This window comes from Leisingera sp. ABM4_060 (genome assembly GCF_056158765.1).
The window spans coordinates 2,298,866-2,355,461 of record NZ_JBSWTX010000001.1 but is presented as its reverse complement, the minus strand read 5'-3'; the positions used below and the strand labels follow the sequence as shown (position 1 = coordinate 2,355,461).

Here is a 56,596-nt window from a genome sequence, read left to right as displayed (position 1 = left end):
ACCAGATCGCGGTGCTGCGCGAGGACGCGGGCCGGGGCGGCTCCAAGCTCATGCACCGGATCTTTGAAGAAGGACGGATGCTGTTCATCTCCAAACCCATCAACCACTTTCCGCTGGCTGAAGACGCCGCCAAGACCTACCTCATGGGCGGCGGCATCGGGGTAACGCCGATGATCGCCATGGCCCACCGGCTGCATGCCTTGGGCCGGGATTTCGAATTCCGCTATTCCTGTTCGAAACAGGCAAATGCCGGGTTCCTGGAAGACCTTGGCGCGGTGCCCTGGGCCGCCAAGGTGCATCTGCATTTTTCCGATCAAGGCACCCGCGCGGACCTGAAACAGGTGCTGCGGTACTCCCCCGGAAGCCATGTCTACACCTGCGGGCCGGAGGCCTATATGCAGGCGGTGCTCGAGACTGCGCGGGACAATGGCTTCCCGGAGGAAAACCGCCACATGGAGTATTTCTCAGTCCCCGAACAGCCGGACTATGAAAACCATGCCTTCACCCTGAAGCTTGCCAGGTCCGGCCGTGAGATCCGGGTGCCTGCGGACAAGACCGCAGCAGATGTACTGCAGGAGAGCGGCATCCACGTGGATGTGAAATGCGCAGACGGCATCTGCGGCGTGTGCAAATGCGGGCTGATTTCCGGCACCGCCGAGCACCGCGATTTCGTGCTTTCCAACGCGCAGCGCGAAACGGAAATCATCCTGTGCCAGTCCCGTGCACTGGAGCCGGACGGCGTTCTGGAAATCGACCTTTAGAGCCAGGCGCCGCAATTTTCTTGAACAAGAAAATTGCCAAAAGTTTTGCTGAAAACTTTTGCCCCCGCGGCGGCGTTTGCTCAGAACGGCTGCCGTTCCCCCAGCAGATAGCGGGCCACATCGGTGAAATCAAAGGCCAGCGACACCGTCAGCACCGCGCAAACCGCCAGCATGATGTGCCGGGGCAGGGCGGGCATGTCCGCGCGCTGCCGCTGCCGCCACAGCCAGATCACCAGCGGCGTCCACAGCAGGACATGCGGCAATCCCAGCAGCCGCACATACCCCAGCTGGCCATAGATCCAGTAGACCCCGCCCGCCGCCGCAAGGCTGACCGCCACGGTCACCGCCCCAGCGATGCGGCTGGGCTTCCAGATCAGCAGCGCCAGCGGCAGGATGAAGCCGCCGAAAGACAGCACGTTCAGCCAGATCTGCACCCATTGCGGCTGGGTGGCAATTGCCTCTTCCAGTGTCATGCAGCCAGCCCTCCTGCCGGCACCCTAAGCAAGGGCAGGGCAGCCGGCAAGGCTACAGCGGCGAGCCTTCGCGCATCTTGTCCTGCTCCGACGGGGTCGGCGTGTGGTTGAACACATACGCCGTGCGGCAGGCCTCTTCGCCGCCCAACTCCGCGATCCTGCGGCGCTGATCGGCAAAGGCGCGGGCGTTCACCGCCTCTGGATCGCAGATTGCCTGCAGCCGCCGCTTGCCCTCGGCCAGTGCCGCCTTGATCTCCGGATCGTTCACCCCGTCCATTGCACGGTTGACCAGCTCGTGCGGGTCTGCCTCCAGGTCGAACAGTTGCGGCTCCATGCCGGCGTAGCAGACATATTTCCACCTGCCCCAGCGCACCATGAAGGTACCGGTTTTCGAGCCGCCGTCGTGATATTCGCTAAAGCCGGTCCGGGCTTCATCGTAGGGCGCGCTGGCAATAGAACGCAGGGAGACGCCCGGCAGTTCTGCAGCCTCCGCCACGCCGCAGACCTCGCGGGCAGTGGCGGCAATGTCAGTCAGATTGGTGCAGGTTTCCACCTTATGTCCGGCGGGAACACCCGGGCCGGCCGCAATCATCGGCACCCCGGCCGATTGCTCATACATCACCTGCTTGGTCCAGAATCCCTGATCCCCCATCATGTCGCCATGGTCCGAAACATAGAGGATCACCGTATTCTCCAACTGTCCGCTGGCCTCCAGCGCCGCAATCACCCGGCCCACGCAGTCATCCATGAAAGACGTCAGCCCGTAATACGCCGCCTTGGCCTCGCTCATCTTCTGCTCATCAAAATAGGCATCGTAATTGAAGAACTCTGCGATATTGCGCAACTCCTCATGATCCGGCAGTCCCTCGCCATAGCCTACAGGCAGATCCATCTCTGCCGGGTCATACATGTTGTACCATTCCTCAGGGCAGGTGAGGGGATAGTGCGGGCTCACCAATGAGACAAACGCGGCCCAAGGCCGGTCCTGCCGCTTGGGGTCAGCAAGCCAGGCCTCCGCCGCCTTGGTGATCGCAAGATCATAATCGGTATAGGTGCTGGACCCGGTGCCCACGTCACCCGCCAGTTCCGCCGCCGAGTCATAGGGCGGCGGGTTCTCCCGCAAGAGACCGATCGCCCAGCCGACCCCGCCCACCACATGCATCGGCACGATTTCCTCGGAGAACCCGTTGTCGTCCTCACCCGAACGGAAATGCAGCTTGCCGATCGACACCACCTCGCGGCCGGCATCGCGCAGCGCATGCATCCAGCTCTGCGGCTCCCCGGCATAAGGCGTCGCACTGTCCCAATGGCCGGACTTGTGCACCCAGTCGCCAGTGGCCAGCGCCGCCCGGGTCGGCACGCACATCGGTGAGGGCGTATAGGCCGAGGTGAACATCGTGCCCCGCGCTGCCAGCGCATCCAGGTGCGGCGTCTTCACTATGGGATGGCCGGCACAGCCCATCGCATCCTTGCGGTGCTCGTCGGAAATAATCACCAGAAAATTCGGCTGTTCGCTCATCGGATCCTCCCATCTGGCCGCCTGCGCCACGATGGGCAGGAGGGCAGGCCACACTGTTCTGGAAATCCGCACGGCAATCCAATAGATAAATTTTCCAACTCCCAATAAGAAAACTTATGGTTTGGCATGACAACACCCCTGAAGTGGCTGCATAACTTCGAAGCCGTTGCCCGGCTCGGCAACATGACCCTGGCCGCGCAGGAGGTCGGGTTGACGCAGGCTGCGCTCAGCCAGCAGATGCAGGCGCTGGAAACCCATTTGAAACTGCAGCTGTTCACCCGTGAGCCGCGTGGCATGTCGCTCACCGCCTCCGGCGCCCAGCTCTACAGCGATGTCTCCCCCGGTCTGGAGCAGATCACCAACGCGCTGAAACGCTACCAGCAGCCGCAGGGCAGCCGCCTGCGCGTCCTCTGCAACGCCAGTTTTGCCCTGCGCTGGCTGATCCCCAACTTGCCAAAGTTCCACGCCCTGCATCCGGAGATCCAGGTGGAAACCCGCACCGCGCTCTGGCGGCCCGAACGGCACGGGTTCGACCCGGATGCCGAGATCTACCTGGGCGGCCCGGTGCAGCCGGCCCCGGCCAAGGCCATCGTGCGCTGCGGGCTTGCTGCAGTCCGGGCGCCGCATTGTTCTGACGAGGGGCCGCTGCCGGTGATCCGCATCAGCGGCCAGGACAGCCTGTTCGAGGAATGGCTCAAAACACCCCGCTTTGCGGTCGCATCGATCCGTCAAACCCTCGAAGTGGACAGCGTGCACGCTGCAATCAGCCTGGCCGCCGATGGTCTCGGCTGGACCCTGTGCCCCTCCTTCTTGGTTCGCGAAGAGGTGCGCACGGGACGGCTTCTAGCTATTGATGCCGGGGTGGTGGCGCCCAAGCGGGCCTATTGGCTGCAGCTGAAAGACCGCCCCAGCGCCGCTGCCGAGGCCTTTCGGGATTGGATCTCCGCAGAGGCGGCGCCCCTTCAGAACTGAATGCGCAGAGGCGCAGGCGGCGCAATGAGTATTTTTGGAAAGATGAAAGAGCGGCTTCGTTTCATCTTTCCAAAAATACTCGAAATCCTCCGGCCGGTTGTAAAGGCTGCACTTGAGGCTGGGCTCCTGGGGCCGGTTTCCGCCTTGCAAGCGGGCAGGCGGGCTGCTATCTCCGTTTCGGAAATGTTATGATATAACATAAATGGAGATCTGCATGACGGACAACAGGCTGCCGGTCACGGTGCTGTCGGGCTTTCTCGGGGCTGGCAAGACCACGCTTTTGAACCATGTGCTGAACAACCGCGCGGGCCGCCGGGTGGCGGTGATCGTCAATGACATGAGCGAGGTGAACATCGACGCCGGTCTGGTGCGCGGCGAAACCGAACTGTCGCGCCAGGACGAAAAGCTGGTGGAAATGACCAACGGCTGCATCTGCTGCACCCTGCGCGACGACCTGCTGCAAGAGGTGCGCCGCCTTGCTGCCGAAGGCCGGTTCGACTACCTGCTGATCGAGAGCACCGGCATCGCCGAACCGCTGCCGGTGGCCGCGACCTTTGATTTCCGCGATGCCGAAGGCACAAGCCTTTCAGATGTCGCCCGTCTCGACACCATGGTGACCGTGGTTGACGCGGTGAACCTGCTAAACGACTTCTCCAGTCACAACTTCCTCAGCGACCGCGGTAAAAGCCTGGGCGAGGAGGACGACCGCACCCTGGTTAACCTGCTGACCGATCAGATCGAGTTTTCCAACGTTATCATCCTGAACAAGGTCGATGAAGCCGGACCGGCCAAGACCGAAGCCGCGATGCTGGTCATCAAGTCGCTGAACCCGGATGCCGAGGTGATCCGGACCAATTTCTCCGAGGTGGACGGGGGCCGCATCTTCGACACCGGCCGTTTTGATTTTGACCGGGCCCATGAACACCCCCTCTGGGCCAAGGAACTATACGGCTTCGAGCACCATGTGCCGGAGACCGAGGAATACGGCATCTCCTCCTTCGTTTACCGCGCCAAACGCCCCTTCGACCCGGCCAGGATCCATGCGCTGCTGAACGGCGACCTGCCGGGGGTGATCCGTGCCAAGGGCCATTTCTGGCTGGCCACCCGCCCGGAATGGGCAGCCGAGTTCTCCCTGGCCGGCGCCATCTCCTCGGTCCGCCCGCTGGGCCTGTGGTGGGCAGCGGTGCCCACCGAACGCTGGCCCAGCCACCCGGAAGCCCGGCGCGAGTTCCTGAAAAACTGGGACGAAACCTGGGGCGACCGGCGCCAGGAACTGGTGTTCATCGGCTCCGGCCTGGATGAGGCCGCAACCATCGCCCGCCTGGACGCCTGCCTGGTGCCCGAAGCCGCAGGCGGCTTTGACCCGGCCTGGGCATCGCTTGACGACCCATTCCCAAGCTGGCACCGCAATGGCTGACCGCAGGGCCCGCCGCAACTTGAACTCGCGCCTGAAACGGCGCCGCCGCGCAGGGGATCCAATGCAGGCCTATGACGCCCTGCCGCCGCCCCTGCGGCAGTGGCTCGCTGCCGCCTGCCTGCCCTGGAGCCCGGCCTCGGCGCTCAGGCTCTGGACCAGGGCAGGCGGCCGCAGCGACCCCGATGCCGCCACCGCCCGGCTGGATGCTGCCGAACAGGCGATGCTCAAACGCGACGCAAGGGTCTGGGAGGTGCCTGGATAACCCGGCGCGGCCTGGCCCCGGCTCCCCGCGGCTGCGGACAAAAAACTTGCCATGCAAGGAACCCGTAATACACTGATTTTAAGCTGCAATCATTAGCCGCCCGTTTTCGCTCATTACGTGTTCAAACGGCGTCTTGGAACCGGCTGCAGCCAAATGTGATGTTACCGGGGGCCGTCTGCGCCATGTTTACAGCCGAGTTTTCAGTGGGTGACCTGGAGCCAGAGCTGAAATCCATGTACCTGCTCTGGCATCGCGCTGCAGAGGACGGGGCCTATCCAAGCCTTGCGGATTTCGGCCTGCCAAACGCCGAAAACGCTCCCAACATCCTGTCCGTTTTCGAGATAGAACGCTCCGAGGCCGGCGAGCCGGCGGATTTCAAGGCGCTCTATGCCCGCAGCCGGATCTGCAATACGCTGCGCGACAAATTCGTCGGCACCCGGCTGTCGGAGCATGAGGGCTATGGCCCCGGTTCGATGATCTGGCGCGGCTTTGCCGAGATCGCCGCCAATCCCAGGCCGCTGCTGGTCTCTCTGCCTTATGTCGGCCCGCTGCCCGGCTACCGCAGCACCTCCGAAATCTACCTGCCGCTCTTGGGCGAGCAGGGCACCGCCGATTACGTGCTGGCGGGGGTTGTGCTGCTGGAGCGGGAATATGGCAACGCAGCGTCCGAAGAATAGCCCGTGCGGGAGATGGTTGCGATCCGTATTTACTAAGATTTAACGGCAGGCGGCTTTCCACTCACACGGCCTGTATTGCAGACGCAAAAACCATTGCTTATCGGATGGAGTTCTAACGGTTTTTTTTACTTTTGCAGGTGCAGTGATGAAAGATACGGGCCTTTCAGGCGTCTGGGAAGGTGATCTTCTCGGGTACAAGGCTGCAGGTGAAACCTTCACCCGGCTGGTTAAAACGATTGACGATACCAAGGTTATCTCGATCGAGGCGGGTTATGGCCGCGGTAAAACCTTCTTCCGCAAGCGCTGGGCAAAGCATCTGGAGGCAGAGGGCGAAGTTGTTATCGAGATCGATGCCCATCTTTCCGATCATTCCGGCGATCCGGTGCTGACCTTTATCGGGGCGATGGTCGCGGCGTTGCCTGCCAGTGAAACATCCACCGGCAAGAAACTGGTTGAGAAGAGCCGCGAGTACGGAGGTCTTGCAACTCGCGCATTGCTGCGTGTTGCGCTGCGCCAAGGCGCTGAAGAGATTATTGATGCAGCAACTGGCGAAGCGGTTGACGCGCTTGAAGGCAGTGACAAGGCCTTGCAAGAAGCCACGAAGGAGTTCGGCGACGGGATCTCCAAGGCGGCAGGCGATCTTGTGGTGTCTCAAATCGCCGCTGAACGGTTGCGCAATGACGAACTGCCCGCCCAGCTCAGCGCCTTGCGGGATGCTTTGACGAAGGGCAGGGAAACCAGCCGTGTCGTTGTGGTGGTCGACGAACTGGACCGCTGCCACCCGGACTACGCCATCGCCTTTCTGGAAGCGATGAAGCTGGTGTTTGCGCACAAAGGCTTTGTGTTCTGCCTGATGGTCAACGCGGAGTATCTGGAAGGGCTGGCCGCGCACCGTTTCGGCGAGCTGAAAACGGGCGAGCGCTACCTCGACAAATTTGTGGACATCCGGCTGGCGCTTCCTTTCAGCAAAGAGGTGCGCGCGGTAGCCGTGGAACAGTTGTTTCTGGAGTTGCCGGAGGGAACTCCCTTTGGCGATGGGGCTGAATTCTCTATGGCGCGGACAGCTAAGCTTGCGGGCGAACTCTCACTGAAGACAGATTTGTCGATGCGGCAGATCAAAAGGGTCCGCCTTCGGGTTGAACTGGCTCTACGTTCCTATGCTGACCAACCTTTGGATTATGCCTTGTTGGTTGGCTTAGCCTTTCGGGATGCCGCCGGATTTTCCTACTTGGAAATGGAGAAGCATTTGCCTCGGGCCAAACTGACGCCAGCAGTAGCGGATGGGTTTGTTAAAGGCTTAAATGAGGGGCGTGCAGCTTTTGGCCGCTATGATGCAGCCTCTAGTTTTGTTCACCAGCATTGCCAAGAATTGGAAGACCTCCCAAACGACCGTTACCATCTGCCGGACAGCAACCGACGCCATAGCTGGTCAAAAATCTGCATCTACTTAGGCCCCCGTTACATCCCCGATCACGAAGCGGCTCTGAATGCGCTGCGGCAGTTCGAGGTTGATGCGCCGGACTAGCGCTCTGCCAAGGGCTTTCCCCTTGCGCAACCCAGGGAATCCGCCTATACGCGCGCTGTCAATACAAGGACGGTCAACGTCCGGGTGGCATATCTGAGCAGGGCTGGGGTTCACCTCGGCCCTTTGTGTTTGTTTGATCAGATGTGCTCCGGGCCACGTTCTGTAGGGCGAAACCAAGACCGGCGGAGACAACCGCCCGGCCAGAAAACCGTTAGTAAAGGAAACCTGAGACCTCATGGCTCAAACAACATCGATGGAGGAATTCGAAGCCCTCCTGAACGAAAGCTTCGAAATGGACACCCCGGACGAAGGTTCGGTTGTCAAAGGCAAAGTGCTGGCAATCGAAGCCGGCCAGGCCATCATCGACGTCGGCTACAAAATGGAAGGCCGCGTTGATCTGAAAGAATTCGCAAACCCCGGCGAAGCGCCCGAAATCGCAGTTGGCGACGAAGTCGAGGTTTACCTGCGCGCAGCAGAAAACGCCCGTGGCGAAGCTGTCATCTCCCGCGAGATGGCCCGCCGCGAGGAAGCCTGGGACCGCCTGGAAAAAGCCTACGCAGACGATCAGCGCGTCGAAGGCGCGATCTTCGGCCGCGTCAAAGGCGGCTTCACCGTCGACCTGGGCGGCGCTGTTGCCTTCCTGCCCGGCTCGCAGGTTGACGTCCGCCCCGTGCGCGACGCAGGCCCGCTGATGGGTCTGAAGCAGCCGTTCCAGATCCTGAAGATGGACCGCCGCCGCGGCAACATCGTGGTGTCGCGCCGCGCGATCCTCGAAGAGTCCCGCGCCGAGCAGCGCGCCGAAGTCATCGGCAACCTGTCCGAAGGCCAGGCAGTCGATGGTGTCGTCAAGAACATCACCGAATACGGTGCGTTTGTTGACCTGGGCGGCGTTGACGGCCTGCTGCACGTCACCGACATGGCATGGCGCCGTGTGAACCACCCGTCCGAGATCCTGTCGATCGGCGAAACCGTCAAGGTTCAGGTCATCAAGATCAACAAAGAGACCCACCGCATCAGCCTCGGCATGAAACAGCTGCAGGAAGATCCGTGGGATCTGGTTGGCGCCAAATACCCGCTGTCCTCCGTGCACAAGGGCCGCGTCACCAACATCACCGATTACGGTGCATTTGTTGAGCTGGAGCCGGGCGTCGAAGGCCTGGTCCACGTCTCCGAGATGTCCTGGACCAAGAAAAACGTCCACCCGGGCAAGATCGTCTCCACTTCCCAGGAAGTCGACGTCATGGTTCTGGAAATCGACGGTGCCAAGCGCCGCGTGTCCCTGGGCCTCAAGCAGACCATGCGCAACCCGTGGGAAGTGTTCTCCGAGAACAACCCCGAGGGCACCGAGGTCGAAGGCGAAGTCAAGAACATCACCGAATTCGGTCTGTTCATTGGCCTCGACGGCGACATCGACGGCATGGTTCACCTCTCCGACCTGTCCTGGGACGAGCGTGGCGAAGATGCGATCCAGAACTACCGCAAAGGCGACATGGTTTCGGCCGTTGTCTCCGAAGTGGACGTTGACAAAGAGCGTATCTCGCTGTCGATCAAAGCTCTGGGTGGCGACAAGTTCGCCGAAGCCGTGGGCGGCGTGAAGCGCGGCTCGATCGTGACCGTGAACGTGACTGCGATCGAAGACGGCGGCATCGAAGTGGAATACGAAGGCATGAAGTCCTTCATCCGCCGCTCCGATCTGTCCCGCGACCGTGCCGACCAGCGTCCTGAGCGTTTCTCGGTTGGCGACAAGGTCGACGTGCGCGTCACCAATGTCGACTCCAAGACCCGCCGCCTGGGCCTGTCCATCAAGGCGCGCGAGATCGCGGAAGAGAAAGAAGCAGTGGAACAGTACGGCTCCTCGGACTCCGGCGCATCGCTGGGCGACATCCTGGGCGCCGCACTGAAGTCGGGCGACTGATCGTCCCCGGCCTCACGGCAGAAATGAGAGAGCCCCGCAGGAAACTGCGGGGCTTTTTCTATGGCAGAGGGTCATTCCAGCCTTCCGCCCGGCCGATAGGTCAGGCGCTGCCCTCAGCGTTTCCCAGTTCGGGTATTTCTCAGCAGTATCAGGTCATCATTTCGCCCGCTTTCGGGCGCAGGGTGACGGCAGAGCAATCAACCTGACCGGAGGCTGTCGTGGGAACTTGGAGCGCAGGCAGTTTTGGCAATGATGCCGCGTTGGATTTCGTTGACGAATTGAATGGCTTCGGCGCGCTTGAAGACACTCTGCTGAAGCTTTCCAAGACTACGGGTGAACTGGACGCGGACGCGGCCTGTGTCGCATTGGCGGCCTGCGATCTGCTGGCGGCCTGCATGGGCCGCCCGCCGCAAGACTTGCCGGAAGATCTGCCGGAGCTGCCGGACTGCCAGGCGGACAGCATCCCGGATGGCCTGCCCGGCACAGCCCGGGCGCTTGTTGCCCGCGTTCGCAAGGGCTCAGAGCTTGCCGAGCTTTGGCAGGACGCGGATGATGCCGAGTGGCAGCAAGAACTGGACGGTCTGCTGCTGCGCCTGGATCCGTCCCGTCCCTGGACCGCACCTGTGCCGGAGGTCCAGCCGGAGAAGCCGGATGATTTCATCGGCTATTGCTACATTTGTTATGAAATGGTCACCGAACGGGACGGCCTGCACTTTGAGCACTGGTTCGACAACGGCAGCTCAATCGGCATCTCTCCGCACCGCAATTGCATAGAAGCCCGGGCCGCCGGTCCGGGCCCTTACTGGTTGCCGGACGGCTCTCCGGCCGAAGCCACCAGGCGGCAGTTGCTGTTGGATATGGGCTTGGATTTGGACAATTAGATACAGCGGCTGCGGCAGCCACTGACGCTTTTGCTTTATTTCGGGATACCATCCGCTAAAGTACCCTCCCAAGGGCAGGCCCCGTTTTTTCAGTTCCCCGGCGTCCCCGGATGCCGCATTTCAGTACCCCGTTCCGCCCGCCGGCCAACCGCGACAGGCAATAAGAGAGAGCATTATGGCGACCGAGAAACTCACCATCATCAAGGCGGACGTGAAGAACGAGGTCACCAAGAAGGTGAAGCCCAAGTTCGTGCAGCTCGGCAATATGAATTTCACCGCCACTGTCGAGGTCGACAAGAGCGCCGCCAAGGAACTCGACACTGACGCGCGCTTTGTCGCCAAGCTTTATGACGATGCCACCAAGGAATACAAGAAACTGGTGAACGAATGCAGCCTGCGCGTGAGCCAGGCCAATGACCTCGGCTCGGTGATGCCGCTCTCCGACAAGGAGTGCAAGGAGTTCGACGCCGACATCCAGAAGATCTTTGCCAAATACCAGAAGTCGATCGAGCAGGTCACGAACAAGCATTTCGACAAGTGGAAGCAGGCCAACAAGGACCGCAAGAAATACCGCATCAAGGTGGTCGGCGCGATTGTCCTGGGCAGCGCCGCCGCCATCGGCTCCACCGCCTCGCTGGCGGCGGGCGCGGTCACCGGCGGCGTGTCGATTGCCGCCAGCATCTACGGCATTGCCCAAAGCATCGTCTCAGTCGCCCGCGCGGTGCAAAAGGTGACCTCGGACATCGTCAAGGTCCACGGTCAGCTGGAAAAGGCGCTGAAGGAGCTGGTCTCGGCTTATGAGAAACAGTCCAAGGCCAAGGTGAAGGCCAAGGAGATCGGCAAGGAATTCCTCGCCGACTTCCTGATGATCGAAACCGCAGGCTTCAACCGTGTCGACAAGCACCTGGAGACCTACAAGGCCAAGCTCAAGAACATCGACCTGGAGATCGCGGGCCTCGGCAAGGAGCTGAACAAGCTCTTGGACAAGCAGGGCAAGCTCGACAAGGAGATCGAGAAGAAGCTGGGCAAGATGGCCAAGGACCGCGGCTACAAGAGCAAGAAACTGGACGGGCTGTTCACCGCGATGGAGGCGGCGCGCAAGGAAACCGCCAAGCTGATCAAGAGCATCGAGGCCTATCACGTCTCCATCAAGCCGGCCGAGAAGTTCCGCGATGACGCGCAAAAGGCAGTGGACGCGCTGCGCCACAAGGACCCGGTCTGGACCAAATGGGCAATCTGGATCGGCAGCCTGGGCCTGTCGACCGCAGTGACCAGCATTGCCTCAGGCGGTGAAAACCTGGTCAAGGCCGCCTCGGCCATCGAGCAGGGCTTCAGCGCCATGTCCAAGGAACTGGCCTGACCGGCCGTATTTGCCGGACCGGGGCGGGCGCACCCGCCCCGGTCAGTTCACGATTGTTCCGCTGCACCTTCTGAGGAAGGCCGCAGACGTTCTCAAAAGGTATTGACGGCATGGCATTTGAAACCTGGCTCCTCTTCCTTGCGGTCAGCATCGTTCCGGTGATCAGCCCGGGGCCGGGGGTGCTGTTTGCGATCACCAATGCGCTGCGCTACGGCGTCCGGGTCACCATCCTGGTGGGACTGATCAACGGCGCCGGGATTGCAGCGCTTGGCCTGCTGGTCGGGCTCGGGCTGGGGGCGCTGATGCAGGCCTCAATGCTGGCCTTTCTGGTCCTCAAGCTCGCGGGGGCCGCCTATCTGATCTGGCTGGGCGTCAGGATCTGGCGCGACCGCAATGCGTTTTCGGTCAGCGCAGGCCAAATCACCCAGGCCGCGCCGCTGCGGCGGCTGTCGGCGCAGGCGCTGGCCATTTCCCTGACCAATCCCAAGGCGATGGTCGCCATCGCCGCCTTGTTCCCGCCGTTCCTGGACCCAGGGCAGCCTGCGCTGCAGCAGGTGCTGATCCTGGCCTCCAGCTACGGGGCCTTGTGCGCGCTGAACCACGTGCTGATCGCCTTTTGCGGCAGCTGGCTGCGCGGCTTTCTGCAATCGCCGCCGCGGGTCAGGTGGCTGCGCCGTCTCACCGGCGGGGCGTTTGTCGGTTTCGGCTCGCTGATGGCGCTGGCCGGGCGGCCCTGACGGGCAAATCAACCCGCCGGGCCGTGGGGTGCCGCACCCGCTTGCTGCGCCGCGGCACCTGCTGCGGGTGCGGAAATTCGCCGCGGCGGGCGGGAAACCGGGGCGGGGGGCTTCAATTTCCCTTGCCGGGAGACCAGATTTCTTTCCCCCTTGCGGGAAATTTTCCTATACTCTCAGAATAATAGCTAAAACATGCCGGTTCCCTGGGAGGAAAAAGATCATGATCCGCTCTGAGTTGATTCAGAAGATTGCAGACGAAAACCCGCACCTGTATCAGCGGGATGTGGAGAGGATCGTGAACACGGTGTTCGAGGAAGTGACCGATGCCATGGCCCGCGGCGACCGGGTGGAGCTGCGCGGTTTCGGGGCTTTCTCGGTCAAGAAACGGGACGCGCGCACCGGCCGCAACCCGCGCACCGGCGAGACGGTCGAAGTCGAGGAAAAACATGTGCCGTTCTTCAAGACGGGTAAACTCTTGAGGGACCGCCTGAACGGGAAAGCCTGATGCGTTACATTCGCTACGCGGTTCTTTTTGCCCTGGCCATCGTGCTGGTGTCGGTTTCTCTGGCCAACAGCAGCCTGGTAGAGCTGAAACTGATGCCTGACGCCGTTGCCGAGCTGTTCGGCTTCAACTACGGGATTTCGCTGCCGCTGTTTGCGGTGGTGCTGGGCGGCGTTGGCGCCGGCCTGGTGATCGGTTTCCTGTGGGAATGGCTGCGTGAGCACAAGCACCGCAGCGAGGCGGGCGCCAAGGCGCGCGAAGTGCGCAAGCTGAACCGCGAAGTGACCCGCCTCAAGAAGCAGAAGAACGAAGGCAAGGACGAGGTCCTGGCGCTTCTCGAAGACGCAAGCTGACACCGGAACGGGCCATGAGCGACATTCGCGTCAAGATCTGCGGGCTGCAAACCCCGCAGCATATCGCCGCCGCGGCAGAGGCCGGGGCGGGTTATGCGGGCTTTGTGTTCTTTCCCAAGTCCCCGCGCAATGTCAGCCTCGATCAGGCGGCCGCGCTGGCGGTGGAGGCGCCCATCGGCCTGTGCAAGGTGGCGCTGACAGTGAATGCAACGGATGCGGAGCTGGATGCCGTCACCAGCGCGGTGCCGCTCGACATGCTGCAGCTTCATGGCAAGGAGACGCCAGAGCGGGTGGCCGAAGTGCGCGCCCGCTACGGCCTGCCGGTGATGAAGGCCATCGGCATCGCCGATGCCGTGGATATCCCGCAAATCGCGCTCTACGAGCAGGTGGCGGACCAGCTGCTGATCGACGCCAAACCTCCCAAGGACGCAGACCTGCCCGGCGGCAACGGGCTGGCCTTCGACTGGCGGCTGCTGGCAGGCCGCAAATACTGGCAGAAACCCTGGATGCTGGCCGGCGGGCTGACCCCGGACAACGTTGCCGAAGCTATCCGCATGACCGGCGCCCGCCAGGTTGACGTCTCCTCAGGCGTCGAAAGCGCGCCGGGGCAGAAAGACGCATCATTGATCGAAAGTTTCACCAAGGCAGCCATGGCCGCCCGCGGCTGAGGTCTTGTGCAAAGCCCGGGACATTGCGTGCGTTTCAGATGAAGCAATTGAGTATTTGGAGAAAGATGAAGGGGAGCTTCTCTTTCATCTTTCCAAAAATACTCAAAAACAACGGGGCCGGCTGAGCCGGAGGCCGGCAGTGTTGCGCAACCGGCGCACGCTGCACTCACGGCAATTTAAACCCGGTCTGCCAATATTCCCGTTGATCGCGATCTCCGCCGGGCCTGGCACCCCCGGCACCATTGGAACCGGGCCCCTTGGCAGGGGACGTGCAGAGACAACGTTTAGCACGCAGGCGGATACGCCTGCCCATCTCCGCCTGTTGGCGGCGCCGCCTTCCTTACCTACCCGACGATCAGGACCGGCAGCAGACAGCAGCAAACAGCCAAACCGGCAGGGCAGAGGCCCTGTCCGGCCGCCGCTGCTTGCGCCAAGCCCCCTTTACCAAGGCTCCGCCGCGCTATAGTCATTGCGGGCGCTGCGAAAGTGAGGGAACAACCATGGCCGACGATCTTTTCAACAGCTTCATGAACGGTCCGGACGAACAGGGCCGCTTTGGTATCTTTGGCGGGCGTTTCGTCTCCGAAACCCTGATGCCGCTGATCCTGAGCCTTGAGGAAGAATACAACAAAGCCAAGGACGACCCCTCCTTCTGGGCCGCGATGGACGATCTGTGGAAACACTATGTCGGCCGCCCCAGCCCGCTTTATCATGCTGAGCGCCTGACGGCGGAACTGGGCGGCGCCAAGATCTACATGAAGCGCGATGAGCTCAACCACACCGGCGCGCATAAGGTGAACAACGTGCTGGGCCAGATTCTGCTGGCGCGCCGCATGGGCAAGACCCGCATCATCGCCGAGACCGGCGCCGGCCAGCACGGCGTCGCCACCGCCACCGTCTGTGCCAAGTTCGGGCTGAAATGCGTGGTCTACATGGGCGCGCATGATGTGCAGCGCCAGGCTCCGAACGTGTTCCGCATGCGTCTTCTGGGGGCCGAGGTGATCCCGGTCACTTCCGGCCGCGGCACCCTGAAGGACGCGATGAACGACGCGCTGCGCGACTGGGTCACCAATGTGCGCGACACGTTTTACTGCATCGGCACCGCGGCCGGCCCGCACCCCTATCCGGCGATGGTGCGCGATTTCCAGTCGATCATCGGCAAGGAAACCCGCTGGCAGCTGGCCGAGCAGGAAGGCGAAGGCCGCCTTCCGGACACCGTGATCGCTGCGATCGGCGGCGGCTCCAATGCCATCGGGTTGTTCTACCCGTTCCTGGACGACCCTTCGGTGAAAATCATCGGTGTGGAAGCGGGCGGCAAGGGGGTCGACGACCGGATGCAGCACTGTGCGTCTCTGACCGGCGGCCGCCCAGGCGTGCTGCATGGCAACCGCACCTACCTGCTGCAGGACGGGGACGGCCAGATCCAGGAGGGCTTCTCGATCTCCGCGGGGCTGGATTATCCCGGCATCGGCCCCGAGCATTCCTGGCTGCATGAAACCGGCCGGGCCGAATATGTTTCGATCACCGACAAGGAAGCGCTGGAGGCCTTCCAGCTCAGCTGCCGCACCGAGGGCATCATCCCGGCGCTGGAGCCCTCCCACGCGCTGGCCCATGTGGCGAAGATCGCGCCCAAGCTGCCCAAGGACCACATCATCGTCATGAACATGTGCGGCCGCGGCGACAAGGATGTGTTCACCGTTGCCAAGCACCTGGGCTTTGACATGTCCGACACCGAAGAAGGCCGGACCTTCGAGGAGTGACGCCTCCCCGCTCCGGCAATGCAAAATGACAGTGGCGGCGGGCCCGGCGGGGCGCGCCGCTTTTTCTTATTAATTGATGGAGCGGCGGCTTGCGGGGCGCTGTTTTCCCGGCCTGCGGCGGGCGAAGTACACTTTAGATTATCTTTTCCCGCATATCATTCACCTCAAGCGTGTACTTCTTGAGTTTTACAAGTGTGATCAGTTTCCGGGGTGCCGATGCAGGAAGTCACGGTCCAATCCTTGCAGGAATCCATCGCCCAGCTGCAGGCGGCCGGCGGCCATATGTGGATGATGGTTGCCGCGGCGCTGGTGCTGCTGATGCAGGCCGGTTTTCTGCTGATCGAGGCCGGCATGGTGCGTACCAAGAACAGCATCAACGTCGCGCAAAAGAACATCTCCGACTTCATGGTTTCGATTGGCGTGTTCTACCTGATCGGCTTTGGGCTGATGTTCGGCAGCTCCTGGGGCGGGGTGCTGGGCACCGATGGCTTTGCCTTCTTTGGCCAGGACAGCCGGCATAATCTTTTCTTTGTGCTGCAGGCGGCGTTTGCGGGCACGGCGGCCACCATCATGTCCGGCGCCGTGGCTGAGCGGATGCGCTATTCGGCCTATCTGTTTTCGGCGCTGTTCGTGGTCGCGGTGATCTACCCGGTGAGCGGCCATTGGGTCTGGGGCGGGCTGCTGAACGGCGGCAATCCGGCCTTTCTGGCGGACCGGGGGTTTATCGATTTTGCAGGCTCCACCGTGGTGCATTCGGTGGGCGGCTGGGTGGCGCTGGCGGCGGTCATCGTGCTAGGGGCGCGCCGTGGGAAATTTACGGCCGGCGGCATGCCGAATGAGATTCAGGGGCATAGCTATGTGCTGGCCACCGCAGGGGCTCTGCTGTTGTGGGTGGGCTGGATCGGCTTCAACAGCGCAACCGTGCCGCCGGGCGCGGCGGCCTTTTCCCAGATCATTCTGAAAACGCTGCTGGCGGGGGCCTTTGGTGGTCTCGGCGGTCTCTTGATGGGCCGCGCGCTGGATGACGTGAACATCCCGCGGCGGCCGATCAACGGCAGCCTGGGCGGGCTGGTTGCGGTCTCGGCGGGATGTGAGGTTGTCACCCTTTACGGCGCGCTGCTGACCGGCCTTGCCGCCGGCGTCTGCGTGGTGATTTCGGAAAGCGTGATTGAGCGGCGGTTCAAGCTCGACGACGTGGCGGGGGCGGTTTCTGTGCATGGCGTGTGCGGTGCCTTGGGCACGGTGCTGCTGGCCTTTCTGGCGCTGCCGGGCAGCTTTGCGGCGCCCACGGCCTGGGCGCAGGCGCTGGTGCAGCTGGAAGGGGTGGCGGTGATCTTTGCCTGGGCCTTTGGCGGCAGTTTTCTGTTCTTCAAGCTGCTGGATCGGGCCATTGGCATCCGGGTTCCGCTGCGGGACGAGGTTCTAGGCCTGAACGCAGCCGAACATGGCGCGACGCTGGGAACCGGCACGCTTCAGGCGCAGTTGCAGGCGATGACCGCAAACGGGGGCGGCCTGTCCGGCCGCTTGGATGAGAGCACGGGCGACGAAGCCGCCGAACTTGCTGCGCTGTTCAATCCGTTCATTGCGGAAATGCATGAAATGATGGAAGGAATCCGGGCGCACGCTTGGCAGATGCAACGTTCGTCAGCGGGGTTGCAGCAGCTGTCGGATCAATTCGCGGACCGCGCGGCGGAAACCAGCGCGCTGTCGCAAGAGATGGCGGAAACCCTTGATGGCGCCGCCGGCACGGCCGGAGACTGCTCCGGGCTCGCCACCCAGATTCTCGGCGAGGTTTACCGGCTGAACAGCGGTGCCGAGGGCATGGCAGCCGGGGTCGCCGCCGCCTCCGGGGCCATCAGCGGGCTGGGCGCCGCGCTGCAGGAAAGCACGGGCAATGCCCAGGGGCTGTCCGAAGCCGCCCGCGACGCCGAGCATGCGGCCAGCCTGGTCAAGGGCATTGCCAGCCAGACCGGCAAGCTTGCGGTCGCTGCCATAGCCGCAACCGGCCAGGCCGGGGCCGGGGGGCAGGGTCTCGCGCTGCTTGCAACGCAGATGCAGGCGCTGGCGGAGCACACTGAAACTGCCGCTGCCGGGATCGCGGACCGGGCCCGGCGGCTGCGGGAGCGTGCGGATTCCGGCCCGCCGGTGACAACGCAGATTGCGGGTCTCCTGCAGGCTGTTCAGGACGCTGTCGAAGATCTTGCTGCAACGGTGGGGCAGCCGCCTGAGCCGATGCCGGGACCGGCCGGGATGGCAGCGGCGGGGACCGGGTCCGGCAGTCAATCCGGCCGCCCGCAGCACGGCGCCGGTTTGTCCCAGCGCCTGCAAAACAGCGCCGAAGCCAGTGCCCGGGACGCCGATGCCCTGGCGCAGGAGGCCCTGAACCTGCAAGCGTTGTCACACGCGCTGAGCAGTGCGGTCGGGCGGTATGCTCCGGATGCGGGCCGCGAGGCAGACCTGGACAGCGATTGGCAGGATAAGGCCGCCCGCGCGGCTGGTGAGGACGGGGCAGGGCCGGGCAGGCCGGCACCCGGCCCGCGGCGGGCGGGCTGATCCGGATTGGACTGCCGCGGGCGCCGGCTCAGGCCTCCAGCAGGACGGTCTCGAACCCTTCGAACTGCGGATGGCCCAGGATCGGGCTTTCGCCTTCGCGCTTGCCTGCGTTCTTATGCGCATCGCGGAATTGCTGCGACTTGGTCCAGGCCTCGAAATCCTCGCGGCTGTCCCAGATCACATGGCTGGAATAGAGGCAGTGCTCCTCGGTGGCCGGGCCTTTAAGCAGGCGGAATTCGCGAAAGCCCTTCAGCTCTTTCAGACGGCTTTCGCGTTCTTTCCAGATGGTCTCGAAATCGGCTTCACGGCCCGGGCGGATCTTGAAGCGGTTCATCGCGATAAAGCTCATGTGCGAGCCTCCTTGTCAGTATCGTGAGAGGGGAGGCTGGCGCGCCGGCGAGGGTCCGGAAGCTGGCTTGATGCTGGCATAACGGTAAAGCGGCCCGGGGGCAATGCGCCGGCTCAGGCCGGATCTGCGGCATAGCTTTGCAGAATGCTCAAAGGCACGATCTCCAGTGCCCGCTGGTGGGTGGCTTCCAAGTGCACCTTGGGGGCGCAGCCCTCATCCGCGGCTTGCAGGAAACGCGCGGCACACAAGCACCAGCGGTCGCCAGGCTGCAGGCCGGTAAAGTTGAACTCGGGCCGCGGCGTCGACAGGTCATTGCCGACGTATTTGGAAAACGCCAGGAATTCGGCGGTCATCACCACGCAAACGGTATGGCTGCCGTGGTCCTCGGCGCAGGTGTTGCAGTGGCCGTCGCGGAAAAAGCCGGTCAGCGGCGCCGTGGAGCAAGGCGCCAGCGGGCCGCCCAGAACATTGATGCTGTCGTCTTTTTCCATGGCGGCTGTCCTGAGTGCATTCGGGTGTAATGGTAGTGCGATTGCGCCGGCCGTCCCGGGAAATCCGGTGCCGGTGCCGCCCATGTTCGCGATCCCGCCGCCCGGGTCAATCCCGCAAGAGGCCGAAAAACAACCGCCCGCCAAGCGGATGGCGGGCAGCTGGTGTTCCGGGTGCCTGGAGATCAGGTGTTGAACAGGAAGTGCAGAACGTCGCCGTCCTTGACGATGTAGCTCTTGCCTTCGGCGCGCATCTTGCCGGCTTCCTTGGCGCCCTGCTCGCCATTGCAGGCGATGAAATCGTCATAGGCGATGGTCTCGGCCCGGATGAAGCCCTTCTCGAAATCGCCGTGAATGACGCCTGCCGCCTGCGGTGCCGCGGTGCCGGTGCGGATGGTCCACGCGCGGGCCTCCTTGGGGCCGACGGTGAAATAGGTTTCCAGGTGCAAGAGCTCGTAACCGGCGCGGATCAGCCGGTCCAAACCGGCTTCGGCCAGGCCCATCTCCTCCAGGAACATCTGCGCCTCATCGGCGTCCAGCTGGCTGATCTCTTCCTCGATCTGGGCGGAGATGATCACATGGGCATTGCCCTGCGCCGCAGCCATTTCGGCCACTTTGGCGGAGTGTTCATTGCCCTCGACCGATTCCGACTCGCCGACGTTGCAGACGTAAAGCACCGGCTTGGTGGTCAACAGCTGCAGCATCTTCCAGGCCTTGGCGTCCTCGGCGTCGACCTCGACCAGGCGGGCAGGCTTGCCGTCTTCCAGCATCGCCTGGGCTTCGGCCAGCAGGCGGTCCTGCTGCTGGGCCTCCTTGTCGTTGCCCTTCAGCTTGCGCACCAGGTTGGCGCGTCGCTTTTCGATGCTTTCCAGATCGGCCAGCATCAGCTCGGTCTCGATCACCTCGGCATCGGCGACCGGGTTCACATGGCCGTCCACATGGGTCACGTCGCCGTCTTCGAAACAGCGCAGCACATGGGCAATCGCGTCGGTTTCGCGGATGTTGGCCAGGAACTGGTTGCCCAGGCCTTCGCCCTTGGAGGCGCCCTTGACCAGGCCCGCGATGTCGACGAATGTCATCCGGGTCGGGATGATCTGCTTGGATTGCGCAATTGCCGCCAGCTTGTCCAGGCGGGCGTCCGGCACGCCCACTTCGCCCACGTTGGGCTCGATGGTGCAGAACGGAAAATTGGCCGCCTGCGCCGAGGCGGTTTTGGTTAGCGCGTTGAACAGCGTCGATTTGCCAACATTCGGCAGGCCGACGATTCCCATTTTAAAGCCCATTTCGGCCTCCTGATGCCACTTGGGAGCTGCTTCTAGGCAGCATTGGGCGTGCGCGCAAGCCAAGTATGGCTGGCAAAAGGGCCACAATCGCCCTCTGTGCGGCGCTGCACAGTAAGCCCTCATATTGCTTTTTCGTGAGGAGCCTTGGAAAACCAGCACAAAAAAATATCTTGGTGCAAAATAGATAATTTTGCGAGGGGCTAGAATGAAACACACAGCTTTGCTGGCGGCTGCGGCCTCAGCTGCCTTGGCGATGCCTGCTGCCGCGCAGGAAGTGACCCTGGGCCTGGGCTATTCCGATTATCACCGCGAAACCGCAGAGGACGGGGCGCAGTTTGCTGTCGACTATCTGCACTCTCCGTTCCACGAGAAGGGGCGTCTGTCCACGCGGTTCGGCGCCACACTTGAGGTGCAGGAGACCGGTGACGTGTTTGCCGGCGTCGGCATCAGTGCGGTGATTGATCTGAACAACGACTGGTTTATCGAGAACAGCGTGATGCCGGGCGCCTACCACGAAAGCTCGGCCGGCAATGACCTGGGCTCGGCCTTTGAGATCCGCACCCTGTTTGCGCTCGGCAAGCGGTTTCAGAACGGCCGCGCGGTGTCGCTGGCCTTCAGCCACAAGTCCAACGCCTCGACCGCGGATGAAAACCCGGGCGTGAATTCGCTGACCCTGCGCTGGCACATTCCGCTGGGCGGCTGATCCGGGATTTGAACCGGTTCCGTCCCGGGCCGAGGTGCGGCCCGGGATTGATTTCCCCGGCAACATTCGGCACACCGGGGCGGACATATTTCAAAAGGCCCGCCCATGACCCGTATCGATGCCAAATTCGCCGCCCTGAACGCCGCCGGAAAGAAAGCCTTTGTCACCTATGTGATGGCGGGCGATCCTGACTATGAGACCTCTTTGGAGGTGGTCAAAGGGCTGCCGGGCGCAGGCGTTGACATCATCGAGCTGGGCCTGCCCTTCACCGATCCGATGGCCGACGGGCCGACCATTCAGCTGGCCGGCCAGCGGGCGCTGGACGGCGGCATGACGCTGGAGAAGACGCTGCAGCTGGCATCAGACTTCCGCAAGGAGGACGACAGCACCCCGATCGTGCTGATGGGCTATTACAACCCGATCTACAACCGCGGGGTGGACAAGTTCCTGGAAGACGCCAAGGCCGCGGGCATCGACGGGCTGATCGTGGTCGACCTGCCGCCGGAAGAGGATGACGAACTGTGCATCCCGGCGCAGAAGGCGGGGCTGAACTTTATCCGCCTGGCAACCCCGACCACCGACGATGCGCGGCTGCCGAAGGTGCTGCAGAACACCTCGGGCTTTGTCTATTACGTCTCGATCACCGGTATCACCGGCGCTGCTGAGGCCGAGGCGGGCGACGTTGGCCCCGAGGTGGCCCGCATCAAGGCGGCCACCGATCTGCCGGTCATCGTCGGCTTTGGCATCAACACGCCGGAGAAGGCGCAGAACATCGCCTCGATTTCGGACGGCGCGGTGGTGGGCAGCGCCATCGTCAGCCAGATCGGCGCGGGCAAATCGCCGGCTGAGGTTCTGGGTTTTGTGAAATCGCTGGCGGATGGCGCGCATAAGGGCTGAGCCTCTAGGCAGAAAAGAACGATTGAAGCCGCGCCTCCGGGTGCGGCTTTTTGCGTTTTCAGGGGTGCGGCAACGGCGGCATTGCAGGGGTTGCTCAAAATTGGTAAGGAAACTTTACCAGATTGAAGCGGGAGAGAGTCCGGTGCCGGTGATCACCAATATCAACGACCTGAAGCGCATCTATGAACGCCGCGTGCCGCGCATGTTCTTTGACTATGCCGAAAGCGGCAGCTGGACCGAACAGACCTTCCGCGAGAACACCTCGGACTTCGAGCAGATCCGCCTGCGCCAGCGGGTGGCGGTGGATATGACGGGGCGCAGCACGGCGGCCCAAATGATCGGCCAGGAGGTGGCGATGCCGGTGGCCCTTGCGCCGGTGGGGCTGACGGGGATGCAGCACGCGGACGGCGAGATCAAGGCGGCCCGCGCGGCGGAAAAGTTCGGCGTGCCCTTCACCCTGTCGACCATGTCGATCAACTCGATCGAAGAGGTGGCAGAGGCGACGGATAAACCGTTCTGGTTCCAGCTTTATACCATGCGGGACGAGGATTATATCCGCCGCCTGATCCAGCGCGCCAAGGACGCCAAATGCTCCGCCCTGGTGATCACGCTGGACCTGCAGATCCTGGGGCAGCGGCACAAGGACCTGAAGAACGGCCTGTCGGCGCCGCCCAAGCTGACGCCCAGGACCATTGCCAACCTGATGACCAAATGGGCCTGGGGCATTGAAATGCTGGGGGCCAAGCGGCGCAACTTCGGCAATATCGTGGGGCACGTGCAGGGGGTTTCCGACACCTCGCAGCTGGGCGCCTGGACGGCGGAGCAGTTTGACCCGGCGCTGGACTGGGGCAAGATCGAGAAGCTGATGGAGCTGTGGGGCGGCAAGGTGATCCTGAAGGGGATCCTGGATGCCGAGGATGCCAGGATGGCGGCCAAACTGGGTGCCGACGCCATTGTGGTGTCCAACCACGGCGGGCGGCAGCTGGATGGCGCGCTGAGCTCAATCCGGATGCTGCCGCAGATCATGGATGCGGTGGGCAGCGATGTGGAGGTGCATCTGGACAGCGGCATCCGCTCGGGTCAGGACGTGTTGAAGGCGCTGGCGCTGGGCGCCAAGGGCACGATGATCGGCCGCGCCTTTGTCTATGGGCTGGGCGCGCGCGGCCAAAAGGGCGTCACCGAGGCGCTGGAGGTGATTCGCAAGGAGCTGGACACCACTATGGCGCTGTGCGGCGAGCGCTCGGTTGCCGACCTTGGGCGCCATAATCTGCTGGTGCCGCAGGATTTCGGCGGGCGCTGGCAGGAATAGTGCCTTTGGACCGGCGGGCAGGGGGCTTTGCCCCTTCCCAAAACACGTCAACCGGTCTATAGGCACGGCTTCACGCGGGGTGACAGCCTTGGAGGCACCCCGATAGTCATATTGGAGAATTAAGATGGCAAAAGAAATTCCTGATCTCGTCGCCCAGGAACGTGCGGGGACGGGCAAGGGCGCCGCTCGCGCTGCGCGCCGCGCAGGCATGGTTCCGGGTGTGGTTTACGGTGGCGACGCAGAGCCGCTGGCAATCCAGATCCCGTTCAATGAGCTGCTGAAAAAGCTGAAAGCCGGCCAGTTCAAGTCCACCCTGTGGAACCTGAAAGTGGAAGGCCAGGAAGACGTGCGCGTGATCTGCCGCGACGTTCAGCGCGACGTTGTCAAAGACCTGCCGACCCACCTGGACCTGATGCGCCTGCGCCGCACCTCGAAAATCAACCTGTTCATCCCGGTTGAATTCGTGGGCGAAGAAGCAGCTCCCGGCATCAAGAAGGGCGGCATGCTGACCGTTGTCCGCCCCGAGGTGGAACTGGTTGTGACCGCGGGCGACATCCCGGAGAAGATCACCGTCGACATCACCGGCCTGAACATCGGCGACGTTGTCACCATCTCGTCGATCGAGCTGCCCAAAGGCACCAAGCCGACCATCGACCGCGATTTCGTGATTGCGAACATCGCAGCACCGGCCGGCCTGTCCTCTTCCGATGACGAAGACGGCGAAGGCGAAGAAGGCGAAGCGGAAGCTGCTGAAGCATAAATCCTTGGCCCTTTCGGGTTTGGATGAAACGGGGTTCTTCGGGGCCCCGTTTTTCGTTTGACTTTGCGCCGCTTGGCTGCCCCATTTCCCGTCAGGGCAGGGGAGGCAGCCATGGCGGATTACGGCATTGCCATTGCAGGCGCGGGCGCGGTCGGGATGAGCTGCGCGCTGTGGGCGCAGATGCGCGGCCACCGGGTGCTGCTGCTGGACCCTGAGCCGCCGGGCTCGGGCACCAGCTATGGCAACGCCTGCACGCTCGCGACCTATGCCTGCCTGCCGGTGAATGATCCTTCGGTGCTGCGGTCGCTGCCCAGCCTGATGTTTTCCAAGGACAGCCCGCTGTCGCTGTCTTATGCCCATGCGCTGCGCAACCCCGGTTGGATGCTGTCCTTTCTGGCCAATTGCCGCAGCGGCCCGTCGCGGCGGATTGCCGGGCATCTGACGGATCTGCTGGCCCATGCGGATGCCGGGATCAATCCTCTGATCGAGGCCGCAGGCGCCGGGGACCTGGTGGTGGAGCGCGGCCAGCTGTCGGTCTGGTCCACTGCGCAAGCTGCGGAAGCGGCAACCGCCGGGCTGGAGCGCCGCCGAAGCTTGGGCGTGGCCTGGCGCGAGGTGGTGCCGGACGAGGCTTATGAGATGGAGCCGGGGCTGCACCTGCCGGTGGCGCGGGCGGTGCATTTCCACGCTGCCCGGCACCTGCGTGATCCGCTGGAATTCATCACCCGGATGCACAAGGCCTTCACGGAACTTGGCGGCACCACCCTGCGGGCACCGGTGGAGGAGGTGCGGGCCTCAGGCACGGGCGTTGAGCTGCGGGCCGGCGGTCAGAGCCTGACGGCGGAACGCGCGGTAATTGCCAGCGGCGCATTCTCGAAGCAGATCGCGGGGGCCGGGACCGGGAAGCTGCCGCTGGGCACCGAGCGCGGCTATCACCTGATGTATGACGGCGAGGCGCAGCGGGTGACGCGGCCTGTCGGCTGGGGCGAGGCGGGGTTTTACGCGGTGCCCCACGCCAAGGGGCTGCGGCTGACCGGCACGGTTGAGATTGCGGCACTGGATGCGCCGGCGAACCGCAACCGTCTGGATCACATCGCCCGCAAGGGGGCAGAGATGCTGGGACCGCTGCCAGAGCCCGCCAGCGAGTGGCTGGGGTTCCGCCCGACGATGCCGGACTCGCTGCCGGTGATCGGGCCAAGCCCGCCGTCGGACCGGCTGCTCTATGCCTTTGGCCACCAGCATATCGGCCTGACCCTGGGCGGCATCACCGGGCGGCTGATCACGGACCTGGCCGAGGGGCGGCAGCCTAACCTCGACCTGGCGCCTTTTGCTGCGGACAGGCGCTATGCCTGATCCCGCCTGCCTCTGGATTCCGGCGGGTAAATGGGGCATCACTCAAGGCTACAGAAACGCAAGCGGGCAGATCCCATGAAACTCTTTGTCGGCCTGGGTAATCCCGGCGGAAAGTATGAGCGCAACCGCCATAACATCGGCTTTATGGCGCTGGACCAAATTGCCGGCGATCACGGGTTCAGCCCATGGAAGTCGAAGTTCCAGGCCCTGCTGAGCGAGGGCAATCTGGGCGGTGAAAAGGTGCTGCTGTTGAAGCCGCAGACCTTCATGAACCTCTCCGGCCAGTCGGTGGGCGAAGCGATGCGGTTTTACAAGCTGACGCCTGCGGATGTGGTGGTGCTGCATGACGAGCTGGACCTGGCACCGGGCAAGGCGCGCATGAAGCAGGGCGGCGGCCATGCCGGCCACAACGGCTTGCGCTCGATCCATTCGCATATCGGCGCGGATTACGCCCGGGTGCGGCTGGGCATCGGCCATCCCGGCCACAAGGACGCGGTGGCAGGCTATGTGCTGCGCGACTTTCCCAAGGCGGATGAAGGCTGGCTGGACGACCTGATGCGCGGGATTTCGGACGGGGCGGCGGAGCTGGCCAAGGGCGATGGCGGCAAGTTCATGAACGCAGTAGCCCTGCGGGTGGCGCCGCCGCGCAGCTCGGCCACCAAGCCCAAGGCGGAGACCAAGAAGCCCGCCAAGGAAGAGCCGGCGCCGGACACCCGCTCGGCGATGGAGAAACTGCTCGACAAGTTCAAATAGGCCGGAGGGTTCAGGCAGATGGTGAAACTGATTATCGACACCGATCCGGGTATCGACGATGCGATGGCGATCTTCTATGCCGCCGCGGCGCCGGATATCGAGCTGCTGGGGCTGACCACGATCTTTGGCAATGTGACCACCGAAACCGCAACCCGCAACGCTTTGCGGCTGCTGGAGGCGGCGGAGCTGGAGGTGCCCGTGGCGGCCGGTGCCGCGGCACCGCTGGTGCTGCCGCCCTTCACCCCTTCGGCGCATGTTCATGGGGAGGAGGGTTTTGGATACATCCCGGCGGCAGAGCCGAAGGGCAAGGAGCTGGAGGAAGTGGCTGCGGATTTCCTCTGCCGCATGGCGCGCGAACATAAAGGTGAGCTGGTGGTCTGCCCGATCGGGCCGCTGACCAATATTGCGCTGGCGATGCAGCGGGATCCGGAGTTCATCAGGAATGTGAAATCCATCGTGGTGATGGGCGGCTCGCTGGAGGAGGGCGGCAACATCACCCCGCATGCCGAGGCGAATATCTATCACGACCCGCATGCGGCGGACATTGTCTGCCAGGGCGGGGGCAAGGTGGTCTTTGTCGGCTTGGACGTCACCCACCGCATTCTTTGCTTGCCTGAGGATTTTGCGGCGGTTGCCGCGCAGTCGCCGGAACTGGGCGGCATGCTGCAGGAAATGTCGCATTTCTATATCAAGTTCTACCTCGAAGTTGCGGGCCTCAACGGCTGCTCGCTGCACGATCCGGCGGCGGTGATTGCCTGCACCAACCCGGAGCTGTTCGGGATGCGGGAGGTGCCGCTGCAGGTGTCCTGTGCGGGTGAAACCTCCGGCGCCACACTGGCCGCGCCGGACAGCACCCGGGCGTCGGTCAAGGTCTGCATGACGGTGGAGACGGAGGCGGTGAAGTCGCTGTTTCTCAAGCGTTTGGCGCTGCTGCCCTAAGGCATTGATAACATGCGCCGCCTGGCAGCGGGCCAGGCGGCAGCAGCGGCAAGAAATTTCTGTGGATAACGCATTTTGCCCTTGTTCTTGGTTCCCAAGCGCTGATAGACGGGTCAGCGGAGACGTGGCCGAGTGGTCGAAGGCGCTCCCCTGCTAAGGGAGTAGGCGGGAAACCGTCTCGAGGGTTCGAATCCCTTCGTCTCCGCCATCACATTCACGATGCTGATATGCTCTGACCTGGTGTTAAACACCGGGCTGGAGAGGCGCGGCCGGAGATCCGGTTTTGCAGCGCGGCTGGAAACGCGCGGCTTTTGTGCCTGCTTGAGCGAAGGCGGCCGGGGTGAGTGCGGCCTGAGAGGGGCGGCCCGGGTGGGGAAGGCCAGCCCGGGCGCGTTCCGGCAGCGCTGGCCGGGACGGTTCTGAGAACACATGCGGGCGGATTTGTTAAAGCCGGCCTCAAATGATTCTTCGGATAGTAAGAAACTTCCTGTACCAATTACTGCAGAGCAACCGTGGGTAGACTGCGCGGTACCGGCGCTTTCCCGGCGCACCGGCTGGGGCAGAGCCGTTTTTGCAGTATGGAGAGCTGGAATGGGAACTCCCGTGAGCATCAAATATCCCGTCCTGCTGGCATGTCTGTGCTTCAGCCTGCTTTGCGGCCAGATGGCGGCTGCGCGGATGCTTGTGGTGGGCACGATCAGCGATGAGCCGGTCAAGGAGACCCGGACCTTTCAGCCCTTTGCCGAGCATCTGGCGGCGCAGCTGGCGGAGCAGGGGGTCGCCGGCGGCGGTGTCGTGATTGCCAGGGACATTGGCCATATGGCCGAGCTTCTGCGCAGCGGTGAGGTTGATATCTACGTGGACAGCCCGCTGGTGTCACTGGCCGTTGGCACCCAAAGCGGCAGCCGTCTGGTGGCACGGCAGTGGAAAAGGGGGATCGCCCAGTATCATTCTGTCCTGTTTGCCCGCCGCGACAGCGGCATCCGGTCGTTGCAGGACCTGAAGGGGCGCGTGGTCGCATTCGAGGAGGCCTTCTCGTCCAGCGGGTATTTCCTGCCGCGCCTTGCGATCACTGCGCGCGCAATGCCGCTGGCAGAATTAGGGGGGCCGCGTTCGGAAGGTCCGGAAAACGGCACCGGCTATGTCTTCTCCGGCGGTGACGAAAACACAATCGAATGGGTGCTGCGCGGGCTGGTTGATGCGGGGGCGATGTCTTTGGACAACCTGAACAGGCGGGCGGGCGGCGATATCGGCGAGCTTGAGATCCTGCTGGAAACCGAGGCGATCCCGCGCCACGTGGTCAGCGTGGCACCGGGTATGAGCGAACCGCTGGCCTCTGCGGTGCAGGCGGCGCTGACCGGCATGGATCAGAACGAGTTGGGGCGCGATGTGCTGCAGGATTTTGAAAGGACAACGAAATTTGATGCCATCCCGGAGGGAACCCTTGAACTGCTGGAGCAACTCCAGGCACCGGTCTCTGACCTGATCGGCAGCAACTGAACAGATGCTGTCCAGTCTCAGAACCAAGCTGGTTGCCTATACCGTCTTGATCGTCTTTGCGGTTGCGGGCGCGGAGTTGGCTATTTCGGTGACGCTGGCCCACCGGGCTTCGGTTGCGGCCTTTGAGCGCCATACGATGCAGCTGGCGAAGACCTTGGGCGAGGCGGTGCTGGAGCCGTTGTACATTCTGGATATCCGGCGGCTGCGGCAGCAGGCGGGATCGGTGCTGGCCAGCGAGGGCGCCATGCAGGTGCTGATCCTGGGCGCCAGCACCAGGGTGCTGACCGATGGCACCGACGACAACCCGCTGCGCGGCAAACCCTATTCCGGACCGGCCCTGCGTGCCGCCGTTGCCAGCAAGGAGTGGGTGAGCCTGACCGAGGATGGCGTGATCAAGGTGGCAGGTCCGATCCAGGCAACTGCGGATACCCGGCTCGGCTATGTGGTGATGGCGTTTTCAACGGCCGGGCTGGAGCGCGAGCGGATGGAGAACTTCCGTTGGACGCTGCTGTTTTCCGGCATCTGCGCGCTGCTGGCCTCGCTGGCGGCGGTGGTGATGGCTGGCAGGATCACCCGTCCGGTTCAGCGGCTGACCGGCTTTGCGACCAGTATCAGCAACGGCAGCCGCCGCAGCGTGCCGGATTGCGGCAAAGACGAGATCGGCAAGCTGGCCTTGGCCTTTGGCGAAGTGCTGGAGCATCTGGACCGCAGCAACGCGGAGTTGAAGTCGCTGGCGGACTCGCTGGAGGACAAGGTGAAGGAGCGCACCCGTGCCGCCGAGGCGGGCAACAAGGCCAAGTCCGAGTTTCTGGCCACCATGAGCCATGAGATCCGCACGCCGATGAATGCGGTGCTGGGGATGGCCGCGCTGCTGGAGGAGACCGAGCTGGACGAGGATCAGGCGCTTTATGCGCGCACCATACTGGAGTCCGGCGAGGCGCTGCTGGAAATCATCAATGAGATCCTCGACTTCTCCAAGATCGAAGCCGGGCGGATGGAGTTGCGGCAGGCACCGCTGGACCTGCGGGAGCTGCTGTCCGGCGTGGTCCGCATGCTGGCGCCCAAGGCAGCGGAAAGCCGGGTGGCGCTGGCGCTGGACTATGACCCGGATGTGCCGACGGCGATCCTGGGGGATGACGGGCGGATCCGGCAGATCATTGTCAATCTGGTCGGCAATGCGGTGAAATTCACCGAGGAAGGGTCTGTCTCCGTTCGTGTGGCAGGCCGGGCGGCCGGGGGGCAGGCGATGCTGAGCATCACGGTGGAGGACACCGGGATCGGTATTGCAGAGGAAAAGCTTGCAGGAATTTTCAGCGCGTTCTCCCAGGCTGACAGCGCCACCACACGGGATTTCGGCGGGACCGGGCTGGGGCTGACCATCGCGGCGCGGCTGGCGGGGCTGATGGGCGGAGAGATCAGTGCCTGCTCCGAACTGGGCCGGGGATCGGCCTTTACCTTCAGCTGCAGCTTTGCAACCGCAGAGGATCTGGTCTCGGGGTAGGCCCGGCGCGGCGGCACCGGGCCCGGTTCCAGGTCAGAAACGCAAGGACAGGCAGGACATGCCGCCATCCAGCTTGGCGCAGTCGGTGTTGTCGATCTGGACGATCTCAAAGCCCGCCTTGTCCAGCATTTCAGCCGTGCGCGGGAAGCCGGCGGCCATCAGCACCAGGTTGTTGAAGCGGATGGCATTGGCTGCGGCTTCCTCACCCTCGGGCACATGCAGCACCCGGTAGCCTTCGAAGCAGCCCGAGGCATCCAGGCGTTTGGTCGACAGGATAGTCTCAGCGTCCATCAGCGAGCAGTCGGTCTTGAAGTGCAAGACGCCCTCGGGGGTGAAGACTTCGCTCAAGGCGTGGCCCCATTCGGCGGCGATCTCTGCCAGTTCGGCAACGCCTGCGGCATCGGTGCGGTCTGAGCGGCCGACCAGGATTTCCTTCTCCGTCACCAGGATGTCTCCGCCCTCGATATGGCCCGGGCCTTTGATTTCGCGGACGGTGTCATAGCAAGCGCGCAACGTGGGGGCCATTTCCGCGACTTCCCCCAGGCGCGAGGGCGCGCCGGGGCGCATCAGGATGGCGCCCTGGGGCAGGCAAAGCGCGGTGTCCTCGACAAACTGGGCGTCGGGGAAGGCCTCAAGCGGCTCCAGCTCGATCACCTCGGCGCCGGTGCTGCGCAGGGCAGCGACATAGGCCGTGTGGGCGGCCAGCATGCTGCCGAGGCTGGGGTTGCCAATGTCCTCGGCGCGCAGGCCTGCGGCGATGGTTGCGGCCGGGCGGCGGGTGATGGCGCGGGTGAACTCAAAGGTGGGATTGCGCATGGGTTACTCCTGCTCCGGCGCGGGGCCGGTGATTTCGATTTCCACGATGGAAGGGGCTTTGCGTGCTTGCGCTTCGATCAGTGCAGCGGCGATGGCCTTCGGGTTCTGCGGCACGCGGGTGAAGGGAATGCCGAAGGACTGGGCCGTGGCGGCAAACTCCGGCGGGGTGGGGTCGCAGCCGACCACCTCGACCTCGACGGCCTCCATCGAGCTGGCGATTTCTCCGTAGCCGCGGTTGTTCCACAACACGAAGGTAATGGGCAGGCTTTCGTCCACCGCGGCCATGATCTCGGGCAGCGAGAACTGGGCGCCGCCGTCGCCGGCGATGCAGATCACCGGGGTGTCCGGGGCGGCAATGGCGGCGCCGATGGCGGCGGGGATGCCGTAGCCAAGCGCGCCATAGCCGGTGGCGGCGTTGAACCAGCCGCCGGGGCGGTCGTGGTCGTAATAAAGGTTGCCGGCATAGATCGGCTGGGTGGAGTCGCCCACCATCAGCGCCTGCGGCACCGCTGCGCGCATGGCGTTCAGGACTTCGACCTGGGCGCGGTAATCCGGGCCGATCTCCTCAAACGCAGCGGCGCGGGCCTGTTCGGCGCGGGCGGCGCCTGCGCTTTGGTTGGACTTGCCTGGCAGGGCGGCAAGCAGCCCGGAGACCGCCTCATCCGCGCGGCCCTGGATGGCGAGCGCGGCGCCGTGGCGGGCCAATTGTTCGGCGCAGATGTCGACACGGATCAGATCTTGCATGGCCGCCATGCTGTCGGTGGCGTACATGTTGTAGTCGGTGGGCCCGAGCTCGGTTCCCAGGGCCAGGACGCAATCGGCGTCTTCGATCAGGGTGCGGACGGCCTGCAGGCTGGGGCTGGCCGGGACGGTCAGCGCATGGCCGTGCATCAGCCCGCGGGCGTTGACGGTTTGCACCACCGGCGCGTCGAGCCGTTCGGCCAGGGCTTGCAGATCTGCGCCCCCGGTTTTGGCGCCGCCGCCGGCGAGGATAACCACCTGTTTGGCCGCGGAAAGCCGGTCTGCGGCCTGCGCGATCTGGGCCGCATCCAGCGCCGGTTTTGCGGTGTCTGCTGCGGCCAGGCCGCCGTCTGCTGCGGTGCCTGCCACGTCCAGCGGGATCTGGATGTGGGTGGGGCCGGGGCGGCCTGCGGAGAAGGGGGCAAAGGCGCGGTCCAGCGCGGTGCTCAGCTCCTGCGGCCGGGCGACATGTTCGGACACCAGCGCCACGGTCTTGGCCAGCGCGTGCTGGTCGGGCAGTTCATGCAGGTGGCCGTGGCCCTTGCCGAGGGTGGGACTGGCGTTGACGCCGGAGAGCACCAGCATCGGCACCGAGTTGGCGCGCGCCTGGGCCATCGGGGTCAGCGTGTTGGTGAGGCCGGGGCCGGTAATGACAAAGGCGACGCCGGGCTTGCCGGAGGCCCGGGCATAGCCGTCGGCCATGAAGCCCGCGCCCTGCTCGTGGCGGGGGGTGACATGGCGGATGCCGGAGGCGGCGAGGCCGCGGTAGAGTTCCACGGTGTGGACGCCGGGAATGCCGAAGACGCAGGAGACACCGCGTGCCTTGAGGCCAGAGACCAGCGCCTCACCCACTGTTTGTTTGGTCATGCAACGCTCCGTTTCTTGCGGTTTGCGTGGGCCACGATGCGGTCGAGCGCGGTGGCGAATTTGCTGTCGTCGATGGTGAGCGCGACCCGCACCCAGTCGCGCAGGCTGTCTCCGAATGCGGAGCCGGGCATCACGGAGACGCCGTGCTCCAACAGGTCCCAGGCGTAGGCGTCGCCGTCCATGCCGGTGGCGGCGACATTAACCAGGGCGAACATGCCGGCATCGGGGCGGTGCACGGTCAGCCCGGTCTCGCCATGCAGCCGCTGTTCCAGCAGTGCTGCGCGGGCGGAGAAGCGGGCGGCCATGCCAGCGGCGACGGAGGAACCCTCGCGCACCGCTTTTTCGGTCATGTCGGCGATGAAGGGCTGGTTGCCGAACAGCATGGTTTCCGAGACCGGCAGCAGGGCAGTGCAGAAGTCTGCGGGGCCGACGCACCAGCCGCTGCGGAAACCCGGGGCGGCGTGGGATTTGGAGATTGAGGAGACCGCGATCACCCGGTCCGCCAGGGCCGGGTCGGAGAGCGGCGAGACAAACCCGGCGCCTTCGAACACAAGATGCTCATAGACTTCGTCCGAGATGATCCAGAGATCGTGCTGGATGGCCAACTCGCCGATTTCCCGCAGGTCCTGCGCCGTCAGGATGGCGCCGGTGGGGTTGTGTGGAGTGGTGAGCAGGATGGCGCGGCTCTGCGGAGTGATGCGTTCGGCAATATCGGCGGCCTGCATGCGGAAGCCGGCCTCGGGGCGCAGCGGCACCGGAGCGGGCTCCGCCCCGGCGGCGCGGATCACGCCCTCGTAGGTGGCATACATCGGGTCGCCCACCAGCACCTCGGTGCCTGGCTCGGCGACGCCTTGCATGACGGCATAAAGCGACGTCTGGGTGCCCGGAAAGCAGAGGATGTTTTCCGGCGTGAAGGCGCGGCCGCGGCTGGCGGTGTAGGCCTCGGCCAGGGCGGCGCACAACCCGGCTTCGCCGCGGCCGTTGGAATAGCAGGTGCGGCCCGATTGCAGAGCGTGCGCGGCTGCGTCGAGCAGTTCCTGCGGGGCGGGCACGTCGGGCTCGCCGATGGTCATCTCGACCAGGTCCGCACCAGCCTCGGCCCGTTCGCGCGCCTTCAGGTGCACTTCCCATTTGCCGCCGCCCAATCCGGCCAGACGTTCGGTGATTGCTGTCAGCCTCATCAGGTTTCAGCCTCCTGCGTTAGATCCAATTCAACGATGGCGGCAACGGATTGCCGTCCGATTTCAACCAGTTCGCCGGGCGTAAAAGCATCCGGCAGGGCGCCGCCCTCCAGCCACAGCCCGTCGATCACAGCGTTGCAGGCAATCGCCAGCTGGCGCAGCCGGGCAGGGGGCGCCGGGCGGCCGGCCTCTTCCAGCGCGGCCTTGATCAGGCCCTCAAGCTGGTCGCGGAAATAGGCGTAGGTGCGTTCGTGCGTGGCCTTCATCTGCGCGTCGTTCTGCACCTTGTTCAGAAAGCTGGCCCAGAGCGCCAGCGAGCGCGGGTCGACCACCGGCGGTGTCAGCGAGCCGTCGACAAACGCGCGGAGCCGTCCGCGGGCGGTGCCCTCTGCCGCGCCGGGAGCAAAGGTGTCGTCCGTCATCTGGTTCATGTGGTGCTCGTAGGCGGCGATGATCAGCTCTTCCTTGGAGCTGAAATAGTGGCGGATCAGGCCCTGGGTCACATCGGCGCGTTCGGCGATTCCCCGCACCGTGGCACCGCGCACGCCTTTCTCGGCCACCAGTTCGAGCGTGGCGAGAATCAGCGCTTCCTGCCGGGATTCGGCAAACTCGCGTTTGAATTTTTTGCGCTCCTCGCTCACGTTAGCTCCCTTTTCGCCCGATGAAGAAATTATACACTTGCATAATTACTGGGATCGCGGCTTACTGCAATCGGAAAATTCGAGGTGACGCAACAATGGACACAGCCGCAGCCGCCGCATCAGTTCAGGAGCCGGAAGCGCGCCGGGAGGCGATCCGGGTGGAGGGCTTGCACAAGTCCTTTGGCAATCTGGAGGTGCTGAAAGGCGTGGACCTGACCGCACATCAGGGCGATGTGGTTGCGATCATCGGCGGCTCGGGGTCGGGCAAGTCGACCATGCTGCGCTGCATCAACTTTCTGGAAACACCAAGCTCGGGCAGGATTGTGATCGGCGGCGAGGACGTGGCGATGCGGAGCGACGGCAGCCCGGCCAATCAGAAGCAGATCGAACGTATCCGCACCAAGCTGGCGATGGTGTTTCAGCAGTTCAACCTGTGGACCCACCGGACGCTTTTGGAGAATGTGATCGAGGTGCCGGTGCATGTGCTGAAGGTACCGAAAGCGCAGGCGGTTGAACGCGCCCATGAGCTGCTGAACCGGGTGGGGCTGGGCGGCAAGGAGGATACCTTTCCGGCCTATCTGTCCGGCGGCCAGCAGCAGCGGGCGGCGATTGCGCGCGCTTTGGCTGTGGATCCGTCGGCGATGCTGTTTGATGAGCCGACCTCGGCGCTGGACCCGGAGCTGGTGGGCGAGGTGCTGACGGTGATCCGTGACCTGGCCGCCGAAGGGCGCACCATGCTGCTGGTCACCCACGAAATGAAGTTCGCGCGCGAAGTCGCGAACCATGTTGTCTACCTTTACCAGGGCCGCATCGAAGAGCAGGGACCGCCTGCCGAGGTCTTTGGCAATCCGCAATCAGAACGGCTGAAGCAATTTCTGAGCTCGGTCGGCTGACATACCAAGAACCCAATAAAATCAATAGGGAGAGAACCACATGAAACTGAAAGCATTGCTTGCTGCGGCCACCGCAGCTGCCGCCCTGACTGCTGGCGCCGCTGCCGCGGAACAGGTCAAGATCGGCATCGCCGCCGAGCCCTACCCGCCGTTTTCCTCGCTCGACAGTTCGGGCAACTGGGCCGGCTGGGAGATCGAAGTGATCAATGCGGTCTGCGCCGCGGCGGAGCTGGACTGCGTGATCACGCCGGTGGCCTGGGATGGCATTATTCCGTCGCTGACCGGCCAGCAGATCGACGCCATCATGGCATCGATGTCGATCACCGAGGAGCGGCTGAAGACCATCGACTTCTCGGACGCTTATTACAACACCCCGGCGGTGATCGTGGCGGACAAGTCGATGGATATTGAGGCAACGCCGGACTCGCTGACGGGCAAGATCCTTGGCATTCAGGCCTCGACCACCCACCAGGCCTATGCGCAGGCGCATTTCACCGGCGCTGAACTGAAGGTCTATCAGACCCAGGATGAGGCCAACCAGGATCTGTTTGCGGGCCGCATTGACGCCACCCAGGCGGACAGCATCGCGATGGCGGATTTCGTGAATTCCGACACCGGCAGCTGCTGCGAGATCAAGGGTGCAGTTGCGGACGACCCGGCGATCCTGGGCCGTGGTGTGGGTGCCGGCGTGCGCAAGGGTGACGACACGCTGCGCGAGGCGCTGAACAAGGGTATCGCGGCGATCCTGGCGGATGGCACCCATGAGAAGATCACCGCCAAATACTTCACCACCAGCATCTACTAAGGTGCTGCCGTGACCGGACTGCTTGAATTACTGGGGCTCGGCGCCAGCGCAGAACTGCTGTCGCTGTCGGGCTGGGGAGGCAACCTGCTGCGTGGGCTTGCCAACTCGCTGCAAATTGCCTTTGGCGCCTTTGGGCTGGGGCTGGTGATCGGGCTGTTCGGGGCCTATGGCAAACTGTATGGCGGGAAGGTCACGCGTGATCTTCTCGCCATCTACACCACGGTGATCCGGGCGGTGCCGGAACTGGTGCTGATCCTGATCCTCTATTACGTGGGCAGCGATATCATCAACAAGATCTCTGCCGCGATGGGCGGCGGCCGGGTTGAAATCAACGGTGTTGCGGCCGGCATTTGGGTCTTGGGCGTGGTGCAGGGGGCCTATGCCACCGAAGTGCTGCGCGGTGCCATCAAGGCGGTGCCAGCGGGGCAGATCGAGGCGGCAAAATCCTATGGTATGCCGGCCTTCATGATCATGCGGCGGGTAACGATCCCGGCGATGATGAGCTTTGCGGTGCCGGGTCTGGCGAACCTGTGGCTGATCGCCACCAAGGACACGGCGCTGTTGGCGGTGGTCGGTTTCAATGAACTGACGCTCGAGACCCGCCAGGCGGCAAGCAGCACGCGGGCCTATTTCACCTTCTTCCTGGCGGCCGGGTTCCTGTATCTGATGGTGACCCTGTGCTCTGGCGCGGTTTTTGCCCGGGTCGAGAAATGGGCACGCCGCGGCCAGCCCTCTCTGAAGGGGGGCACGGCATGATCCCCGTGAAAGAACTCATGCAGCCGCACCGCATTGTGATGATGCTGGTCTTTGCTGGCATTGTGATCTGGTGCGCAGTCTCGCTGCGCTGGGACTGGATCCCGAAATACGCGCCCTTGGCGCTGGAGGGGCTGTGGGCCACGGTGTGGATCCTGGCGGTCTCGACCTTCCTTGGGTTTCTGCTGGCGGTGCCGCTGGGTTTGGCGCAGGCGGTGGGGCCCTGGTATCTATCGATCCCTGCGCGCACCTTTTGCACCATCATCCGCGGCACGCCGCTGCTGTTGCAGATCTGGCTGCTCTACTACGGGCTGGGTTCGCTGTTTCCACAGTTCCCCTGGATCCGCTCGTCCGAGTTGTGGCCATACCTGCGCCAGGCCTGGCCCTATGCGGTGCTGGCGCTTACGCTGTCCTATGCGGGCTATGAGGGTGAGGTGATGCGGGGGGCGTTTTCCGGCGTGGCCAAAGGCCAGCTGGAGGCGGCGAAGTCCTTTGGCATGCCGCGTTTCACCATGTTCCGCCGGATCTGGCTGCCGCAGGCGGTGCGCAATGTGCTGCCGACCTTGGGCGGCGAAACCATCTTGCAGCTGAAGGCGACACCGCTGGTGGCGACGATCACGGTGGTGGAGATCTATGCGGTCTCGTCCCGGGTGCGGGCGGATACATTTATCGTCTACGAGCCGCTGTTGCTGCTGGCGCTGGTCTATATGGTGATCGCAGGCGTGATTGCCCTGGTATTCCGGCGGTTTGAGCGAGGTTGAAGCGGCAGTCCGGAAGCTGTCTGGCCCATTGAAAACGGGCCGGAAATTTCAAAAACATCTGACATATATCAAATTGCGGCACGCCGGTTCCCAGTAGTGTCAGCGGCGAATGAAGCAAGAGAATCTTGTAACAGATGCCGCGCACTCCTTTCATACCTGCCGTCTGCGGCGCCGGGCTTTTCCGGCGGCTGGCGGGGCTGTGCGCAATCTTCATGCTGGTCTTGCAGGTGGCATTCCCCGGTGCGGGGCAGGCGGCGGTCGGCGGCGAATGGATCGAGATTTGCGGCGAATTCGGTGCTGTTGAAATCCAGGTTGCCACCGGGGACAGCGAAGACGGGCAGGATTGCCCCAAATGCAGCACTTGCGCATTGTGCGCGGCTGAAAACGGGGCTGGGCCGGCAATCCTTCCTTCCTCCGGCAGCAGCCGGGCGGCGGATTGCGCCGTGCTGCTGCCTGCCGGCACCGCGGTGCCGCCGAATCCGGCGCAATACTGGCATGACGGCCGCGGGCCTCCGCTGGCGGCAAAGATAGAATCCGAACGCGCCTTGCGCGCGTCCGTGGCAGCCACTCAAGAAAGAGGAGAGGCGCCATGGGTCTGACACGCGCCTTCCGGGGCTGGCTGACAGCCCTTGTGATGACTATTGCCGCCCTTTTTGCCGCGGCGGCTGAGGCCGACAGCCTCAACTCATTCCTGACAGAGCTGACCCCTGCCGACCTGGTGCCCGGCGCCGAGGGTTTTGGCCCGGTGCGCAGCGATGTGCCGGTGGCGCCAGTGCTGAAAGGCGGCGAGACCGTCGCCTATGCATTCCTGACCTCTGATTTCGTCGGCACCACTGGATACAGCGGCAAACCGATCCATGTGGTGGCGGCGATTGATACCGAGGCAGTGCTGACCGGCGTGAAGCTGGTCAAGCACTCCGAGCCGATTGTGCTGATTGGCATTCCCAACTCGAAAATGGTCAAGCTGACCGAAGGCTATGCCGGGCTGGACCTGAAGGCCGAGGCGGCGGCGGGCGGCGATGCGCATGACCTCGACATTATCTCGGGCGCGACGGTCACCATCATGGTGATCGACGACAGCCTGGTGCGGGCAGGGATCAAGGTGGCCCGGGCGCTGGGTCTGGGCGGCTTGTCACCGGTGCAGCCGGACGGGCCGAAGCGGGACGTCGACATGGCCCGTGAGGAGGTGCTGGACTGGACCACGCTGGCAGGCGACGGCTCGGTGCGGCGGATGACGCTGGACGTGGGGCAGATCAATGCAGCCTTCGAGGCCACTGGTGACCAACGCGCGATCAAGCGGCCTGAGGCGGGTGAGCCCGGCGATACCTTTATCGACATGCATGTGGCACTGGTCTCGGTGCCCTCGATCGGCAAGTCGCTTCTGGGCGAGGCGGAATACAAGAACCTGCAGACCTGGCTGCAGGAGGGCGAGCAGGCCATCCTGGTGCTGGGGCGCGGCAGCTACAGCTTCAAGGGCTCTGGCTATGTGCGCGGCGGAATCTTTGACCGGATCCAGCTGATCCAGGGCGATGCCTCGGTGCGGTTCTTTGATAAGCAGCACAAGCGGCTGGGCGCGCTGGCCACGGACGATAGCCCCAGCTTCACCGAGATGGATCTGTTCAAGATCCCGGCGGATGCGGAGTTTGATCCGGCGGAGGCGTTCCGTCTACAGCTCTTGGTGCAGCGGGCCGTGGGGGCGCTGGAGCGGTCGTTCCTGACCTTTGACCTGGGCTACACGCTGCCGGAGCAGTATCTGCTGCCCGCTGCGCCTGCGCCCAAGGTGGTGGAGGATGCCACGGATGAGGCGGCTGCCAAGGCGGCGCTGTGGCAGCGGATCTGGAAAGACCGCACTTTTGAGATCGGCGTTTTGGGCGTGATGCTGCTGGTGCTGACGGGGGTGTTCTTCTTCCAGTTCCAGGCGACAGTGAACGCGCGCACCTTCTATTGGTTCCGCATCGGTTATCTGACCGTGACGTTGGTGTTTCTGGGCTGGTACGCCAATGCGCAGCTGAGCGTGGTGAACCTGATGGCGCTTGCTGGCAGTCTGCGCAGCGGCTTCTCCTGGGATGCGTTCCTGCTGGACCCGCTGGTGTTTATCCAATGGTTTGCGGTGGCGGCGGCGCTGCTGTTTTGGGGCCGCGGTGCCTATTGCGGCTGGTTGTGTCCGTTTGGTGCGCTGCAGGAGCTGACCAACAAGATCGCCCGTGCCTTCAAGGTGCCGCAGATCACCCTGCCCTGGGGCCTGCACGAGCGGCTTTGGCCAGCGAAATACATGATTTTCCTCGGGTTGTTCGGATTGTCGATGGTCTCGATCCCGCTGGCGGAAACCTATGCCGAGGTGGAGCCGTTCAAGACTGCAATCATCCTGAAGTTTGTACGCGACTGGCCGTTTGTGATCTTTGCCGCGGTTCTGCTGTTGGCCGGGTTGTTCATCGAACGTTTCTACTGCCGATATTTGTGCCCGCTGGGCGCGGCGCTGGCGATCCCGGCACGGGTGCGGATGTTCGACTGGCTAAAGCGCTACCACGAATGCGGCCACCCCTGCCAGACCTGTGCCAATGAGTGCCCCGTTCAGGCCATTCACCCCACCGGTGAGATCAACCCGAACGAATGCGTGAACTGCCTGCACTGCCAGGTTCTGTACCAATCCGAAACCAAATGCCCGGTTGTGATCAAACAGCTGAAACGCCGGGCCAAAACCGGGAGCCCCGCGCCGGACATCGCTCTGGGCCGGCCCCCGGCAAACCACCCCAACGCGAACAGGACAAAAGTTTCCTGAAGGAGGACGCCATGTCTGATGATCTGAAAAACAAACTGCCAGTCACCCGCCGCGGGCTGCTGGGGGCAACCGCCTCCGGTGCCGTGCTGGCCGCCACTGGTGCGGGTTCCGCGCTGCTGGGCGCCAGGCCTGCGCAGGCTGCGGAAGGCGTCAACCTGGCGCCGGGCGAGCTGGATGAATACTACGGTTTCTGGTCCTCGGGCCAGACCGGCGAGCTGCGCATTCTGGGTGTTCCGTCCATGCGTGAGCTGATGCGGATCCCGGTGTTCAACCGCTGCTCGGCAACCGGCTGGGGCCAGACCAATGAGTCGAAAAAGATCCTGACCGAGGGCCTGCTGCCGGACACCAAGGAATTCCTGGCTGCCAACGGCAAGGAAACCTATGACAACGGCGACCTGCACCACCCGCATATGTCGTTCACCGACGGCACCTATGACGGCCGCTATATCTTTATGAACGACAAGGCCAACACCCGCGTCGCCCGGGTGCGCTGCGACGTGATGAAATGCGACAAGATCATCGAGATCCCCAATGCCAAGGACATCCACGGCCTGCGCCCGCAGAAATTCCCGCGCACCGGCTATGTCTTTGCCAATGGTGAGCACGAGGCGCCGCTGATCAACGACGGCCAGGTCCTGGATGATCCGTCGCAATACGTGAACATCTTCTCCGCCATCGACGGCGACACTATGGAAGTCGCCTGGCAGGTGATCGTCTCGGGCAACCTGGACAACACCGACTGCGACTATCAGGGCAAATACGCCTATTCGACCTCCTACAACTCGGAAATGGGCATGACCCTGGCCGAGATGACCGAGAACGAGCTGGACCATGTCGTTGTCTTCAACATTGCAGCCATTGAAGCCGCCATTGAGGCCGGCGAGTACCAGGAGCTGAACGGCGCCAAGGTGGTGGACGGCCGCAAGGACGCGCCGGGCAAGCTGACCCGCTACATCCCGATCCCGAACTCGCCGCACGGCATCAACACCGCGCCGGATAAAAAACACGTCTGCGTCAACGGCAAGCTGTCGCCGACCGTCTCAGTCATCGACGTCGAGAAGCTGGACGCGCTGTTTGATGCGGATGCCGATCCGCGTTCGGCCATCGTGGCGGAACCGCAGCTGGGCCTTGGCCCGCTCCACACCGCCTTTGACAACCGCGGCTATGCCTATACCACGCTGTTCCTCGACAGCCAGGTGGTGAAATGGGACATCGCCAAGGCGATTGAGGCCTATGCTGGTGCCGATGTGGACCCGATCCTCGACAAGCTGGATGTGCAATATCAGCCGGGCCACAACTCCACCTCGATGGGGGAAACCTCTGAAGCGGACGGCAAGTGGCTGATCTCGATGAACAAGTTCTCCAAGGACCGGTTCCTGAACGTGGGCCCCCTGAAGCCCGAGAACGAGCAGCTGATCGATATCTCCGGCGACAAGATGAAGGTGGTGCATGATGGACCGACCTTTGCAGAACCGCATGACTCGATCATCGTGCACCGCTCCAAGGTGAACCCGGTCAATATCTGGGACCGCAACGACCCGATGTGGGCCGAGGCACGCGCCCAGGCCGAGGCCGATGGGGTCGACCTGGACGACTGGCAGGACACCATCGTGCGCGACGGCAACAAGGTGCGGGTCTATATGTCCAGCCAGGCGCCGAACTTCAGCCTGGAGAAGTTCACCGTCAAACAGGGCGATGAGGTCACCGTCTATGTCACCAACCTGGATGATATCGACGACCTGACCCACGGCTTCTGCCTGTCGAACTTCGGCATCGCGATGGAAGTGGGGCCGATGGCCACTGCCTCTGTCACCTTCATTGCCGAGCGTCCGGGCGTGCATTGGTACTACTGCCAGTGGTTCTGCCACGCGCTGCACATGGAGATGCGCGGCCGGATGCTGGTTGAGCCTCGGAGCGCGTAACCCATGAAACGGCTCCTGCCCATATCCTTGGTTGCGGCTTTGACCTGTCTGGCACCCGCCTGGGCGGCCACTTGGGACGTGCCCAACCGGGCAGGGGCCATCGCTGAAACACTGGCGCAGGCGGCGGATGGCGACACCCTCCGCCTGGCCCCTGGCGATTATGCCGAAACATTGGTGCTGGACCGGCCTGTCACCCTGGACGGGCAAGGCCACGCCACGCTGGACGGGCAGGGCAAGGGGTCGGTGATCACCGTGACCGGGCCGGGCGTGACGGTGCGGGGGCTGACCGTGGTCGGCTCCGGTTCCTCGCACCAGGAGATCGACAGCGGCATCAAGCTGACCAAGACGGCAAAGGCGCCGCAGATCTTGAACAATGTGCTGCTAGGCAACCTTTACGGCGTGGATGTTCACGGCGCCAGGGACAGCCTGGTGCAGGGCAACCGGATTGAGGGCCGCCAGGACCGGCATATGAACGCCCGCGGCAACGGGGTTTACGTCTGGAATGCACCGGGCGCGGTGGTGGATGGCAATCAGATCCGCTTTGGCCGCGACGGGATTTTTGTGAACAGCTCCAAGAAGAATGCGTTTACGAACAATACGTTCCGCGACCTGCGGTTCGCAGTTCACTACATGTATGCCGACAATTCCGAGGTTTCGGGCAATGTCTCGATCGGCAATCACCTGGGCTATGCGGTGATGTTCTCCAAACGGGTCAAGGTGACCGGGAACGTTTCGCTGAATGACCGCGATCATGGGGTGATGCTGAACTATGCCAACCAGGGCGAGGTGCGAGGCAACTATGTGAAGGGCGCCAAGGACAAATGCACCTTCCTCTATAACGCGCACAAGAATGATTTCTCGGGCAACTGGTTCGAGGGCTGCGGTATCGGCATTCACTTCACCGCAGGCAGCGACGGCAACCGGATGGTCGGGAATGCCTTTGTCGGCAACCGGCATCAGGTGAAATTCGTCTCCACCAAATGGGTGGAATGGAGCGAGGAGGGCCAGGGCAATTACTGGTCCGATTTCGCAGGTTTTGACGTGGACGGAGATGGGATCGCCGATGCGCCCTACCGCCCCAACGACAGCATGGACCATGTGCTGTGGACCCAGCCGGCAGCAAAACTGCTGATGGGATCGCCGGCGGTGCAACTGGTGCGCTGGTCGCAATCGGCGTTCCCGGCGCTGCTGCCCGGCGGGGTGATCGACAGCCACCCGCTGATGCGGCCAGAGCGGCCCGGGGCCGCCAGAAAGGTTGAACAGGATGGATAACTCTCCATTGCAGATCCGCGCGCTGGACAAGTTCCGCGGCAAGACGCAGGTGCTGCACGGCATCGACCTGGACATTGCGCCGGGCGAACGGCTGGCGCTGCTGGGCCACAACGGCGCGGGCAAGTCGACGATGATCAAGGCGGTGCTGGGCCTGATCCGGCATGAGGGCGGCAGCATCCGCATTTGCGGCGCAGCGCCCGGCAGTGCCGTGGCGCGGGCCGCCACCGCATTCCTGCCTGAGGCGGTCAGTTTCCACCCGGCGCTGACCGGGCATGAGCAGCTGTCGCTGTTTGCCCGGCTGGCCGGGGAGCGAGCGGACATCGGCGGCCTCTTGGAGCGGGTCGGCCTGGGTGAGGCGATGCATCGCCGCATCGGCGCCTATTCCAAGGGCATGCGGCAGCGGCTGGGTCTGGCACAAGTGCTGCTGGGGCGCCCTAAACTGGCGCTGCTGGATGAACCCACCAGCGGATTGGACCCGATCTCGCGCCAGGATCTTTACGCCATCATCAATGAGCTGGCAGAGCAGGGTGCGGCGGTTCTGATCGCCTCCCACGCGCTGACCGAGGTGGAGGCACGTACTGACCGCATCGCCATCCTGCGCAAGGGGGTGAAGGTGGCCGATGACACGCTGGCGGGGCTGTCGGCGCAGGCCGGGCTGCCGGTCAAGCTGAGGGTGCAGGCGAACGGCGCAGAGGCGGACCGGATTGCGGTGGAGACCGGCGGGCGGCGGATCAACGGCGCCTCGGTCGAGATCCTGTGCCGCCCGCAGGACAAGATGGCGGAATTGCGCAAGATCGCCGCCATGGGCGAGGCGGTGGCTGACATCGACATGGTGCCGCCGCGTCTGGAAGACCTCTATCGCCATTACTCCGGGGAGGACCGCAAATGAGACGTGCCTTTGCCATTGCCCGTGCCGAGATGCTGATCCTGCGCCGCAACCGCTGGCTGTTCATGGCGACGCTGATCATGCTGGCCTTTGCGCTGGCACTGTCCTTTGCCGGATCGGCGCCGACGGGAACGCTGGGGGTGGATATGCTGACGGTCTCCGTGGCTTCGATGACCACTCTGTCGGTCTACCTCGCGCCGCTGCTGGCGCTGATGATGGGGTTCGATGCGGTTGCAGGGGACAGGGACCGCGGCAGTCTTGCGCTGCTGCTGGCCTATCCGGCGGGGCGGGCGGAGATCCTCTTGGGTAAACTGATGGCACATCTGGCGGCCCTGGCGGTGGCCATGTGCATCGGTTTTGGCGCGGCGGGGGCCGTCGCCGCCTGGTTCGGCGGTGCCGGGGCTGAAAGCCTGATGGCGCTGGGGCGGCTGGTGCTAACCTCGATCCTTTTAGGAGCGGTGTTTCTGGTGCTGGGCTATGCGCTGTCGGCACTATCCAGCGGCGCCACCGCTGCGGCGGGGCTGTCGGCGGGCGTGTGGCTGGTGTTTGTGGTGCTCTATGACCTTGGCCTGCTGGGTGCCGTGGTGATGGACAGCGGCGGCGTCTTTACCCAGAAGATTTTCCCCTGGGTGATGGTCGCCAATCCGGCGGATGCGTTCCGCCTTTGGAATGTGGCAGCCTCGGAAAGCGTGGCCTTGTCCAGCGGCATGGCGGGGGCTGCCAGCGCCTTGCCTGCCTGGGCTGCGCCGGTGTCGCTCTTGCTGTGGCCTGTTCTGGGTTTCCTGCTGGCCTGTGCCGCTTTCCGGAAGGTGGAGCCATGAAACGCCTGATACTCGCCGCCGTCTTTGCCGTTGCTGCCTGTCAGGAGGAGGAAGCCAAGGCGCCGCCTTTGCCGGTGGAGCTGACCGAGGTTGCGCTGAGCTACTTTTGCCAGATGAATGTGGCAGAGCACGGCGGCCCCAAGGGGCAGATCCATCTGGAGGGCTTCCCGGCGCCCTTGTTCTTTGCCCAGGTGCGGGACTTGGCAGCTTATGTGAAAAGTCCGGAGCGGGATGCGGAGATCACTGCGATTTATGTCAGCGACATGGGTGCGGCGGCCAGTTGGGCAGATCCCGGCAGCAAGAATTGGATTGCCGCGGAGGGGGCGCATTTTGTGGTGGGATCCAACGTGGCGGGCGGCATGGGGGCGCCGGAAGTGGTGCCTTTTGCCTCGCCGGAGGAAGCCGCGAAGTTTGCTGGGCGCTATGGCGGTGCAGTCACCGCGTTTGAAGGCATCCCTGATGATGCGGTTCTGGGGCCGGTCGACCTTGACCAGCAATTGGAAACACCGTCCTGAACGCGCTGCCGCCTGAAAATGTCAGGCCGGCTCTGGCTGCAGGCGCAGTTCGGCGGCGATGGCGTGCCCTTCCATGCCTTCCATCCTGCTGATGCGCGCGGTGCGCTGGGCGAGCTCGTGCGAGGCGGCGGCGGTGCAGCGCTGCCAGGTGACGGTCTTGGTGAACTTGTGCACCGACAGGCCGCCGGTATAGCGCGCGGCGCCGCTGGTGGGCAGCACGTGGTTGGGACCGGAGCTTTTGTCGCCAAAGGACACCGTGGTTTCCTTGCCCAGGAACAGGGAGCCATAGGCGGTGAGGCGGTTCAGCCACCAGTCAAGGTCCTTTGCCTGTACCTGCAGATGTTCGGGTGCGTAGCGGTCGGCGGTTGCCGCGGCTTCCTCGCGGGTGCCGCAGAGGATCACCTCGGCGCGCTCGTGCCAGGCGCGGTGGGCGGCGGAGAGGTTGGGTTCCGGCAAGGTGTCGATCAGTGCCTGGGCGCGGGCCATGACGCCCTTGGCCAGGCTCTCGCTGGTGGTGACCAGCCAGACGGGGCTGTCGGCGCCATGCTCGGCCTGGCTGACCAGGTCCCAGGCGACGGTTTCGATGTCCGCCGTGTGGTCGGCGATCACCAGTGAATTGGTGGGGCCTGCGAACATGTCGATGCCGACCTTGCCGAACAGCATCCGCTTGGCCTCCGCCACGTAGGAGTTGCCGGGGCCAACCAGGATGTCGGCTGGCTGGGCGCCGAACAGGCCCTGGGCCATGGCGGCAATGCCCTGCACCCCGCCCAGGTTCAGGATCAGGTCGGCACCGCAGAGATCCATGGCATAGATGATGGCATCGGGAATGCCGGTGCCAGGGCGCGTGGGGGAGACGGCGGTGATGTGGGGCACGCCGGCCACCTTGGCGGTGGTGATGGTCATCAGGGCGCTGGCGATATGGCTGTAGCGGCCGCCCGGCACGTAGCAGCCCGCACTGGAGACCGGGATCTGCTTCTGGCCCGCGATCAGACCCGGGATCACCTCGACCTCGCATTCTCCCATGGTGGCCTTCTGCGCCTCGGCAAAGCGGCGGATATTGGCATGGGCGAACTGAATGTCTTCCTTCATCTGATCGGAAACCCGGTTGCAGGCGGCGCGGCGCTGGGCATCGGTCACCACGATCGGACCGGTCCAGCCGTCCAGGGTTTCCGCATAGCGGCGCACGGCATCCTCGCCCTCGCGCTGGATATGGGCGAGCATGACGGCAACGGTGTCGCGGATGCCGCTGTTCTCGGCGGCGGGGCGGGGCTGGGCCTGTTTGAGGTAGGTGATTGCCATGTGGGTCAGCTCATTTCCGTTAGGGGGCCGCCGGATGTGCAAGCACGGGCTCGGCGCGGGTTGCGCCTAAAACAGCGTCCGGCGGGCCGAACGGTCAAGCCGCAGGCCGGTGATTTCGAAAAACACGGATGTTTGTTTCGAATTGCCAAAGCGCGCTGTGCGTCAGCCGCCCTGGGCCGGAAGGGTGCGGAATTCCTCGGCCAGCCAGGGAAAGCGGACGCTGATCGGATCGGTGAAATGGTGGCGCAGGGACTTCTGCAACGCCTCGTGGATCAGCTGTGAGGTCGCGGCCGGATAGACGTTGGTGGTGAACAGCGACACGGTCCGGGCAAAGCTTTTTCCGGGGAAGCGCACCACCTTGACCTTGTCGTGAAAGCGCTGGGCGCGGTGGTAGCTGGCGGCGGTGGTGACGGTCCAGCCGCTGCCCTCGGACACCAGGCCGATGATGGACTGGTTGCACTCCAGCTCGAACCGGTTGGGCAGCGAGATCTTCAGCCGGTTCAGCTGGGTTTCGATTTGTTTGCCAATGGTGTGGTCGCGGGAGTAACGCAGGAAAGGCAGAGATGCGTCGGCCCGGGTCAAGTCCTTGACGTCGCCGGAGAAACCCGACGGTACAACCAGGATGAACGGGTCGCGCATCAGCGGGTATTCGATCAGGTCGGGCAGCAGGCCCGCGGGCCGGGTGGCGACGCCTGCGTCCAGCTTCTGCTCCTGCAGTTTCCCGATGATCTCGTGGCTGGGGCGGGTGTAGTGTCGGAAGCTGCAGCGGGGCAAGGCGGTGGAGAGGAATTGAAACAGCTCGGGGCCGACCTCGTTGTCGAAATCATCCAGCAGAGCCATCCGCAAATCGGTGGCATGCTGCCAGCTTCCGGAGCGGATTTCGGCCTCGCCGCGCTTGAGGGTCATCAGCCCGTCATAGACGTAGCGGGCAAAGACCACCCCCGCGGGCGTCAGCCCCATCGGACGGCGGGTGTGATCCACCAGATCCACCCCCAGGGCGCTTTCCAGGCTGCGCAGGTGGTTGGAGACGGTGCTGATAGACAGCCCGGTTTCTTGTGCCACCTTTTGTATTGACCCGGACTTCGAGATAAGCTGGAACACTTCCAGCCACCGGAGGCTCAGAGATTTCTGCACTGGCGGGCCCTCCCGTTTAGCGTCATCATTCCGTAAAAAACGAAACTAAGTTTTACTTTGCCCGCAAAAGAAACTTTATTCTACTGCGGAATTACTTCCCGGATATGGTTTGGCGTGCAAAAATACTTGTCCGAGGCCTGCACGGAACGGGTCCGGAAATACAGCTGGGAGGAAATCCAACATGATCAAGAAGTATCTGCTTTCAACAGCCTGTGCCGCCGCTGCCGCAATTTCGGCGACCTCTGCGTCTGCGCTGGATGAGATTACGGTGGCCTATTTCCTTGAATGGCCGATGCCCTTCCAGTTTGCCAAGGCCAATGGCACCTATGAGGAAGAGCTGGGCGTCAAGATCAACTGGGTTTCCTTCGACACCGGCACAGCCATGTCGGCAGCGATGGCCTCGGGCGATGTGCAGATTGCGGTCAGCCAGGGCGTGCCGCCGTTTGTTGTGGCGACTTCTGCGGGCCAGGACATCCAGACCGTGGATGTGGCCGTCAGCTATTCCGACAACGACAACTGCGTGGTGGCCGAGGCGCTGGAAATCGACAAGACCAACGCAGGCGAGCTGAACGGCAAGAAAGTTGGCGTGCCGATCGGTACCGCGGCGCATTACGGGTTCTTGTCGCAGATGGCGCATTTCGGTGTTGATGTCGGCTCGATGGAGATCGTCGACATGGCGCCGGCGGACGGCGCAGCGGCCTTTGCCCAAGGCAACCTGGACATGGTCTGCGGCTGGGGTGGCGGCCTGCGGCGGATGCTGGAGCATGGCAACGTGCTGCTGACCGGCGCCGAGAAGGAAGAGCTGGGCATCCTGGTGTTCGACGTAACCAGCGCGCCGGCCGGTTTCATCGCCGAAGAAGGCGAACTGCTGAGCAAGTTCTTGAAAGTGACGGCGGATGCCAACGACATGTGGAACTCCGGCGAGCATAGCGACAAGATGCTGCCGGTGATCGCCAAGGATGCGGGTATGGATGTCGACGAGGCTGCGGCCACGATTGCCACTTTCAGCTTCCCCTCTGCGGATGATCAGCTGACCGAGAAGTGGCTGGGCGGCGGTGCGCAGAACTTCATGAAGGGTGTGGCCGACGTGTTCGTGAATGCGGGCAGCATCGAAGCGGCGCTGGACTCCTATGAAGGTGCCGTTGACAGCGGGCCGCTGGCAGCCGCTCAGAACTGAGCTGCAACTCCTTGATTTTGTGAACGGCCCGGATCCCGGGCCGTTTGCATCCGCGGTTCACGGGCCCGCCTGCCTGCGCAAGCGCGCATGGCAAGAGGCCTGAGCAAGAAAAGGGGGAGAGATGTCGGGACTGGACATCAAGAGTGTCTCCATGCGTTTCGATCTGCCCAACGGCAGCTCGGTCCAGGCGCTGAAAGACGTTTCACTGAATTTGAAAGCGGGCGAGCTGATGTCGGTGCTGGGGCCTTCGGGCTGCGGCAAGACCACGCTGCTGAACATCCTGGCCGGGTTCCTGGCACCAACTGAGGGCGCGGTAGAGCTGAACGGCCATGTGGTTGAAGGACCGGATGCCGAACGCGGCATGGTGTTCCAGAAGGGCGCCTTGTTCGAATGGATGAACGTGCGCGACAACGTGGAATTCGGCCCCCGGATGAAGGGGATGGCCAAGGCAGAGCGCGAGAAGATCTCAGACCGCTTGCTGGATATTGTCGGGCTGCAGGACTTCAAGGAAAAGGCGGTCTATGAGCTGTCGGGCGGCATGCAGCAGCGCGTGGCGCTGGCGCGCTGCCTGGCCAATGAGCCGGATGTGATTCTGATGGACGAACCGCTGGGCGCGCTGGACGCGCTGACGCGGGAGAAGATGCAGGGTCTGGTGCTGAAGCTTTGGAAGGAGACCGGCAAGACCATCATCCTGATCACCCACTCGGTGGAGGAAGCGCTGCTGCTGGGCGAGCGGCTGATCGTGATGGCGCCGCGCCCCGGGCGTATTCACCGCGAATACAACCTGCCTTTTGCCGAGCGCGGCGTGAATGCCGACCTGCGCGACGTCAAGAAGTCCGAAGGCTTTGCCGAGACCCGGGATGAGATCCTCTCGATGATCTGGGAGATGGAAGAGGAAATCATGGGCCGGACGGAGCAGGTGGCATGACGGTTCTCATCTTCTACCTCGCGCTGTTTGCCGGCGCCTTCTTCCTGGTGCATCTGATCCGCCGCGGCATGCAGTCCCGGCAGGATTTCACCAGCCTGAAAACCGTGACCTTCGGCGATGAAAGCGCAGTGACGCCGGACCGGGCGGCGTCGATCATTTCGGTGCTGGTGATCTTTATCATCTGGGGGGCGTTTACCGGCTCCAAGCTGATCCCGATCCACGTGCCGGGGCCGTTTACCGGTGAGACCAGCTTTATCTACACGCTGGAAAACGCCGAGGGCGCGACGGACGATGCTGAGGTGACCGTGCGGGTGTTCGGCTTTGGCGAGGACGTTGAGAAGTTCGAGGTCGAGGCCGGCGGTGGTTTCGCCAGCAATGACGCGCTGGCGGCGCAGGCCGGGCGGTCAACCACGCTGCTGTTTGACAAGAACGACGAGGCCAAGCGCAAGGCGGGCGCCAAGATCGTTGCCATCAATGGCGAGGCCATCGGCGCAGATGGCGCGGTGGATACCGGCGACGGCACCGTGACGCTGACCGGCAAGGGTGCGATCAGCTTTACCCCGCATCAGGGCATGCAGATGAACCCGATCTGGCTGCCGGCACCCGAAACCGTGGTGGCGCGGTTTTTCGAGATCGCCTCGGACGGCTATCAGAACTTCTCGCTGTGGCAGCACCTGGGCTGGTCGCTTACGCGGGTGATTGCGGGCTTTGTGACTGGGGCAATTGTCGGCATTCCGCTGGGTTATGCCATGGGCCTTTCCGGCTGGTTCCGCGGCTGGTTCGACCCGATTGTCGAGTTCATGCGGCCGGTGCCGCCTCTGGCGCTGATCCCGCTGGTGATCATCTGGTTCGGCATCTGGGAGACCGGGAAGATCGTGCTCTTGTTCCTGGCCGCCCTCTGGATCATGACAATTGCGGCGCGGGCCGGGGTTTCCGGGGTGAACATCTCGAAAATCCACGCGGCTTATTCGCTGGGCGCCTCCAAATGGCAGATCATGCGGCATGTGATCGTGCCGAACTCGCTGCCGGAAATCTTTACCGGCGCGCGGGTTGCCATGGGTGTTTGCTGGGGCACGGTTGTGGCGGCCGAACTGGTTGCCGCGCAGAAGGGGGCGGGCATGATGATCATCGCCGCGTCCAAGTTCCAGCTGACCGACATTGTGATCATGGGCATCGTGCTGATCGGCATCATCGGCTATGGCATCGACATCCTGATGCGCAAGGCCGAGAACTGGCTGGTGCCGTGGAAGGGCCGCAGCTGATTTGAGGCTGAGCCTATGCAAGGAAGACGCCCGGGAGTTACCTCGGGCGTTTTGCTTTTGCTGGCATTCGCTTGAAGTTCCTAGGGCCGCAGAGACCCGCGGGGTGGCGCAATCGCGCCGCCCCATGGGGGCGGGTCGGCGCGGCCCGGCTTTAAGCCGGGCGGTGCCTCAGCCTCGAAGCAGTTCGAATTCAGGGTCGTAAGGGGAGGGGGCGATGACCTTTGCCGCAACCATACCTCCGCAGAGGTCGAGCTGCATGGTGCTGCCTTCCACAGCCAGCTCCGGTTCGACAAAGGCATAGGCCAGGTTCATCCCCACCCGGTGCCCCCAGTCGCCGGAGGTCACGGTGCCCACGACCTTGTTCCCTTGCATCAGCGAGGCGCCGCCATGGGCGGGGGCGTGGCTGGCATCGACCTGCAGGGTGACCAGCTTTTTGCGGGCGCCTTCGGACTGGCGCTTCAGCAGGGCCTCGCGGCCAATGAAATCGCCTTTGTCCAGTTTGACGAAACGCTCCAGCCCGGTCTCGAACGGGTCGAATTCGGTGATCAGATCGGCTTTCCAATGCAGGAAGCCTTTCTCCATCCGCATCGATTCCACCGCGCGGGCGCCGAAGAGTTTGAGGTCGTATTCCTCCCCCGCCTGCCGTAGCGCCAGATAGGCAGCATAGAGCGAGGCATTGGGGACGTGGATTTCATAGGCCAGCTCGCCGGAGAAGTTGACGCCCATCACGGTGGCGGGGGCAAAACCGATGAAGCATTCACGCACCGACAGCCAGGGGAAGGCATCACGCGACCAGTCGCCCCGGGCGCAGGCCGAGAGCACGCCCCGCGCCCGGGGGCCGGCCAGGACCAGGATGGTCTGTTCATTGGTGAGGGAACGGATCTGCACGTCCTCATCCGGGCGGATGTGCTGGGTGAGCCAGTCCATGTCATGGAACTCGCTGGCGGCGGCGGAGCCGTACCAGACGCGTTCGGGCCCGCGGTCGGAGGCGGGGAGGTTGGCGACGGTGGCCTCGCCCTTGACCCTGCCGTGGTGGTTCAAGAGGTATCCGAGCCCGACACGGCCCGCGCGTTTGGTGACGGTGCCGCAGAACATGCGGTCGAGGAAGCTGTGCCGGTCCGCGCCGGTGATCTCGAAGCGGTTGAACCCGTTGACCTCGGCCAGGCCAACGTTGTCTTGCACGTTCTTCACTTCGGTCGCGACCACGTCGAAGGCTTCATCGAAGTTGAAGCTGAGCGAGGGATGGAAGTCCGGGGAGGGCTTGATGTAGTCGACCCGTTCCCAGCCGTTCACCACGGTGAACTCGGCGCCCTCGGCGGCCATCACGGGGGTGAGCGGCGTGGTCTTGGCCGGGCGGCCGGCCGGGCGGTGCTCATGCGGGAAGTGGAAGCGGAACTCGTTCTGGTAGTCCTCGATCGCCTTCAGCGCGGTCAATTCCACATTGGTGTGGCCCGTGAAACGGCGCGGGTCGAGGCACCAGGTGTCATAGCAGGCCTCGCCATGCACGATCATCTGCGCAAGCAGCCAGCCGTGGCCGCCGCCTTCGCCCAAACCCGCGCGCAGGCCGATGGCGCAGAAGGCGTTGCGTTTGCCTGGGATCGGGCCGATCAGCGGCGCGCCGTCGATGGTATAGGTGATAGGACCGTTCACGATGGAGCGGATGCCGGTCTCGCGCAATGCAGGCATCCGCTCGAACGCGCCCTCCAGCACGTCCATCACCCGCTCCAGATCGTCAGGGCAGAGCGCGTTCACAAAGTTCGGATCGATCCCGTCCATGCCCCAGGTCTTGCAGTCCTGCTCGTAGAAGCCGATCAGCAGGCCGTTCTTTTCCTGGCGGCAGTAGTAGTCCGAGATCGGGCAGCGGATCAGCGGCATCCGGTGGCCTGCTTCGACAATGCCGGGGATGTCCTCGGTCAGGAAATACTGGTGCTCCATCGAGGCGACGGGGTGGTGGACTCCCATCATCGCACCGACCTCGTTCACCCGGTAGCCGCAGGCGTTTACGACGATGTCGCAGTCGATATCGCCGTGTTCCGTGTGCACTGTCCAGGTGTCGTCCTTGTGCTGGGTGAGGGCGGTCACCGGCGTGTTGCGGTAAACCTCGGCGCCAGCCTTGCGCGCGTGGTAGGCCAGCGCCTGGCACAGTTGCGCCGGGTCGATATCGCCATCCAGCGGGTCCCATAGGCCCCCAATCAGGTTGTCGGTGGAGATCAGCGGGTGGCGGCGGGCGCATTCCGCCGCGTCGATCACTTCGAAATGCACATCCATGCCGCGCGCCATCGAGGCGAAATGGCGGTAGCCCTGCATCTGCGCCTCGGTATTGGCCATACGGATGCCGCCGTCGCCGTGGTGGTAGTTGATCGGGTATTCCGGGTCTTCGGCCAGCTTTTTGTACAGGTTGATCGAGTGGGTTTTCAGCCCGACCATGGTCTGGTTCATGCCGAAGTTGGTCACCTGCGCTGCCGAATGCCAGGTAGTGCCGCTGGTCAGCTCATTGCGTTCGACCAGGACGACGTCGCTCCAGCCTTCCTGGGTGAGGTGGTAGAGGGTGGAGCAGCCGGCGATGCCGCCGCCGATCACAACAACCTTGGTGCGCGATTTCATAGAGTGTGCCTCCGGACAGATTTGCCGTGACTAAGCGCCTTGGCGGCAGGGGCTGCAATGCGGGCAGGCCTTATTCTCAGAAATTCGAAAACGTATTTCAATGAATTGCGAGGATAGCGGCTGCGATTGCCAGCCAGAGGCTGCGGCGGAAAGAGTTGGGGCAAGAATTGCCGCGGGAGGCCGTGATATGTCAGTGCAGCGAGCAAAGAGAGGCGGCCGCCGGGAACGGCTGGCGCAGCGGGCAGCGAAGCCTGCGCTGGATCCTTGCCCGCCGGGGCAGATCGGCGGCGCTTACAAGCCGCTGACAGAAGTGGAGTGCGAGCGGATTTATTCCACCGCGCTGGATCTGCTGGCCAAGCTGGGCATGGGTGAAGTGCCGCCGCGGCTGCATGAGGATCTGCTGAAGGCAGGCGCACAAGACAATGGCGCGGGGCGGCTGCTGTTTCCGCCGCCGCTGGTGGAGCAGGTGATTGACCAGGCGGCCAAGACCTTTGTGCTGCACGGGCGGGACGAGAGCCGCTCCATCACCGTGGGCGGCAATGCGGTGCATTTCGGCACCGGTGGCGCGGCGGTGCAGACGCTGGATATCGCAAGCGGTCTTTACCGGCCCTCGACTCTGGAGGACTTGCACGACTTTACCCGGCTGCAGGATACACTGGCCAATGTCAGCTGGTTCACCCGCTGCTGCGTGGCAACCGATGTGCCGGACAATTTCGATCTGGACGTGAACACGGTCTATGCGCTGCTGAAGAACACCACCAAGCCGGTGGCAACCTCCTTCACCCTGGCTGAGCATGTGGCGCCGATTGTGGAGATGCTGGATATCGCCGCGGGCGGGCCGGGAGAGTTCTCCAAGCGGCCTTTCGTCAAGGCGCATATCAGCCCGGTGATCTCACCCATGCGCTATGGCGAGGATGCGGTGGAAGTTGTCTATGAGTGCATCAAGCACAACATCCCGATGTCCTGCATCACCGCGGCGCAGGCAGGCGCAACAGCACCGGCGACGCTGGCGGGGTTCCTGGCGCAGTCGCTGGCCGAGACCCTGGCCAGCCTGGTGATGGTGCATGCAATCCAGCCGGGCTTTCCGATGGTGTTTTCCAACTGGCCGCTGGTCATTGACCTGCGCACCGGCGCTTTTTCCGGCGGCAGCGGCGAGACGGCTGTGCTGAATGCGGCTTCGGCGCAGCTGTCGAACTGGCTGGGGATGCCCTCGGGCGTGGCCTGCTCAATGACCGACGCCAAAGCGATTGATGCGCAGTACGGGATGGAGAAGGGGCTGACGTCGCTGGCGGCGGCGCTGGCAGGGGGGAACCTGATCTATGAAAGCTCGGGCATGACCGCGTCTCTGCTGGGGGCGAGTTTCGAGGGGTTTGTGCTGGATGACGAGATGCACTCGCACACCTACCGGGCGTTGCGCGGGATTGAGGTGAGTGAGGAGAACCTCGGGTTCGAAGCGATTTGCGAGGCGGTGCTGGGCGAGGGGCACTTCCTGGGCGGGCAGCATACCTATGCGGCGATGGAGCGGGATTATTTCTATCCCGCCTTGGCTGACAGGGACGAGCCGCGCACATGGGCCGAGAAAGGCGCGCTGGATGCCTGGGCGCAGGCTCGTGCCAAGGCGCAGGAGATCTTGCGGACCCACCGTCCCGAGTATCTGACGGCAGAGCAGGACCGGGAGATCCGGGCGCGGTTCAAGATCCTATAGGGCACCTGTTGTTCAGGAAATCAGTTTGAAACTGTCTGCCAGCCAGGGCGTGCTCTGGTGGAACGGCTTGATCGCGTGGTCGGTGATCAGGTTGCGCATCCGGCTGTCCACCAGATCGAGGATCGAGCGGGAGCAGTCCGGGGTGGAGACAATCGCCAGCGTGCGCGAGAAGCTTTTGCCAGGGAAGGCGACCATCTTGAGCTTGGGCTGAAACCGCTTGGCGCGGGAAAACAGGAGCGGCGTGGTAATGGTCCAGCCGGCGCCTGCGGCGACCATCGCCATCAGCGTCTGATTGCTGGCGCATTCAAACCGGTGCGGCAGCGACAGCCCCATGCGGCGCAGCTGCAATTCGATCTGCCGGGCGATGATCAGGCTGCCGGAGAACCGCAGGAAGGGCAGTTTGCTTTTGCCTTCGATGACCTCCTGCAGCAGGTGTTCTCCGGCCTTGGGCAGCACCACGACAAATGGGTCGCGCAACAGCGGCGCGTCTTGCAGGTCGCGCAGGCGCTCGGCCGGAGTGGTGGTGATGCCAAGGTCCAGTTGCCTGTCGCGCAGCATGGCCAGGATCGCGTGGCTGGAATCGGTGTGATACATAAAATCGCAGCGCGGCATGCTGGAGGACAGGAACACCGCCAGCTCCGGCATGATGTCGCTGTCGAAATCC

Annotated in this window: 52 protein-coding genes and 1 tRNA gene (2 of these 53 cut by a window edge); 40 read left to right on the top strand and 13 right to left on the bottom strand. The window is 63.6% G+C overall.

From position 1 onward, the window contains the following. Positions 1-761 carry the 3' portion of a 2Fe-2S iron-sulfur cluster-binding protein gene (locus ACXAEH_RS11410; protein ID WP_475032886.1) on the top strand. It extends 2,437 nt beyond the left edge of the window, so the window shows 761 of its 3,198 coding nt (coding positions 2,438-3,198); its start codon lies beyond the left edge, outside the window; it ends in the stop codon at positions 759-761. An 80-nt stretch (positions 762-841) separates the two neighbouring features. On the opposite strand, the gene ACXAEH_RS11405 is transcribed toward ACXAEH_RS11410, so the two are convergent. Then, complete coding sequence (locus ACXAEH_RS11405) at positions 842-1,234, bottom strand: hypothetical protein (RefSeq protein WP_475032885.1); 393 nt, start codon at positions 1,232-1,234, stop codon at positions 842-844. A gap of 52 nt (positions 1,235-1,286) precedes the next feature. Further along, complete coding sequence (locus ACXAEH_RS11400) at positions 1,287-2,753, bottom strand: sulfatase family protein (protein ID WP_475032884.1); 1,467 nt, start codon at positions 2,751-2,753, stop codon at positions 1,287-1,289. Between the two features lie 126 nt (positions 2,754-2,879). On the opposite strand from ACXAEH_RS11400, the gene ACXAEH_RS11395 reads away from it, so the two are divergent. The 14 genes from ACXAEH_RS11395 (at position 2,880) to ACXAEH_RS11330 (ending at position 18,335) form a co-directional block, all read left to right on the top strand. Further along, positions 2,880-3,725, top strand: a complete 846-nt coding sequence (locus tag ACXAEH_RS11395) for a LysR family transcriptional regulator (RefSeq protein WP_475032882.1) — start codon at positions 2,880-2,882, stop codon at positions 3,723-3,725. Between the two features lie 214 nt (positions 3,726-3,939). Further along, positions 3,940-5,142: a GTP-binding protein gene (locus tag ACXAEH_RS11390; RefSeq protein ID WP_475032881.1), complete on the top strand. Its 1,203-nt coding sequence runs from the start codon at positions 3,940-3,942 to the stop codon at positions 5,140-5,142. Next, a complete protein-coding gene (locus tag ACXAEH_RS11385) occupies positions 5,135-5,404 on the top strand; it encodes a DUF6525 family protein (RefSeq protein WP_475032879.1) in 270 nt (89 codons plus the stop codon). The genes ACXAEH_RS11390 and ACXAEH_RS11385 overlap by 8 nt, the downstream gene beginning before the upstream one ends. 182 nt (positions 5,405-5,586) lie before the next feature. Continuing rightward, positions 5,587-6,081, top strand: coding sequence for a hypothetical protein (locus ACXAEH_RS11380; protein ID WP_475032877.1), 495 nt, complete (start codon positions 5,587-5,589; stop codon positions 6,079-6,081). 145 nt (positions 6,082-6,226) lie between these two features. Further along, positions 6,227-7,606, top strand: a complete 1,380-nt coding sequence (locus tag ACXAEH_RS11375) for a KAP family P-loop NTPase fold protein (RefSeq protein WP_475032876.1) — start codon at positions 6,227-6,229, stop codon at positions 7,604-7,606. 235 nt (positions 7,607-7,841) lie between these two features. Next, the gene (gene rpsA, locus ACXAEH_RS11370; protein ID WP_475032875.1) at positions 7,842-9,521 is read left to right on the top strand and encodes a 30S ribosomal protein S1; all 1,680 of its coding nucleotides are present in this window, start codon (positions 7,842-7,844) and stop codon (positions 9,519-9,521) included. A 218-nt stretch (positions 9,522-9,739) separates the two neighbouring features. Next, positions 9,740-10,402, top strand: a complete 663-nt coding sequence (locus ACXAEH_RS11365; protein ID WP_475032873.1) for a DUF4259 domain-containing protein — start codon at positions 9,740-9,742, stop codon at positions 10,400-10,402. A 175-nt stretch (positions 10,403-10,577) separates the two neighbouring features. After that, positions 10,578-11,762 carry a hypothetical protein gene (locus ACXAEH_RS11360; protein WP_475032871.1) on the top strand — a complete coding sequence of 395 codons (1,185 nt, stop codon included), beginning with the start codon at positions 10,578-10,580 and terminating at the stop codon, positions 11,760-11,762. A gap of 110 nt (positions 11,763-11,872) precedes the next feature. Next, positions 11,873-12,499: a LysE family translocator gene (locus tag ACXAEH_RS11355; protein WP_475032869.1), complete on the top strand. Its 627-nt coding sequence runs from the start codon at positions 11,873-11,875 to the stop codon at positions 12,497-12,499. Positions 12,500-12,719: 220 nt separating this feature from the next. Then, complete coding sequence (ihfB, locus tag ACXAEH_RS11350) at positions 12,720-13,004, top strand: integration host factor subunit beta (protein WP_019298084.1); 285 nt, start codon at positions 12,720-12,722, stop codon at positions 13,002-13,004. Further along, positions 13,004-13,354, top strand: a complete 351-nt coding sequence (locus tag ACXAEH_RS11345) for a LapA family protein (protein ID WP_475032867.1) — start codon at positions 13,004-13,006, stop codon at positions 13,352-13,354. The genes ihfB and ACXAEH_RS11345 overlap by 1 nt, the downstream gene beginning before the upstream one ends. Positions 13,355-13,368: 14 nt before the next feature. Further along, the gene (locus ACXAEH_RS11340; protein WP_475032866.1) at positions 13,369-14,022 is read left to right on the top strand and encodes a phosphoribosylanthranilate isomerase; all 654 of its coding nucleotides are present in this window, start codon (positions 13,369-13,371) and stop codon (positions 14,020-14,022) included. Between the two features lie 500 nt (positions 14,023-14,522). Further along, entirely contained in the window at positions 14,523-15,782 is a 1,260-nt protein-coding gene (gene trpB / locus ACXAEH_RS11335; RefSeq protein ID WP_475032864.1) for a tryptophan synthase subunit beta, read from the top strand. 216 nt (positions 15,783-15,998) lie between these two features. Continuing rightward, entirely contained in the window at positions 15,999-18,335 is a 2,337-nt protein-coding gene (locus ACXAEH_RS11330) for an ammonium transporter (RefSeq protein WP_475032863.1), read from the top strand. 28 nt (positions 18,336-18,363) lie between these two features. On the opposite strand, the gene hmuQ is transcribed toward ACXAEH_RS11330, so the two are convergent. The 3 genes from hmuQ to ychF form a co-directional block, all read right to left on the bottom strand. Then, positions 18,364-18,684, bottom strand: coding sequence for a heme-degrading protein HmuQ (gene hmuQ / locus ACXAEH_RS11325; protein ID WP_475032862.1), 321 nt, complete (start codon positions 18,682-18,684; stop codon positions 18,364-18,366). 113 nt (positions 18,685-18,797) lie between these two features. Continuing rightward, positions 18,798-19,175, bottom strand: coding sequence for a DUF2237 family protein (locus ACXAEH_RS11320; RefSeq protein ID WP_475032860.1), 378 nt, complete (start codon positions 19,173-19,175; stop codon positions 18,798-18,800). A 182-nt stretch (positions 19,176-19,357) separates the two neighbouring features. Further along, positions 19,358-20,455 (bottom strand): redox-regulated ATPase YchF, encoded by a 1,098-nt coding sequence (gene ychF, locus ACXAEH_RS11315; protein ID WP_475032859.1) that lies wholly within the window; start codon positions 20,453-20,455, stop codon positions 19,358-19,360. Positions 20,456-20,660: 205 nt separating this feature from the next. Between ychF and ACXAEH_RS11310 the strand changes: the two genes are divergently transcribed. From ACXAEH_RS11310 to ACXAEH_RS11265, 10 genes are all read left to right on the top strand, one after another. Then, a complete protein-coding gene (locus ACXAEH_RS11310; RefSeq protein ID WP_475032857.1) occupies positions 20,661-21,158 on the top strand; it encodes an acyloxyacyl hydrolase in 498 nt (165 codons plus the stop codon). Between the two features lie 105 nt (positions 21,159-21,263). Then, the gene (trpA, locus tag ACXAEH_RS11305; protein WP_475032856.1) at positions 21,264-22,055 is read left to right on the top strand and encodes a tryptophan synthase subunit alpha; all 792 of its coding nucleotides are present in this window, start codon (positions 21,264-21,266) and stop codon (positions 22,053-22,055) included. A 142-nt stretch (positions 22,056-22,197) separates the two neighbouring features. Further along, a complete protein-coding gene (locus ACXAEH_RS11300) occupies positions 22,198-23,364 on the top strand; it encodes an alpha-hydroxy acid oxidase (protein ID WP_475032854.1) in 1,167 nt (388 codons plus the stop codon). A gap of 124 nt (positions 23,365-23,488) precedes the next feature. After that, entirely contained in the window at positions 23,489-24,124 is a 636-nt protein-coding gene (locus ACXAEH_RS11295) for a 50S ribosomal protein L25/general stress protein Ctc (protein WP_475032852.1), read from the top strand. A 111-nt stretch (positions 24,125-24,235) separates the two neighbouring features. Continuing rightward, positions 24,236-25,477 carry an NAD(P)/FAD-dependent oxidoreductase gene (locus tag ACXAEH_RS11290; RefSeq protein WP_475032850.1) on the top strand — a complete coding sequence of 414 codons (1,242 nt, stop codon included), beginning with the start codon at positions 24,236-24,238 and terminating at the stop codon, positions 25,475-25,477. Positions 25,478-25,552: 75 nt separating this feature from the next. Continuing rightward, entirely contained in the window at positions 25,553-26,230 is a 678-nt protein-coding gene (gene pth / locus ACXAEH_RS11285; RefSeq protein ID WP_475032849.1) for an aminoacyl-tRNA hydrolase, read from the top strand. 18 nt (positions 26,231-26,248) lie between these two features. Further along, entirely contained in the window at positions 26,249-27,169 is a 921-nt protein-coding gene (locus ACXAEH_RS11280) for a nucleoside hydrolase (RefSeq protein ID WP_475032847.1), read from the top strand. A gap of 118 nt (positions 27,170-27,287) precedes the next feature. Continuing rightward, positions 27,288-27,377 (top strand) — tRNA-Ser (locus ACXAEH_RS11275). Positions 27,378-27,772: 395 nt separating this feature from the next. Further along, a complete protein-coding gene (locus tag ACXAEH_RS11270; protein WP_475032845.1) occupies positions 27,773-28,669 on the top strand; it encodes a phosphate/phosphite/phosphonate ABC transporter substrate-binding protein in 897 nt (298 codons plus the stop codon). 4 nt (positions 28,670-28,673) lie between these two features. Further along, entirely contained in the window at positions 28,674-30,170 is a 1,497-nt protein-coding gene (locus tag ACXAEH_RS11265) for an ATP-binding protein (protein WP_475032843.1), read from the top strand. 33 nt (positions 30,171-30,203) lie between these two features. On the opposite strand, the gene ACXAEH_RS11260 is transcribed toward ACXAEH_RS11265, so the two are convergent. From ACXAEH_RS11260 to ACXAEH_RS11245, 4 genes are read right to left on the bottom strand one after another with little or no spacing between them, the layout of a single operon-like run. Beyond that, positions 30,204-30,986 carry an arginine deiminase family protein gene (locus tag ACXAEH_RS11260; protein ID WP_475032840.1) on the bottom strand — a complete coding sequence of 261 codons (783 nt, stop codon included), beginning with the start codon at positions 30,984-30,986 and terminating at the stop codon, positions 30,204-30,206. A 3-nt stretch (positions 30,987-30,989) separates the two neighbouring features. Continuing rightward, positions 30,990-32,594 (bottom strand): 5-guanidino-2-oxopentanoate decarboxylase, encoded by a 1,605-nt coding sequence (locus tag ACXAEH_RS11255; RefSeq protein ID WP_475032839.1) that lies wholly within the window; start codon positions 32,592-32,594, stop codon positions 30,990-30,992. Next, the gene (locus ACXAEH_RS11250) at positions 32,591-33,775 is read right to left on the bottom strand and encodes a pyridoxal phosphate-dependent aminotransferase (RefSeq protein WP_475032838.1); all 1,185 of its coding nucleotides are present in this window, start codon (positions 33,773-33,775) and stop codon (positions 32,591-32,593) included. Before ACXAEH_RS11250 ends, ACXAEH_RS11255 begins: the two co-directional genes overlap by 4 nt. Next, complete coding sequence (locus ACXAEH_RS11245) at positions 33,775-34,416, bottom strand: TetR/AcrR family transcriptional regulator (protein WP_475032836.1); 642 nt, start codon at positions 34,414-34,416, stop codon at positions 33,775-33,777. Before ACXAEH_RS11245 ends, ACXAEH_RS11250 begins: the two co-directional genes overlap by 1 nt. Positions 34,417-34,511: 95 nt before the next feature. Here ACXAEH_RS11245 and ACXAEH_RS11240 point away from each other — a divergent pair, with 95 nt between their 5' ends. The 11 genes from ACXAEH_RS11240 to ACXAEH_RS11190 all read left to right on the top strand — a co-directional run bounded on the left by ACXAEH_RS11240 (position 34,512) and on the right by ACXAEH_RS11190 (position 45,823). Further along, a complete protein-coding gene (locus tag ACXAEH_RS11240) occupies positions 34,512-35,309 on the top strand; it encodes an ABC transporter ATP-binding protein (protein ID WP_475032834.1) in 798 nt (265 codons plus the stop codon). Between the two features lie 40 nt (positions 35,310-35,349). Continuing rightward, entirely contained in the window at positions 35,350-36,114 is a 765-nt protein-coding gene (locus ACXAEH_RS11235) for a transporter substrate-binding domain-containing protein (protein WP_475032833.1), read from the top strand. A 9-nt stretch (positions 36,115-36,123) separates the two neighbouring features. After that, on the top strand, positions 36,124-36,870 hold the full coding sequence (locus ACXAEH_RS11230) for an ABC transporter permease (protein ID WP_475032831.1): 747 nt from the start codon (positions 36,124-36,126) through the stop codon (positions 36,868-36,870). Next, positions 36,867-37,628 carry an ABC transporter permease gene (locus ACXAEH_RS11225; protein ID WP_475032828.1) on the top strand — a complete coding sequence of 254 codons (762 nt, stop codon included), beginning with the start codon at positions 36,867-36,869 and terminating at the stop codon, positions 37,626-37,628. The genes ACXAEH_RS11230 and ACXAEH_RS11225 overlap by 4 nt, the downstream gene beginning before the upstream one ends. Before the next feature lie 134 nt (positions 37,629-37,762). Beyond that, positions 37,763-38,227, top strand: coding sequence for a hypothetical protein (locus ACXAEH_RS11220; protein WP_475032825.1), 465 nt, complete (start codon positions 37,763-37,765; stop codon positions 38,225-38,227). Beyond that, complete coding sequence (locus ACXAEH_RS11215; protein WP_475032822.1) at positions 38,218-40,407, top strand: 4Fe-4S binding protein; 2,190 nt, start codon at positions 38,218-38,220, stop codon at positions 40,405-40,407. The genes ACXAEH_RS11220 and ACXAEH_RS11215 overlap by 10 nt, the downstream gene beginning before the upstream one ends. Positions 40,408-40,418: 11 nt before the next feature. Beyond that, positions 40,419-42,329 (top strand): TAT-dependent nitrous-oxide reductase, encoded by a 1,911-nt coding sequence (nosZ, locus tag ACXAEH_RS11210; RefSeq protein ID WP_475032821.1) that lies wholly within the window; start codon positions 40,419-40,421, stop codon positions 42,327-42,329. A 3-nt stretch (positions 42,330-42,332) separates the two neighbouring features. Next, positions 42,333-43,601 carry a nitrous oxide reductase family maturation protein NosD gene (locus ACXAEH_RS11205; protein WP_475032819.1) on the top strand — a complete coding sequence of 423 codons (1,269 nt, stop codon included), beginning with the start codon at positions 42,333-42,335 and terminating at the stop codon, positions 43,599-43,601. Next, complete coding sequence (locus tag ACXAEH_RS11200; protein ID WP_475032817.1) at positions 43,594-44,490, top strand: ABC transporter ATP-binding protein; 897 nt, start codon at positions 43,594-43,596, stop codon at positions 44,488-44,490. Before ACXAEH_RS11205 ends, ACXAEH_RS11200 begins: the two co-directional genes overlap by 8 nt. Next, on the top strand, positions 44,487-45,308 hold the full coding sequence (locus ACXAEH_RS11195) for an ABC transporter permease (protein ID WP_475032815.1): 822 nt from the start codon (positions 44,487-44,489) through the stop codon (positions 45,306-45,308). Before ACXAEH_RS11200 ends, ACXAEH_RS11195 begins: the two co-directional genes overlap by 4 nt. Beyond that, positions 45,305-45,823, top strand: coding sequence for a nitrous oxide reductase accessory protein NosL (locus tag ACXAEH_RS11190; protein WP_475032813.1), 519 nt, complete (start codon positions 45,305-45,307; stop codon positions 45,821-45,823). The genes ACXAEH_RS11195 and ACXAEH_RS11190 overlap by 4 nt, the downstream gene beginning before the upstream one ends. Before the next feature lie 21 nt (positions 45,824-45,844). On the opposite strand, the gene hisD is transcribed toward ACXAEH_RS11190, so the two are convergent. Together hisD and ACXAEH_RS11180 are read right to left on the bottom strand one after the other, a co-directional pair. Then, entirely contained in the window at positions 45,845-47,122 is a 1,278-nt protein-coding gene (gene hisD, locus ACXAEH_RS11185; protein WP_475032811.1) for a histidinol dehydrogenase, read from the bottom strand. A 162-nt stretch (positions 47,123-47,284) separates the two neighbouring features. Further along, positions 47,285-48,256 (bottom strand): LysR family transcriptional regulator, encoded by a 972-nt coding sequence (locus ACXAEH_RS11180; protein ID WP_475032810.1) that lies wholly within the window; start codon positions 48,254-48,256, stop codon positions 47,285-47,287. A 181-nt stretch (positions 48,257-48,437) separates the two neighbouring features. Here ACXAEH_RS11180 and ACXAEH_RS11175 point away from each other — a divergent pair, with 181 nt between their 5' ends. From ACXAEH_RS11175 to ACXAEH_RS11165, 3 genes are all read left to right on the top strand, one after another. Continuing rightward, positions 48,438-49,433: a taurine ABC transporter substrate-binding protein gene (locus ACXAEH_RS11175; RefSeq protein WP_475032808.1), complete on the top strand. Its 996-nt coding sequence runs from the start codon at positions 48,438-48,440 to the stop codon at positions 49,431-49,433. A 121-nt stretch (positions 49,434-49,554) separates the two neighbouring features. Continuing rightward, positions 49,555-50,361, top strand: coding sequence for a taurine ABC transporter ATP-binding protein (locus tag ACXAEH_RS11170; protein WP_039134361.1), 807 nt, complete (start codon positions 49,555-49,557; stop codon positions 50,359-50,361). Then, the gene (locus ACXAEH_RS11165; RefSeq protein ID WP_475032806.1) at positions 50,358-51,623 is read left to right on the top strand and encodes an ABC transporter permease; all 1,266 of its coding nucleotides are present in this window, start codon (positions 50,358-50,360) and stop codon (positions 51,621-51,623) included. Before ACXAEH_RS11170 ends, ACXAEH_RS11165 begins: the two co-directional genes overlap by 4 nt. A 168-nt stretch (positions 51,624-51,791) precedes the next feature. Here ACXAEH_RS11165 and ACXAEH_RS11160 read toward each other — a convergent pair whose 3' ends face one another. Beyond that, the gene (locus ACXAEH_RS11160) at positions 51,792-54,227 is read right to left on the bottom strand and encodes a GcvT family protein (protein WP_475032804.1); all 2,436 of its coding nucleotides are present in this window, start codon (positions 54,225-54,227) and stop codon (positions 51,792-51,794) included. A 187-nt stretch (positions 54,228-54,414) separates the two neighbouring features. Here ACXAEH_RS11160 and ACXAEH_RS11155 point away from each other — a divergent pair, with 187 nt between their 5' ends. Further along, the gene (locus ACXAEH_RS11155) at positions 54,415-55,932 is read left to right on the top strand and encodes a trimethylamine methyltransferase family protein (protein ID WP_475032802.1); all 1,518 of its coding nucleotides are present in this window, start codon (positions 54,415-54,417) and stop codon (positions 55,930-55,932) included. Between the two features lie 12 nt (positions 55,933-55,944). Here ACXAEH_RS11155 and ACXAEH_RS11150 read toward each other — a convergent pair whose 3' ends face one another. Continuing rightward, positions 55,945-56,596 carry the 3' portion of a LysR family transcriptional regulator gene (locus tag ACXAEH_RS11150; protein ID WP_475032800.1) on the bottom strand. 323 nt of this gene lie beyond the right edge of the window, so only the last 652 of its 975 coding nucleotides appear in the window; its start codon lies beyond the right edge, outside the window; it ends in the stop codon at positions 55,945-55,947.

What these genes read in the sequence shown, in the direction of transcription:
- ACXAEH_RS11405 (WP_475032885.1), bottom strand. Translation starts at nt 1,234, where the DNA reads ATGACACTGGAAGAGGCAATTGCCACCCAGCCGCAATGGGTGCAGATC.
- ACXAEH_RS11400 (WP_475032884.1), bottom strand. Translation starts at nt 2,753, where the DNA reads ATGAGCGAACAGCCGAATTTTCTGGTGATTATTTCCGACGAGCACCGC.
- ACXAEH_RS11395 (WP_475032882.1), top strand. Translation starts at nt 2,880, where the DNA reads ATGACAACACCCCTGAAGTGGCTGCATAACTTCGAAGCCGTTGCCCGG.
- ACXAEH_RS11390 (WP_475032881.1), top strand. Translation starts at nt 3,940, where the DNA reads ATGACGGACAACAGGCTGCCGGTCACGGTGCTGTCGGGCTTTCTCGGG.
- ACXAEH_RS11385 (WP_475032879.1), top strand. Translation starts at nt 5,135, where the DNA reads ATGGCTGACCGCAGGGCCCGCCGCAACTTGAACTCGCGCCTGAAACGG.
- ACXAEH_RS11380 (WP_475032877.1), top strand. Translation starts at nt 5,587, where the DNA reads ATGTTTACAGCCGAGTTTTCAGTGGGTGACCTGGAGCCAGAGCTGAAA.
- ACXAEH_RS11375 (WP_475032876.1), top strand. Translation starts at nt 6,227, where the DNA reads ATGAAAGATACGGGCCTTTCAGGCGTCTGGGAAGGTGATCTTCTCGGG.
- rpsA (WP_475032875.1), top strand. Translation starts at nt 7,842, where the DNA reads ATGGCTCAAACAACATCGATGGAGGAATTCGAAGCCCTCCTGAACGAA.
- ACXAEH_RS11360 (WP_475032871.1), top strand. Translation starts at nt 10,578, where the DNA reads ATGGCGACCGAGAAACTCACCATCATCAAGGCGGACGTGAAGAACGAG.
- ACXAEH_RS11355 (WP_475032869.1), top strand. Translation starts at nt 11,873, where the DNA reads ATGGCATTTGAAACCTGGCTCCTCTTCCTTGCGGTCAGCATCGTTCCG.
- ihfB (WP_019298084.1), top strand. Translation starts at nt 12,720, where the DNA reads ATGATCCGCTCTGAGTTGATTCAGAAGATTGCAGACGAAAACCCGCAC.
- ACXAEH_RS11345 (WP_475032867.1), top strand. Translation starts at nt 13,004, where the DNA reads ATGCGTTACATTCGCTACGCGGTTCTTTTTGCCCTGGCCATCGTGCTG.
- ACXAEH_RS11340 (WP_475032866.1), top strand. Translation starts at nt 13,369, where the DNA reads ATGAGCGACATTCGCGTCAAGATCTGCGGGCTGCAAACCCCGCAGCAT.
- trpB (WP_475032864.1), top strand. Translation starts at nt 14,523, where the DNA reads ATGGCCGACGATCTTTTCAACAGCTTCATGAACGGTCCGGACGAACAG.
- ACXAEH_RS11330 (WP_475032863.1), top strand. Translation starts at nt 15,999, where the DNA reads ATGCAGGAAGTCACGGTCCAATCCTTGCAGGAATCCATCGCCCAGCTG.
- hmuQ (WP_475032862.1), bottom strand. Translation starts at nt 18,684, where the DNA reads ATGAGCTTTATCGCGATGAACCGCTTCAAGATCCGCCCGGGCCGTGAA.
- ACXAEH_RS11320 (WP_475032860.1), bottom strand. Translation starts at nt 19,175, where the DNA reads ATGGAAAAAGACGACAGCATCAATGTTCTGGGCGGCCCGCTGGCGCCT.
- ychF (WP_475032859.1), bottom strand. Translation starts at nt 20,455, where the DNA reads ATGGGCTTTAAAATGGGAATCGTCGGCCTGCCGAATGTTGGCAAATCG.
- ACXAEH_RS11310 (WP_475032857.1), top strand. Translation starts at nt 20,661, where the DNA reads ATGAAACACACAGCTTTGCTGGCGGCTGCGGCCTCAGCTGCCTTGGCG.
- trpA (WP_475032856.1), top strand. Translation starts at nt 21,264, where the DNA reads ATGACCCGTATCGATGCCAAATTCGCCGCCCTGAACGCCGCCGGAAAG.
- ACXAEH_RS11295 (WP_475032852.1), top strand. Translation starts at nt 23,489, where the DNA reads ATGGCAAAAGAAATTCCTGATCTCGTCGCCCAGGAACGTGCGGGGACG.
- ACXAEH_RS11290 (WP_475032850.1), top strand. Translation starts at nt 24,236, where the DNA reads ATGGCGGATTACGGCATTGCCATTGCAGGCGCGGGCGCGGTCGGGATG.
- pth (WP_475032849.1), top strand. Translation starts at nt 25,553, where the DNA reads ATGAAACTCTTTGTCGGCCTGGGTAATCCCGGCGGAAAGTATGAGCGC.
- ACXAEH_RS11280 (WP_475032847.1), top strand. Translation starts at nt 26,249, where the DNA reads ATGGTGAAACTGATTATCGACACCGATCCGGGTATCGACGATGCGATG.
- ACXAEH_RS11265 (WP_475032843.1), top strand. Translation starts at nt 28,674, where the DNA reads ATGCTGTCCAGTCTCAGAACCAAGCTGGTTGCCTATACCGTCTTGATC.
- ACXAEH_RS11260 (WP_475032840.1), bottom strand. Translation starts at nt 30,986, where the DNA reads ATGCGCAATCCCACCTTTGAGTTCACCCGCGCCATCACCCGCCGCCCG.
- ACXAEH_RS11255 (WP_475032839.1), bottom strand. Translation starts at nt 32,594, where the DNA reads ATGACCAAACAAACAGTGGGTGAGGCGCTGGTCTCTGGCCTCAAGGCA.
- ACXAEH_RS11250 (WP_475032838.1), bottom strand. Translation starts at nt 33,775, where the DNA reads ATGAGGCTGACAGCAATCACCGAACGTCTGGCCGGATTGGGCGGCGGC.
- ACXAEH_RS11240 (WP_475032834.1), top strand. Translation starts at nt 34,512, where the DNA reads ATGGACACAGCCGCAGCCGCCGCATCAGTTCAGGAGCCGGAAGCGCGC.
- ACXAEH_RS11235 (WP_475032833.1), top strand. Translation starts at nt 35,350, where the DNA reads ATGAAACTGAAAGCATTGCTTGCTGCGGCCACCGCAGCTGCCGCCCTG.
- ACXAEH_RS11225 (WP_475032828.1), top strand. Translation starts at nt 36,867, where the DNA reads ATGATCCCCGTGAAAGAACTCATGCAGCCGCACCGCATTGTGATGATG.
- ACXAEH_RS11220 (WP_475032825.1), top strand. Translation starts at nt 37,763, where the DNA reads ATGCCGCGCACTCCTTTCATACCTGCCGTCTGCGGCGCCGGGCTTTTC.
- ACXAEH_RS11215 (WP_475032822.1), top strand. Translation starts at nt 38,218, where the DNA reads ATGGGTCTGACACGCGCCTTCCGGGGCTGGCTGACAGCCCTTGTGATG.
- nosZ (WP_475032821.1), top strand. Translation starts at nt 40,419, where the DNA reads ATGTCTGATGATCTGAAAAACAAACTGCCAGTCACCCGCCGCGGGCTG.
- ACXAEH_RS11205 (WP_475032819.1), top strand. Translation starts at nt 42,333, where the DNA reads ATGAAACGGCTCCTGCCCATATCCTTGGTTGCGGCTTTGACCTGTCTG.
- ACXAEH_RS11200 (WP_475032817.1), top strand. Translation starts at nt 43,594, where the DNA reads ATGGATAACTCTCCATTGCAGATCCGCGCGCTGGACAAGTTCCGCGGC.
- ACXAEH_RS11195 (WP_475032815.1), top strand. Translation starts at nt 44,487, where the DNA reads ATGAGACGTGCCTTTGCCATTGCCCGTGCCGAGATGCTGATCCTGCGC.
- ACXAEH_RS11190 (WP_475032813.1), top strand. Translation starts at nt 45,305, where the DNA reads ATGAAACGCCTGATACTCGCCGCCGTCTTTGCCGTTGCTGCCTGTCAG.
- hisD (WP_475032811.1), bottom strand. Translation starts at nt 47,122, where the DNA reads ATGGCAATCACCTACCTCAAACAGGCCCAGCCCCGCCCCGCCGCCGAG.
- ACXAEH_RS11175 (WP_475032808.1), top strand. Translation starts at nt 48,438, where the DNA reads ATGATCAAGAAGTATCTGCTTTCAACAGCCTGTGCCGCCGCTGCCGCA.
- ACXAEH_RS11170 (WP_039134361.1), top strand. Translation starts at nt 49,555, where the DNA reads ATGTCGGGACTGGACATCAAGAGTGTCTCCATGCGTTTCGATCTGCCC.
- ACXAEH_RS11165 (WP_475032806.1), top strand. Translation starts at nt 50,358, where the DNA reads ATGACGGTTCTCATCTTCTACCTCGCGCTGTTTGCCGGCGCCTTCTTC.
- ACXAEH_RS11160 (WP_475032804.1), bottom strand. Translation starts at nt 54,227, where the DNA reads ATGAAATCGCGCACCAAGGTTGTTGTGATCGGCGGCGGCATCGCCGGC.
- ACXAEH_RS11155 (WP_475032802.1), top strand. Translation starts at nt 54,415, where the DNA reads ATGTCAGTGCAGCGAGCAAAGAGAGGCGGCCGCCGGGAACGGCTGGCG.